A 54,552-nucleotide genomic window follows, 5' to 3' on the forward strand; every position below is an offset into this window, starting at 1 on the left:
GGCAACTGCCATTCCAGCGTGGTGGCACCCTCGCCCCACGGATTGGCACCGGCAACGCGCTTCTTCCGGAACGCCTCGAAGACGCCATAGAGGAAAATCAGAACGCTGATGCCGGAGATATAGGAACCGACCGAGGAAACATAGTTCCAGCCGGCGAAGGCATCCGGATAATCGATATAGCGGCGCGGCATGCCCGACAGACCCAGGAAGTGCTGCGGGAAAAACACCAGGTTCACGCCGATGAACATGATCCAGAAATGGGCGCGCGCGATGAACGGCGAATACATGTAACCGGTCATCTTCGGGAACCAGTAGTACCAGCCGGCAAAGATCGCAAAGACCGCGCCGAGCGACAGCACGTAGTGGAAGTGCGCGACGACGTAATAGGTATCCTGCAACGAACGATCGAGGCCGGCATTGGCGAGCTGGACGCCGGTGACACCACCGACCGTGAACAGGAAGATGAAGCCTACTGCCCAAAGCATCGGGGTGCGGAAGGAGATCGAGCCGCCCCACATGGTGGCGATCCACGAGAAGATCTTGATGCCGGTCGGCACCGCGATGACCATCGTGGCGAATACGAAGTAGCGCTGTGCGTTGAGCGAAATACCGGTGGTGTACATGTGGTGCGCCCACACGACGAAGCCGACGGCGCCAATCGCGACCATGGCATATGCCATTCCGAGGTAGCCGAACACCGGCTTGCGCGAGAAGGTCGCGATGATGTGGCTGACGATGCCGAAACCCGGCAGGATCAGGATGTACACTTCAGGGTGACCGAAGAACCAGAACAGATGCTGGAACAGGATCGGATCGCCGCCATTTTCCGGCACGAAGAAGGAGGTGCCGAAGTTGCGGTCGGTCAGCAGCATGGTGATGGCGCCAGCCAGAACCGGCAGCGAAAGCAGCAGCAGGAAGGCGGTGACCAGAACCGACCAGGCAAAGAGCGGCATCTTGTGCAGCGTCATGCCCGGTGCGCGCATGTTGAAGATGGTGGTGATGAAGTTGATGGCGCCGAGGATCGAGGACGCACCGGCGATGTGGATCGACAAGATCGCCAGATCCATCGCTGGCCCAGGCTGACCGGAGGTCGACATCGGCGGGTAGATCGTCCAGCCGCCACCGACACCATAGGCGCCGGGCGCACTTGGCACGAACATCGAGGTGAGCAGCAGGATGAAGGCCGGCGGCAGCAGCCAGAAGGAGATGTTGTTCATGCGCGGGAACGCCATGTCCGGCGCACCGATCATGATCGGCACCATCCAATTGGCGAAACCGCCAATCAGCGCCGGCATGACCATGAAGAAGATCATGATCAGCGCATGCGCCGTGGTGAATGCATTGAACATCGACTTGCCGGCGTCGAGCGCAGCGTCACCGTTCACGCCATAGACCATGGACGCGAGACCAGGGAAAATCTGGATTCCCGGCTCAGCCAACTCCCAGCGCATCATGATCGACAGGAAGCCACCGATGATGCCGGCCATGATCGCGAAGATCAGGTAAAGCGTACCGATGTCCTTGTGGTTGGTCGAGTTGACCCAGCGGACCCAGCCCCTAGGCTTATGGTCGTGATCGTCGTGAGCCGCTGCGTGCGCCATGTTCCGCTCCGTTCCCTATCCTTGTTTCGACCGCGGCATCAGTTGCCGGCGGACGCAACCTTGTTGGTACCATCGACCTCAGCCATCAGCGCCTTGTTGGCGCCCGGCAGGTCGGCCTTGGCCGCAGCCAGCCAAGTTTCATATTGCTTTTCCGATACGACGCGCACCGCAATCGGCATGAAGGCATGGTCCTTGCCGCAAAGCTCCGAGCACTGGCCGTAGTAGAGACCTTCCTTCTCGGCCTTGAACCAGGTCTCGTTGATACGACCCGGGACGGCATCGACCTTGATACCGAAAGCCGGCACCGCATAAGCGTGAATCACGTCGGCGCCGGTGACCAGGACACGCACGACGACACCGACGGGCACGACCATCTCATTGTCGACCGCCAGGAGACGCGGATATTTGGCCTTGTCTTCCTTGCCGAGACCCGCACGGTCACCATCGGCAAGGATAGCCGAGTTAAAGGAGAGCGGCTGCTCGACCTGATATTCGTAGTCCCAGTTCCATTGGTTGCCTGTCGCCTTGACCGTGAGCTTGGGCTCTTCCGGAGGGCTGTACTGGGCGGTGAGAAGCTGGAAGGACGGCACCGCAATGGCAAGCAGGATCAGGACCGGCCCGAGCGTCCAGGCGACTTCGATCAGCGTGTTGTGGCTGGTCTTGGACGGCGTCGGATTGACGCTCGCGCGATACTTCAGAATGCACCACGCCAGAAGGAAGAGAACGAACAGCGTGATCGGCACGATGAACCACAGCGTATAACGCTCGAACCAGGTGATTTGGCTCATGATGGCAGTCGCGGCCGGTTGGAACGTCATTTCCCATGGCTGCGGTTGCGCGGCCTGGGCGACAGACCCGGCGAAAACCATCGATGCGGCACCAGCGCCAGCAAGAAACTTCTTCATCGCCCTCTTCATCTCCCAGTCCCCGTCCTGCGTGGCAGGAATACGATATAACGCCGGGACAGGGAATCCCGGACGGTCCAGATTGGTTCAAACCATACTCTCTTTCCCGCCGCAAGAAAGGAGCGGTCAAAACCATGCGGCATTTTTGCGCGCGCCTTGATTGATCGCAGCCGCATGCACAGGCAGCACCACAATCAAGTTGCTGTTGCGTAGCCGTGACAGAGACAATCGTAGCAAATTGCGCTATTTGCGCTGGAAAATCGTATTGTTGCCGCACTTGAAAGGGATTGCGCGTGGCCCTCACGCTTTTCCTCAGCAGTGGCGGGGCTTAAAGTGGCGTGATTCGGGAATGGAGCCGACATGAACTCTTGGGTTTCGAGAACCTTGGCGAAGGTCATCTTTCTCGCCGCCCTTGCGGGTGCCGGGCAGGCGGTGGCGGCTGCACAGCAACCGAGCGGGAATGTGAAATCCACCCATGGCGCATGGTCGGTCATCTGCGACACGCCGGCCGGCGCCACGTCCGAACAATGCGTGATGATGCAGAATGTCGTTGCCGAGGATCGTCCCGAGATGGGTCTTTCGGTCGTCGTGCTGCGAACCGCCGACAACAAGGCCGAGATCCTGCGTGTTTTGGCTCCGCTCGGCGTCCTGCTTCCCAATGGCCTTGGCCTCAATGTCGACGGCAAGGATATCGGCCGCGCCTATTTCGTTCGCTGCTTCCAGGACGGCTGTTATGCCGAGGTGATCCTGGAAAAGCCGCTGCTTGAGACGTTGAAGAACGGCAAGGCCGCCACCTTCATTGTCTTCCAGACCCCGGAAGAAGGCATTGGCATTCCGGTCGACCTCAAGGGCTTCGCGGACGGCTTCAACGCCCTGCCTTGATCCCTTAGCGTCACGGTCGCGCATTGCCGAATGGCGTCACGGCGCCTACATCGGGATCAACAGTTCATTCAAGGATGCGCGCCATGAGCAGCCTCATCAGCCGTTTCGACATTTCCGAAGAGCGGATCAAGAAGATCGTCGCCGATACCATCAAGGGTGCCGACGACGGTGAGCTCTTCCTCGAATACAGCGAAAGCGAAGCGCTGATGTTCGACAATGGCCGGCTGAAGACGGCCAATTTCAACACGGACCAGGGTTTTGGACTGCGTGTCGTCGCCGGCGAGGCAAGCGGCTATGCGCATGCCGGCGACCTGTCGGAGGCGGCGTTGCAACGCGCCGCCGGTGCCGTCGCCACGGTAAAGGCCGGTTATTCGGGCACGCTGGCCGATGCGCCGCCGCGCACAAACCGCCGTCTTTACGGTGACGAGAACCCGATCCCCTCACCCGGCTTCGAGGCCAAGGCCAAACTTCTGCAGGAGATCGATGCCTGGACGCGTGCGGAGGATCCACGCGTGCGGCAGGTAACCGCGTCGCTTGCCGCGTCCTGGCAGCAGGTCGAGATCCTGCGTGCCGACGGCCAATTGGTACGGGACATCCGGCCACTGGTCCGGCTCAACATCTCGGTCATGGTCGGCGAGGGTGAGCGGCAGGAGACCGGCTCCTACGGCATGGGGGGGCGCACCGGCTTCGGCGAATTCCTGGTCGAGCACAGCTGGAAATACGCCGCCAAGGAGGCACTGCGCCAGGCACTGGTCAACCTGGAAGCCATACCCGCACCGGCCGGCACCTTCGACATCGTGTTGTCCAGCGGCTGGCCGGGCGTCATGCTGCACGAAGCAGTCGGCCACGGACTGGAAGGCGATTTCAATCGTAAGAAGACATCGGCCTTCGCAGGCCTTCTTGGCCAGCAGGTCGCGGCCAAGGGCGTGACTGTCGTCGACGACGGCACCATCGCTGAACGTCGCGGCTCGCTGACCGTCGATGACGAAGGCACCCCAACCAACCGCACCGTGCTCATCGAGGACGGCAAACTGGTCGGCTACATGCAGGATCGTCAAAACGCTCGGCTGATGGGCATGGCCGCCACCGGCAACGGCCGCCGCGAATCCTATGCACACCAGCCGATGCCGCGTATGACCAACACATACATGACCGCCGGCGACCACACGCCGGAGGAGATCATCGCATCGGTGAAAAAGGGCATCTACGCCGTTTCCTTCGGCGGTGGTCAGGTCGATATCACTTCAGGCAAATTCGTGTTCGGTTGCACCGAGGCCTATCTGATCGAAGATGGCAAAGTCACGCAGCCGATCAAGGGCGCCATGCTGATCGGCAACGGGCCGGATGCGATGCACCGCGTCACCATGGTCGGCAACGATATGAAGCTAGACACCGGCATCGGCATGTGCGGCAAGGCCGGCCAGGGTGTGCCCGTCGGCGTTGGCCAGCCGCATCTGCGCATGAACCAGATGACGGTCGGCGGCACGCAGGTCTAGCCGCCTGCAAACAGCCATTCGACCATGTCGGCATACAAATCCATCGTCCTGCTTACCGGTGCCGGCGTTTCGGCAGAATCCGGCGTGGACACGTTCCGCGACAAGGACGGCATCTGGTCGAAGGTCGACTATCGCGATGTGGCAACGCCGGAAGGCTTCATCCGCGATGCCGCAAGGGTGCATGAATTCTACAACCAGCGTCGGCGTGACATGGCCAAGGTGAAACCAAATGCCGCTCATGCCGCGCTGGCACGGCTGGAGCGCGAGTTTTCCGGCTCCGTAACATTGGTCACGCAGAACATAGACGACCTGCACGAACGAGCCGGTTCAACCAACCTCATCCACATGCATGGGGAACTCGGCAAGACGCTGTGCCAGGCCTGCGAGCGACGTTCGCCCTGGTCAAAGGACATGTCCGCGCTTTCGCAGTGTCCTGCCTGTGGCGCGGTCGGCTATCTGCGTCCCGACGTCGTCTGGTTTGGCGAGATGCCCTACCGGATGGACCATATCTATGCCGCGCTGGCGGAATGCGACCTGTTCGTCTCGATCGGCACCAGCGGCAATGTCTATCCGGCGGCCGGTTTTGTCGAAGAAGCACGCCTCAATGGCGCACATACGGTCGAACTCAACCTCGAACCCTCCGACGGCCACAGCAGCTTCGACGAGGCCGTGCTTGGCAGGGCCACCGAAATCGTTCCCGCCTTCGTCGAAAAAGCTCTGGCTGGGCGCTGACAGACAGTTTCAGCGCCGTTTGCGCGGCTTTTCCAGCAACGACACCGTCTCGACATGGGGCGACCAAAGGAACTGGTCGATCGGCGTCACGCTCTTCAGCTGATATCCACCGTCGATCAGGATTCGCAGGTCGCGCGCCAGCGTTACGGGATTGCACGAAACGGCGGCGATGTAAGGCACGTCCGAGCGTGCGATCTGTTTGGACTGATCCTCGGCGCCGGCGCGCGGGGGGTCGAACACCACGGCGTCGAATGCGGCCAGTTCCTTGAAGGTCAGCGGCCTGCGATCGAGGTCGCGGCGTTCGATCGTCACGCGCTTCAGGCCATTGGCAAAACGAAAGCCACGATCGAGTGCTGCGAGCGCCGGCCCATCATTCTCCACCGCATGAACCTCCGCATTGGCTGCGAGCCTCAACGCAAAGGTTCCGCACCCCGAATAGAGGTCAGCGACCCTTTTCGCCTTGCGCACATGCTCCGTCACAAGAGCCGCCATTGCGTTCTCCGCCTCGGCCACGGCCTGCACGAAGGCTCCCGGCGGGGGCGTGACGGTTGCCGTGCCGAAAACGAGTGTCGGCTTGACCGCCTCGACGATGATCTCGCCATCGATGGAAAGCCTGGCGATCCCGGACTTGATGACAAAGTCCGTGGCGGCACGACGGATCGCTTCGGTGGGCTTGCCGCAATCGGCAGCGGCGACGTCCAGGCCCGACGCCGTCGCTGTGACCAGGAACCGGAACGGCTTCGACGTGTTGGCGACGATGCTGGCAAGGTGCCGCAAAACACCGGCCGATCCAATAATGGTCGGCAGCAGCACCGGGCACTCCTCGATATCGACGAGGATGTTGGAGAACGCCTGATTGTAGCCGAGATGCAATCCCGTGTCGGTGTTGCGCGCCGTAAAGGCGGCTCTGCGGCGGCTGTGCGGAGGACAGGTAACGAGATCGGCCACCTGGGCGTCGATGCCCCTCGCTTTCAGCGCATGAACCACAAGGCTGCGCTTCCAGGCACGATAGGCTTGGTCTTCGAGATGTTGAATGGCGCAACCGCCGCACTCGGTGAAATGCCTGCAGGCAGGCTTGACGCGTTCCGGCGAAGGCTCAAGCACGGCAAGCAATTGTGCCCTGTCCTTTTCACGCGCGGCAGTCACAACTTCGCCTGGCAGCGCAAAGGGGATGAAGAGATGACCGCCATCGACATCGGCGACACCGTCACCCTGCGCACCGAGCCGGGCGATCTGAAAACGCGTGCTCATCGATCTTTCACTCCGGCCAGCAGGAATTCGCGGTTGCCGTCGCCACCCTCGATCGGTGACGGATGGAAGCCTAGCGCGCGCCAACCTGGAAGTTCGTCCAGCCAACGATGCAGATCAGCGGCGACGGCTTCAGCCCCAGCGGGATTCTTGAGCAGCCCACCCTTGCCGATTGCTTCTCGACCGGCCTCGAATTGCGGCTTGACCAGCAGCAGGGCATGCGCGCCAGCCTTCGCCAGAGCCAGAGCCGGCGGCAGCGCCAGCTTCAGCGAGATGAAGGAAACATCGGAGACGATGAAATCCGGCAGGCGGCCATTAAGCCTCGCGGCCGAAAGGTCGCGCGCATTCAGCCCCTCAATGGAGGTCACGCGCTGATCGCCTTCAACCGAGGCATGCATCTGGCCATGGCCAACGTCGATGGCGGTCACATGGGCCGCGCCACGTTCGAGCAGCACCTGCGTGAAGCCTCCTGTAGAAGCGCCGATGTCGAGCGCCTCCGCTCCTGATGGATCGAGCCCGAAATGGTCGAGCCCGGCCGTCAACTTCAACGCAGCGCGTGAGACATAATTGCGTGCCGGATCGTCCACCACCAGTTCGACACCAGAAGGGACGTTCTGGCCGGGCTTCGTCACCACTGTTCCGTCGACCGAGACGGTGCCGCGCTCGACCGCATCGCGGGCGCGCGAGCGGCTGGCAAACAGGCCCCGCGCAACGAGCAGGTCGTCGAGCCGCTGGCGCTGAGTGGCTGGCTGGTGAGAACGCATTCGCCTTCATTGGCGAAAGCCACGCGCGAAGGCAAGCCGGGAAGACGGAGCCTCGAAAGCCGGATCCTAGAAAAGCTGGCTGGCCGATGGCCGCTCGATAGCCGGCACCAGGCCATCGGCAGGCGCCCGGCGTGGCGCAGGCGCTTCCTGCACCACAATCATTTGCGGCACCTGGTTGAAGGCGAAGCCGCCGCGCAATGTTCCAATATTGGCTGCCACGATGTCGATGGCCGCCTGTTCGAGAACGCGGTCATATTGCGGTTCAGCCGCCGCCGGCTCAATCAGCAAAAGCGTGCCGACCGCGCCTAATAGAAGCGCTCTCATTCTTGTTCTCCCTGCCTCGGTTTTTCCTAGCAGGGCGCCGTTGAAAAAGGGGCAAGAGAGAGGGTAAGCGAAGCGCCAAAAAGCAATCTGAACAACAAGTTAATCTGGATTGCCGAGAAAGAGATTCCACGCGATGAGACGGTGATTCAAGGCGCTCACAAACAGAATCAAGTTCCGGACATTCAGGCGCGCTGCGCGCTCGCGACATGGCCGAGAGCCGCAAACACCGTCCGGACGATGCCCGTCGCATCGAGCCCGGCATCGGCGTACATCTTTTCCGGCTTGGCATGGTCTGTGAACGCATCCGGCAGCACCAGCGGGCGAACCTTGAGACCGCTTTCCAGCAGACCCTCATGAGCAAGGAAATGCAGAACCTGCGCGGCGAAGCCGCCAATGGCGCCCTCCTCCACCGTCACCAGGATCTGATGCGAACGGGCCAGGCGCCGGATGAGATCTTCATCGAGCGGCTTGGCAAAACGCGCATCCGCGACGGTCGTCGAAAGGCCGGCAGCACTGAGTTCATCCGCAGCTGCAAGGCAATCCTGCAGACGCGTGCCGAAGGACAGCAATCCTACCTTGGTGCCCTCGCGCACGATACGACCCTTGCCGATCTCGAGCGGCGAACCACGCTCGGGCATATCGATGCCGACGCCGTTGCCACGCGGATAACGGAAGGAGATCGGACCCTCGTCATATTCGGCGGCGGTACGCACCATATGACGCAGTTCCACCTCATCGCTTGCCGCCATGACAACAAAGTCGGGCAGTGAGGCGAGGAAGGTGGTGTCGAATGCGCCGCAATGCGTCGCGCCATCTGCGCCGACATAGCCGGCGCGGTCGATCGGAAACCGCACGGGCAGCTTCTGGATAGCGACGTCGTGCACGACCTGATCGTAGGCGCGCTGCAGGAAGGTGGAGTAGATCGCAGCGAACGGCTTGTAACCTTCGGTGGCGAGGCCCGCTGCAAAGGTGACCGCATGCTGTTCGGCAATGCCGACATCGAAAGTGCGGTTCGGGAAAACTTCTCCGAACAGGTCGAGCCCGGTGCCGGTCGGCATGGCTGCGGTGACGGCTACGATCTTGTCGTCTTCACACGCTTCGCGGATCAGGCTTTCGGCAAAGACATTGGTGTAGGTGGGCGCATTGGCCGGAGCTTTCGCCTGCGCGCCAGTGATGACGTCGAAGCGATTAACGCCATGATATTTGTCGGCAGCTGCCTCGGCGGGCGCGTAACCCTTGCCCTTCTGCGTCACGACATGAATGAGAACAGGCCCCTTGCCGTTGTCGCGGACATTCTTCAGCACGGGGATGAGATGCTCGAGATTGTGTCCGTCGATCGGGCCGATATGGAAGAAGCCAAGTTCCTCGAACAGCGTACCGCCGGTGACGTAGCCGCGCGCATGCTCGACAGCGCGAGTGATGGCACGGTCCGCACGCTTGCCGAGATAGGACGTCAGCTTTTTGCCGAAATCGCGGAGGCCAAGATAGGCCTTGCCCGAGCCGAGCCGAGCCAGATAGGCGCTCATCGCGCCGGTCGGCGGCGCTATCGACATGTCGTTGTCGTTCAGGATGACAATGAGGCGCGCATCGAGTGCACCGGCATTGTTCAACGCCTCGAACGCCATGCCGGCCGACATGGCGCCGTCGCCGATGACAGCGATGACATTGTTCTTGCCGCCGGAAAGGTCGCGCGCCACGGCCATGCCAAGGCCGGCCGATATGGACGTCGAGGAATGGGCAGCACCAAACGGGTCGTATTCACTCTCTGTGCGCTTGGTGAAACCGGAAAGCCCATTCTCCTGCCGCAAGGTACGGATGCGATCGCGCCGGCCGGTGAGGATCTTGTGCGGATAGGCCTGGTGGCCGACATCCCAGATGATCCTGTCGTCCGGCGTGTCGAAAACGTAGTGCAGCGCAACCGTGAGTTCGACAACGCCAAGGCCTGCACCAAGATGCCCGCCGGTCTGCGAGACGGCATCGACCAGTTCGCTGCGCAGCTCTTGCGCCAACTGCGGCAGATCGTTTTCTGAAAGCTTCTTCAGATCCGCGGGAATGCGAACCTTATCGAGAAGCGGCGTTTGCGGTCTGGCGATCAATGGCTGGCCCGTTCGAGCTCGCGTTCAAGACTATTCAAGAAGTCGAATAGGCTTCCGACCAACGAAAGTAAATGTGCCGCAATGACACGTTTCATTTGTCGGGCAAAGGAATGAACTCCTTTTCATCGCCCGGTACGATGTCGAAACGACCTGTCTTCCACTCCTGCTTGGCCTGTTCGATGCGCTCTTTCGACGAGGAAACGAAATTCCACCAGATGTAGCGTGGAGACCCCAGCGAAGCCCCGCCGAACAGCATGAAATGCGCACCCGATTCCGACGAAACGACTATTTCGTCGCCAGGACGAAACACCAGAAGGCGATTTTCGGGGAAACTGTCGCCGGCAATGGAGACGAACCCGTCGAGCACATAGATCGCGCGTTCCTCGGCATCTGCCGCAATACGATACCTTGCACCAGGTGCCAGGCGAATGTCTGCGTACAGCGTATCATGATAGGTGGTCACCGGAGCGCGGCGGCCTTCCAACTCACCGATGATAAGGCGACCCGACACACCGTCGGCACCGAACTCCGGCAGTTCTGCGCTTGCGGTGTTTTCGAAAACGGGCGCCATCTCTTCGTGCCTGTCGGGCAGCGCGATCCATGTCTGCAGGCCGGACATCGACATCGGCGCGCCGCGCATCTCCTCCGGCGTACGCTCGGAATGAACAATGCCACGCCCGGCAGTCATCAAGTTCACGTCGCCCGGTGAAATGACCATCTCGGTACCCAACGAATCGCGATGCCTGATCTTTCCGTCGAACAGATAGGTCACGGTAGAGAGCCCGATATGCGGATGCGGGCGCACGTCCAGCGCCTTGCCGGCCCTCAGAATGGCAGGCCCCATACGGTCAAAGAAGATGAACGGTCCGACCAGCCGGCGCCTGGCAGTGGGCAAGGCTCGACGAACCTCGAAACCGCCGATGTCCTTGGCGTTCGGCACCACCATCAGCTCGATGGCATCGCAAGAAAAGGCATCACCGGGCTCGGGGTCGTTTCCGGGGAAGAAGCTCATCGCACCTGCTCCATCTGCTGATGACTTAGGCGACTGAACTTATACCCGCGCCCTCCCCTGGCAAACCGGCGATACGACGACGATGCGTTCACCGATCAATCGGGTTGACGTTTGGAAACGCGTTCATGTGGACAGGAGCGTGATCGCGCCGACGAGCAACGCGCTATAGGTGCCGACCATTCCGGGCGCACTCAAAGGTGTTCTGGCCGTCATGATGCCAGCAAAGTGTAGAGACCGGCCGGCCACGAGCAGTCCGCCGATCGTCCAAAACAGAACCGTCGGCGCTTGCCGGTACTCGACGACGGCAAGCACGATCAAAGCCAATGGCACATATTCAGTAAAATTGCCCTGTGCCCGAATACGACGCATCAGCGTCGGGTCCTCTCCAAAACCGAGACGCACACCGACCTTTTTGCGGCGCAGGCTGACCGCAATGCTCAAGGCAACCAACGAAAGAGCCGCCAATGCGGCAACGATGGACGTGACCGGAAGCATGTTCCCCCTCCTCCAACGAACATCTTTGCGGAGATAACCATTTTTTACTTGCAAAATGCAAGTTAGAAAATCATGCTGCGTCCATGGTCAAATTCCGCACCGGTTGCCCCATCGCCTCGGCGCTCGACATCGTCGGCGACAAGTGGTCAATCGTGATCATCCGTTCGATGGTGGTAGGCGCAACCAGCTATTCCGATCTTCTGGCGATGCCCGAGAAAATCGCGACGAACATCCTGGCTGAACGGTTGCGGCGTCTGGAGGAGGCGGGCCTCATCAGACAAACGCAGGCAAGACAAGGAGCGACGCGCGGCGTCTATGGCTTGACCGCCAAGGGCGCGGCACTCATTCCCGCTCTCCAGGCGCTCGCACGATGGGGAGAGGACGAGTTGCCGGATCGCTGGACGCCGCCGGAGCGGTTCTACTCTGCCCGGCCAGCAGATTTCGATAACGGCTCGATGGTCACCTCGGCGTCCTGACCGGCAGCGGCCGGGCGATCTGCGCGATCGCGAGCCTGCTAGGCAGTCAGCGGCTTGGGCCCAAACCGCATGGCCGACTTGGCGCGAGCTTTTGCCGCCACCTCCTCGCGATTGCGCGGTGGTTGAGTGGTTTCAAGGGCAACAAGCAGATCATGCGCGGCATGGGCGATAACGTGCACCGCGTGGTCGAACGCTTCCTTGTTTCGCATGGAGGGTTTGTTCGAGCCACTGATCTTGCGCACGAACTGCAGCGCCGCTTCCTGGATTTCAGTATCCGTTGCCGGCGGTTCGAAGTTGAATAACGGCTTGATGTTGCGACACATGGATGTCTCTCCCGTTAATACCTCTTGCGTTGTCCCTTGTTTCCCGTCAGCTGCCTCGCAGCCTCATTCCCCGTCCAGCGGTTCGATGCCGACCGGCTTGCCGTCGCGCGCCAACCTGATCTTCTCGACCTTGTCCTCGGCGGCCTTGAGCAGACGATCGCAATGGGCTTTCAAGGCCTCGCCGCGCTCGTAGATGCGGATCGATTGATCGAGCGGCACGTCGCCGCGCTCGAGATCGTCGACGATCCTCTCCAGCGCATCAAGCGCCTGCTCGAAACTCATCGCCTTGACGTCCTGGTTCGTTTCCTCAGCCATGGCTCATCCTTTCATCAGGCGGCCGACATGCGCTGCGACCGAAAATGCCAATCCGTGCAGGTCGTAGCCGCCTTCCAGCACGCTGACCAGCCTGTTTGAACTATGACGGCGCGCGCGATCCATCAACTGCCCGGTCGCCCAGTCGAAATCGTCCTCGACAAGATTGATCTCAGCCAACGGATCGCGATGGTGCGCATCAAAGCCGGCAGAGATGATGATGAGGTCCGGCGCAAAGGAATCAATCGCCGGCAGAACGCGCGTGTTGAAGGCTTCGCGGAAGATATCGCTGCCTGTCGCCGGTGCCAGTGGCGCGTTGACAATGTTGCCGGCGCCAGTTTCGTTCTTCGCGCCCGTACCCGGGTAGAGCGGCATCTGGTGTGTCGAGCAATAGAGCACCGACGGATCATCCCAGAAGATGTCCTGCGTGCCATTGCCGTGGTGCACGTCCCAGTCAACGATCGCGACACGCTCGGCACCGTGTTTCTCCTGCGCATAGCGGGCGGCGATCGCTGCGGTGTTGAACAGGCAGAAACCCATTGCCGTGGTTTTCTCGGCATGGTGACCCGGCGGGCGCGCGGCCACGAAAACGTTGTCGGCATGGCCGGCGAAGACGTCATCCACAGCAGCATTGGCGGCACCGATGGCGGTCAGCGCCGCCTGCCAGCTTTTCGGGCTCGCCACCGTATCGGAATCGATGACGGCAATGCCGTCTCGCGGGATCGCCCTGCGCACGCGCTCGACGAAATCCCTCGGATGACAGTAGAGAACGGTCTCTTCGTCGCCTATCGGCGCCTCGTGTCGATCGAGGGCGGCAAAGGCCTCGTCATCCAAAACGCGCTCGATCGCCCGCAGCCTGTCCGGCCGCTCCGGATGGGCGGCGGGCGTGATGTGTTCCAGGAAAATCGGATGCGTGTAGAGACGGGTCGTCATGGCGACACCTTATCAGCAATCGGGATGTTGGCCACGCGACAGGAGCAGCCTTTTGGGGAAAAGGCGTCATTCGACGTCGAGATCAGGGCTGCGTCTACTCCCGAACTGGGCTATGTTTACCGCACTGTCAGGTGCCTGTCGCGAGGCGGGAGAATCGGGAACACGGTGAAAATCCGTGGCGTGCCCAACGCTGTAAGGGGGACCGCTCGGCAAGAGCCACTATCCAAACGGATGGGAAGGCGCCGGCAAGCGGGACGAACCCAAGCCAGAAGACCGGCCGGGCAGGAATGGTCATCCGCATGGACGGGCGGATGACGCTATCGATCGCAAGGGAAACGCGATGGACGCCGTCCGCAACCATATCTGCCATGCCTTCGGGGATCTCGAACGCGAAGCCGTCTATGACGCCATCTTCTCGCGCCGCGACGTGCGCAGCCATTTCCGTTCCGACCCGATAGACGACGTCGTGCTTGCCCGCCTGCTCGCGGCCGCGCATCACGCGCCATCCGTGGGTTTCATGCAACCCTGGGACTTCATCGTCATCCGTGACCAGAAACGGCGCGAGGCGGTTCGCGACCTTTTCCTGGCCGCGCGAGCACAGGAACTGCCGCATATCGCAGAGGAACGACAGGCGCTCTACCGCAAGCTCAAGCTGGAGGGCATCTGCGAAAGTGCGCTCAACTTGTGCATCACCTGCGACCGCCAGCGCAGCGAGAACTCGCCACTCGGCCGGTGGCACAACCCGCAGATGGATCTCTTCAGCACAGTGTGCGCGGTGCAGAATTTCTGGCTGGCCGCGCGGGCCGAAGGGATCGGAGTCGGCTGGGTCAGTATCCTCGACGCAGGCTCACTCAAGGATTTGCTCGGCATTCCGGATCACGTCGTGCCGGTCGCCTATCTCTGCGTCGGCCATGTCCGTGAATTCGCCGTCCAGCCTGATCTGGAGCGCAATGGATGGGCTTCACGCCTGCCACTTCGCGACCTTGTCATGAGCGAGAGATATGCCGGTACCGGCGAAGACGCCCTGAAAGCGGCGGCCAGCGCTATCACGGGCAAAAAATGAGGTCAGGCGTCTGCCTTCCCGTCGACCAGCAGGCCTTCCATGAGCGCTCGAAATGCTTTGACCGCCTTTATCGACGTTGCAGCGGGATCGTCGGAATTGGCGACCCACTGCGCCGCATAGAGCGAAGCACCGCTGATCAGCCGCGCCATTGCGTCTGGGTCCATGTCGCGGACAACCCCCTCCTCCTTCAGGGCGGCAAGGTTCCTCGTTAGGGACGAGATACAGTTATTGGCATTGGGCCATAGCGCAGGATCACCGAGTACGGCCGGACCGTCGCGCAGGACGATGCGCTGAATTTCCGGGTCCAAAGCCATTTCGACATAGCCGATGTTTTCGTCGAGGAAACCCTGCCAGCGCGTCTTGGCCCTGGAGGAGATTTTGTTGAGGCGCTCACACATTTCGGTGTCGATCTGGGCGACCACAGCTTCGAACAGCCCCTTCTTGTCACCGAAATGATGATAGAGTGCGCCGCGCGTCAGCCCCGCCTCGGCTGTGAAATCATCCATCGACGCATTCGCATAACCGACCGTCGCGAAAGCGCGGCGCGCAGCTGCAATCAGCTTTGCCCGCGTCTCGGCGATCATTTCGCTGCGAGGTTTGTGCGCTGTCCTCATTGGTTCTTTCCCTTGCCGCTTCGCTTTCACATACGCCGCGTATATTTTTTACATACGCAGCGTATATTAATTGACATACGATCCGTATGCAATTATCTCATTCGCATACGCCACGTATGTAAGTGGCGCACCCTCAAGTTTCCAGGAGTGCTCCCATGCGCAATCCTTACGGTGAAATCTTCAGAGTCCCAGGGGCCAAGGGTTTTGCTGCCGCGGCCTTCTTTGCCCGGCTGCCCATCGCTATGGCCCCCATTGGTATTGTCGCGATGCTCTCGCAGGCCCGCGGCGAATATTGGCTGGCCGGCGCAGTATCGGCCACCTTCGCCTTGACCAACGCTTTTGCTGCCCCCCAGATCTCACGGTGGATCGACCGGTTCGGCCAGACGGCCGTAGCAACCCCCACCACAATCATGTCCGTCATCGCCTTCCTCACCCTGCTCGCAGCCACCCACTATGACTGGCCGAGCTGGTCACTGTTCGTCTCTGCTTTCCTGGCGGCCGCGATGCCCTCCGTACCGGCCATGGTTCGGGCGCGCTGGACAGAAAAATTCCGCGATCGCCCAGAGCTCAACACCGCATTCGCCTTTGAATCGGTTGCCGACGAACTGGTCTATATCGCCGGGGCTTCGCTTTCGGTGGGTCTCAGCGTGGCCCTCTTCCCGGAAGCCGGCATGCTGGCCAGCACAATTCTGCTCGCTTTCGGCATGGCTGCTTTCATCCTGCAGCGATCCAGCGAACCCAAGGTCCGGCAGCCGGAACATGGCAGCAGCGGTTCTGCGATCATGCTGCGCCCCGTCCAGATCATCACTCTGGCGCTCATCTTCGTGGGCTCGATCTTCGCCACTGCCGAGGTAAGCTCGGTTGCCATAACCAAGGAGCTCGGCCAGCCTACCGCAGCCAGCCTGGTCATCGGCGTCTATGCCGCGGGTTCCTTCATCGTCGGCCTCATTGTCGGCGCGCTGAACCTGCAGGCTCCGAAACAGCGCCTGCTCGCTCTTTCAATCGCCGTGGTTGCATTGACAACCTTGCCGCTGCTCGTCGCCAACACCGTGCCTCTGCTGGCGCTCGCAGTCTTCGTCAGCGGCGTGGCGATCTCGCCCACCTTCATCATGGCCTTCGGTCTGATCGAACGCAGGGTGCCCGAAGCCATGCTGACCGAAGGAATCACCTGGGTGATGACCGGCATCGGCATCGGCATGGCCCTGGGCGCCTTCGTCGCAGGCTGGGTGGTCGACAATTACGGTGCACAGAACGGTTTCTGGGTCTCCGTAGCGGCCGGAACGATCGCCTTCGTGATCGTGCTTTTCGGCCAAAAGACGCTCGCCGGAGAAACGGAAAGCGAAATATCGCAAGCTGCTCCACAAGCGGCCGAGTAAAGTCCGCCGAACTTAGGAACAGGCCCCATACAGGACCAACGAGCCGCCTTTCCAGGCGGCTCGACCGTCTTTGAAATCTCAACTATCTCCGACCCTCGGGGACTTTGATGCGCAATCCGTACAGTGAAATTTTCCAGGCGCCCGGCGCCAAGGCATTTTCTGCGGCCGGCTTCGTTGCCCGCTTGCCGCTTTCCATGATCACGCTCGGCATCGTGACGATGCTGTCCGAGACGCATGGCGAATACTGGCTAGCCGGCGCGGTCTCGGCCACCTTCGCCCTGGCAAGCGGCCTGATTGCCCCGCAGGTGTCACGCCTCGTCGACCGGCATGGTCAACGCCGCGTGCTCGTTCCAGCAACGCTGATCTCCGTGTCGGCCCTCATCAGCCTGATGGTGGCTACGCATTTGAAAGCACCTGACTGGACGCTGTTCCTCTTTGCAGTCCTCAGCGGCGCCATGCCAAGCTTCAGTTCCTTCGTGCGGGCGCGCTGGACTGAGCTCTATCGCGGCAGTTCGAAGCTGCATACCGCGTTCGCCTTCGAATCCGTGGTCGACGAAGCCGTCTTCATGGTTGGCCCGATCCTCGCGGTGGGGCTTAGCGTCACCGTCTTCCCGGAAGCCGGACCGCTGACCGCCACGATCTTCCTCACCATCGGCAGCCTGCTGTTTGCGGCGCAGAGATCAACCGAGCCGCCGATCCATGCACAAGAGCGCAGCGGAGGCCGCTCCGTCATTCGTCTTGGCTCGCTGCAGATCATTGTCCTGACCCTGGCATCCATCGGCGCGATCTTCGGCACCGCGGAAGTTGCTGCCGTCGCTTTTGCGGAAGCTCAGGGCAACAAGGCTGCCGCCAGCTTCGCCCTGTCGGCCTATGCGTCGGGCTCGCTCATCGCCGGGCTTGCCTTCGGTGTGCTGAAATTAAACATGCCCCTCGCCCGGCAGTTGCTCATCATGATCGCGCTGGCGGCACTGACCACGTTGCCGCTGCTGATCGTAAGCAATATCCCGATGCTTTGCCTTGTGCTGTTCGTGGCCGGGGTTGCCGTCTCGCCAACCATCATCACCGCGATGGCCCTCGTCGAAAAGCTGGTTCCCTCCTCCAAGCTCACCGAAGGCATGACCTGGGCGATCACCAGCATCGGCATAGGGCTGGCTGCGGGCTCGTCAGCCGCAGGCTGGGTGATCGACACTTATGGGCCGACCAGCGGTTTCCTGGTTTCGATCACCGCCGGTGTGGTCGCCTTCATCGTCGCGCTTGGCGGCCAAGGCAGTCTGCAACGGTCGGTGCTCGGTGCAACTGCATCGGCTACGGCTTAAACAACTTAGCACGAACTAATAAGGCGCCGTGCGGCGCCTTGTTTGTTTCCAGTCATAGAATTTCCGTCTTGGCGATGCGGATGCCGAAGCCTTCCAGGCCGACATAGTGCCGTTCGCGCGAAGCGATCAGGTTGATCGATGAAATGCCGAGATCCTTGAGAATCTGTGCGCCGAGACCGATCTCGCGCCACTCGTTTTCGCGCCGGCGCGCCTCCTCGTGATCCTCGCGGTCGCCACCGGCCTGCCGGTTGCGGCCACCGTGGCTACCGACGCCGGTGGACCCTTCGCGCAGATAGACGATGACGCCGCGCTTGCGCTCGCCGAGCGTCTTCATGATGTCATCGAGAACGGTATGCGTGCCGAAAACATCAGTTGTGACGTCCTCCAGATGCAGGCGCACCGGCACTTCCTCACCGTCGCGGATATCGCCGTAGACGATTGCAAGGTGGTGCATTGCTTCCCAGGGCAGCGAATAGGCAATCGCTGTCGCCTTGCCACCGGGCGTGTCGATGTCGGAGCAGGCTACACGCTCGACCAACGTTTCCTTGCGTTGGCGATAAGCGATGAGATCGGCCACGGAGACCTGCTTCAGCCCATGCTCCTCGGCAAAAGCTGCTACTTCGGGCCCGCGCTTGACGGTGCCATCGTCGTTGACCAATTCGGAAATGACCCCGACCGGCGGCAGTCCGGCCAGCTTGCAGAGATCGACCGCGGCCTCGGTATGGCCGGACCGCATCAACACACCGCCCTCACGCGCAATCAGCGGGAAGATGTGGCCGGGACGCACGAAATCGCTGCCCGCAACATTGCCGTTTGCAAGGTTGCGAACGGTCAAGGTACGGTCCTCGGCGGAAATACCGGTCGTGGTTCCGTGCTTGAAGTCGACGCTGACGGTGAAGGCCGTGGTGTGAGCTGAATCGTTGTCGGCCACCATCGGCGCCAGGTTCAACCGCTTCGCCTCTTCGCGTGGCATCGGCGTGCAGACGATGCCGGACGTGTGGCGGACGATGAAAGCCATTTTCTCCGGCGTGCAATGCACGGCCGCGACGATCAGGTCGCCCTCATTCTCGCGCCCGTCATCATCCATGACGACCACGATCTCCCCGCGCTCGAAGGCGCGCAAGGCTTCGACAATTTTCTTCTGATCGTAAGGCATAGGGCTCTTTCGGTAGCGAATAGTAAATGGCGAGTAGTGAGTAGTGTTTTTTCGCTCTATTCGCTACTCACTACTCGCTATTCACTCACCTTCCAGTCTGTCCTCGATGGCGCAGGTAATGGTCGGCAATGGCGCAGGCGACCATGGCTTCGCCGATCGGCACGGCGCGGATACCGACACAGGGGTCGTGGCGCCCCTTGGTGACGACATCGACGTCCTTGCCGTCCTGGTCGATAGACTTGCGCGGATTGAGGATCGATGAGGTCGGCTTGACGGCGAAACGCGCGACGATCGGCTGACCGGTCGAAATGCCGCCCAGAATGCCGCCAGCATTGTTGGAAAGGAACACCGGCTTGCCGTCATTGCCCATGCGCATCTCGTCGGCGTTCTGCTCGCCTGTGATCCTGGCGGCTTCGAAGCCGTTGCCGATCTCGACGCCCTTGACGGCGTTGATCGACATGAGGTTCGAAGCAATGTCCTGATCGAGCTTGGCGTAGATCGGCGCGCCGAGCCCTGCCGGCACACCATCGGCAACAATCTCGATCACGGCGCCTACGGACGAACCCGCCTTGCGGATGCCGTCGAGATAGGTCGCGAACACGGATACCGATTGCGGGTCTGGCGTGAAGAACGGGTTCTCGGCGTCACCGATGAAATTCCAGTTCCAATTGGCGCGATCGATTTCCTTCTCACCCATGGCGATCAACGCGCCACGCACTACGAGACCCGGAACGACCTTGCGGGCAAGTGCACCAGCGGCGACGCGTGCCGCTGTCTCACGCGCCGAAGAACGGCCGCCACCACGATGGTCGCGGATGCCGTATTTGACTTCATAGGCATAGTCGGCGTGACCCGGCCGATACTGGCGGGCAATCTCGCCATAATCTTTCGAGCGCTGGTCGACATTCTCGATCAGCATCGACACCGGCGTACCGGTGGTGATCAGGGTTACACCATCCTCGTCCATGACAAAGCCGGAGAGTATCTTGACCTCATCCGGTTCACGGCGCTGCGTGACGAAGCGCGACTGGCCTGGCCTGCGACGGTCGAGCTCCGCCTGGATGTCCTCGCGGGTGAAGCGGATACCAGGCGGGCAGCCATCAACGACACAGCCCAAGGCGGCACCGTGGCTTTCGCCCCAGGTGGTTACCCGGAAAAGATGGCCGAAGGTGTTATGCGACATCGGTAGCTGCCCTCGCGCGGGCCAAACCCGGCATGGCCAGCCTTCTATTAGCGTTTTTCTCGGTGGTCAAACGGCTGGCGCAGGCTCGATCTGTACAACTTTTCAGAAATGTGCCGCCGACTGGACACAAATACATAACTAGTTATATAATGAGTTATGTAAAAGAACTGGAACCATGCGATGGTTGACGATGTCGTTCGAGAACTGGGCTATCTCACGCTCGGCAGCCGCTTCAGGCGGATCGGCGAGCGTCTCCAGTCGGAAGTGCAACAGGTACTGGACGAGTTGGGACTGCCGGTGCAGAGCAGCCAGTTGCCTGCCCTGGCTGCCGTCGATCGACTTGGTCCTCTGACGGTCGGCGAACTGGCAGAGGCCGTGGGCATCACCCAGCCCGGTGCCACACGCCTCATGACGCAGTTGAGCGAAAGCGGACTGGTCGATGTCCGGCAGTCCTCAGAAGACCAGCGACGCCGGCTCATCAGCCTGACGGACAAGGGACGCCAGCTTGTTGAAACCTCGAAACGCGATGTCTGGCCCCGCATCGATACCGCCGTGGCGGAAATCTGCGCCGATCTGACCGGCCCGCTGCTCGAGCAATTGACTGCCATCGAGCACCATCTCGAGGCAACCCCACTTCACCGCCGTATCGCGAGGCAACCCCATGACCAGCCATCCGCTTGATCGCCCTATCTGGAACGCCCTCGCTACGCGCCATGCCCACCTGTCCGAGGGCGGCACGCGGGCAAAATGCTATCAACCATCCGTCGCTGCCTTTGCCGCATCACACGATGACTCCCCTGCCGCTCTGCAGGCACTTGCTGATCTGTCTTTTGACGGACGAAATCTGCTTTTTCTTCAAGCCGATGCCGTCGTCGTGCCACCCGGCATGGTAGCCGTGTCCCACGCGGCCGCGGTGCAGATGACTACGAACCGACCGCTGGAGATCGAACAGGACGAGCGGATCGAACTTCTCGGCCAGTCCGATATCCCTGCGATGCGGGCATTGGCGGAGCTGACCAAACCCGGCCCCTTCACGGCACGGGCGCTCGAACTGGGGGCATTCTGGGGAGTGAAGGAGAATGGCCGGTTGCTCGCCATGGCAGGCGAACGCCTGAAACCGCAAGGTTTCAGCGAGATCAGCGGCGTGTGTTCACATCCCGATGCCCGCGGCCGAGGTCTTGCCAAACGACTGTCGATAGCGGTGGCGGGCCGCATCATCGAGCGTGGCGAACAGCCATTCCTGCACGCCTATGCAACGAACACAGCCGCGATCGCGCTTTACGAATCCATCGGTTTCTCAGTGCGTTCGGTCATGCATGTCGCTGTCTTGCAGCGCGCGCCAACCAATCAAGGAACCGTCTTCGCAGAAGGGTCATAGCTTGTTGTCCACGGCCGGTGACTTAGGTTTGACACATTCGGCTGGTTTCTGTGTGTTTCCGTCGCCGCACACGGCCGCCGCATGGGAACGGCGTACAACAACAAACAATGAGGACCATCAATGCGTACCCTGCTCGGCGCAATTGCCGCCACCATGCTTGTCGTTACCGCCGCTTTCGCGGGCCAGGCCGAAGGCAAGATCAAGAAGGTCGACAAGGAAACGCTGACGCTGACGCTGGACAACGGCAAATCTTACAAGCTGAATGCCGAGATGGACCTGGAAGCCCTTACACCGGGCACAGATATCGTCATTGCCTATGATGTGAGCAATGGCGAAAACGTCATCACGGACATGGAGCTGCCGCAGTAAGGCAAGCGCGACCGCTCTAGATCCATTCCAGACGACGGCCCTGAACCCTCAGAACGCGATCTTGCGGAATTTCCAGCGAAGCCGCTTCATCCTTTGAAGCACCGCTAATCATTCGAAACAGACAGCGTATGACGCCGCCATGCGTGACACAGACCGTGTCGCGCTCCATGGCTTGGAAAACGGGTTGGATGCGCGACAGCAGCTTCTGGTAACTTTCCGCACCGGCGCCGGGTGGCGTGAAATCCCATTTGTCCTCGCCTCGAGCGCGGCTTGCACCCGGGTAGCGAACTTCCAGCTCGGGATAGGTGAAACCTTGCCAGTCGCCGAAGTTGAGTTCGACCAAACGGTCGTCGGTGCGATAGCCTGCCGGGTCAAGCCCCATAGCCGAGCGCATCAACTCCATAGTCTTGCATGTGCGCACCATCGGGCTCGAAACGTAATCGAAGGTACTCTTCGCATCGCCGATCAACCCGGCGAGCTTGCTCCCATTCTCCGACGCTTGCCGCCGGCCGATATCGTTGAGATCGGTATCGGCCTGTCCCTGCAGACGGTGCTCCGCGTTCCAGTCGGTCTGACCGTGGCGCACGACATAAATTAGCGCAGACATGGCGCGCGAAGAACCTCCGCTGGAAGCTGGAAATGCCGGAGAGGAAATCTCAGTCCTTGAGAACCGAGATATCCGGCGCATCGACGGCCTTCATGCCGACGACGTGGTAGCCTGAATCGACATGGTGAACCTCGCCGGTGACACCGCGCGACAGGTCCGACAGGAGATAAAGCCCCGAATCCCCGACCTCTTCCGGCGAGACCGTACGCTTCAGCGGCGCGTTGTATTCGTTCCACTTCAAAATGTAACGGAAATCGCCGATGCCGGAAGCAGCCAGGGTTTTGATCGGACCAGCCGAGATCGCGTTGACGCGGATGCCCTTGGCGCCGAGGTCGACAGCCAGATAGCGCACCGAAGCCTCAAGCGCCGCCTTGGCCACACCCATGACATTGTAGTGCGGCATAACCTTCTCGGCGCCATAATAGGTCAATGTCAGCATCGAACCGCCATTGGTCATCAGCGGCTCGGCGCGCTTGGCGATGGTGGTGAAGGAGAACACCGAGATGTCCATCGTGCGCAGGAAGTTCTCGCGGGTGGTCTCGACATAGCGGCCCGTCAGTTCCTCCTTGTCGGAAAAAGCAATGGCGTGCACCACGAAGTCGATCCGGTCCCACAGCTTGCCGACATTTTCGAACACAGTGTCCAGGCTTTCCGGATCGGTGACGTCACAATGGCCTACGACGTGAGCGCCGAGCTCTTCCGCCAAAGGCTCGACGCGCTTCTTGAAGGCTTCGCCCTGATAGGTCAGCGCAACCTCCGCGCCATGATCTACACAGGCCTTGGCGATGCCGTAGGCGATCGAACGGTTGTTGGCGACGCCCAGGATAAGGCCGCGCTTGCCGGCCATCAGGCCCTGTCCACCCACCATATGAGCGTTCTCCGCATGCTGATCCGCTTTGAATTGCCCTATCGCACAGGCGGTTGATGCCTTCAAGCGATGATGACAGGGCGCAACGCTTTACCGGCTGCGTTTAGCCGGTATCAGAATAGCCGGCGATAGACGACAAAACCCGAGCGTTCGGCGATTTGATCGTAGAGCCGCATCGCCGTCTGATTGGTTTCGTGCGTCTGCCAGTACACCCGGCCCGAACCGAGTTCGCGGGTGCGGTCATAGACTTCCTCGATCAGCGCCTTGCCGATTCCCCTGCCGCGAGCCTCCGGCACCGTGAACAGATCCTGTAGATAGCAGACGGGTTCGATCGCAGTGGTGGAGCGATGGAAAAGATAATGGGTCAGGCCGAGCAAGCGGTCGCCGCTCTCGGCCACCAGTGCATGCACCGGTTCATAGGCGTCAAAGAAACGCGACCATGTCATCTGAGTTATGGCGTTAGGAAGCGCTGTCGGTCCCGAGCGCCCATAAAAGGCGTTGTAGCCTTCCCAGAGCGGCAGCCACCGAACGAAATCCTGTTGAGCAACCGGGCGAATGACAATTTTTGAAGACATTTAAGAATGCCGCTGCTGTGACAACAGCGGCATTGCTACCGGCAAACAGGGTCGGGGCAATGGATCGGCTGCGCCAATTTCTTGGACCAGACTAACCCGGCTCGACGGATCAGCCCTGCTTCTTGACCAGGGCCTCCAGATCGGGATCACCGCCTTCCGGCAGCATGATGCGGACATGGACGTAGAGATCGCCGTGGCCACCTGCCTTTTCCGGCAGGCCGCGACCTTTGATCCGCAAAACCTTGTCGGAACTCGACCAGGCCGGCACAGCGAGCGCAATGCGTCCGGTCGGCGTCTCGACCGCCACCTTGGCGCCGAGAACAGCATCATGCAGCGATACAGGGAGATCGGCATGCAGGTCCCGGCCCTCCACGCGATAGCGCGGGTGGCGGCGGAACCTCACCTTGATCAGCGCATCGCCCGGCTGGCCATAGCCCTGCTCGCCCTGACCCTTGAGGCGGATGGTTTGTCCGTCTTCGACATAGTTCGGCAACTTCACCGCGATCTTGCGGCCATCTGGGAAGATAGCCGTCACCTTTTCGGCGGCCGCTGCTTCTTCGATGGTAATATCGAGTGCCACGTTGAGATCCCCTCCCGTGGGGGCCTGCCTGCGGCGCTCGCCGCCTGCACCACCCATGCCGCCGGGACGTTGCTGGTTGAAGGCGTCACCGAAAATCTGGCTGAAGATGTCGCCTGCACCATCGCCGAACGGACTGCCACCGGAAGAGCGGAATTCGAAATGTGACGCGCCCGGGCCCTGCTGGCGCCGGAAACCGGCAAAGGGGTCGCCGCCCGCGCCCTCGAAGCCCTGAAAGCGTGGTTTGCCATCGGCGTCGATCTCGCCACGGTCAAAGGCCGCGCGCGTCTTCTCATCGCCGAGAATCTCGTACGCCTGATTTGCCGCGGCGAAGCGGTCCTTGGCCTTGGGATCGTTCGGGTTCTGGTCCGGGTGGTGCTTTTTGGCGAGTTTCCGGAACGCCGACTTTATGTCCTTGGACGAAGCGTTCCTGGCAACTCCCAGCACCTCATAGGGGTCGCGCATCAATCCTGCTCGTTAAATGGGTGAATTCAGAGTTGGTTCCTATATGCGCCCTGATAGGAAGAAATTCCAGTGGTCGCGTGCGGATTGGAGAAATTCACAGCGCCTTGAAATCCTGCATCTGCCAAGCGCCGGTGCCGGTCATGCAGATCGAGGCCCTATACATCGCCACGCCGTCATAGCTTTCGCGCGAAACCTCGAACCGCCGGCAGCGTCCGTTAGAGGCATCACCTGTCTCGGCCAGAGCGGTGATGGTGCCGCGCGAACCCGTCTGAGCATTGGCCCAGGGAACACTCTGCCCGGCAAGCCCCTGCAGATCGGCGGAAGATGCGGCGTTGCTGATCGTGGTCTGATCGGAAGCCATGCCGGGATCCGCCGCGTCGGCAGTCGGGGTGGTGGCAACGGATCCAGTTATGATGGAGCGGTCGACCTCGGCTTTTTCCAGGTTGAAGCCGCCAGCGCCGCATCCGGCGAGCAAAAGCAGCAAGCAAGGTGCCGCCGTCCTGAGACAGGACGAAAGGAAAGTGCCCACTGGCCGGCTGTCAAAATGGTGCGCGATGCGCGACAATCGGCAAATTCCTCGGCCAGTTCACATCGGAAAAACTATGAACGAGACAGTCTTAACAACAGGTGACTTTACCGAGAGCGGAGAGCCCTTCCGGCTTTTCGCCGCCTGGCTGGACGACGCCTCGAAATCGGAGCCAAACGACCCCAATGGCGTGGCGCTCGCAACCGTTGATGCCGACGGCATGCCGGATGTCCGCATGGTTCTGCTCAAGGGTTTCGACGAGCATGGATTTGTCTTCTATACGAATTTCGAAAGCGCCAAGGGCCGCGAGATTCTGGCCAACATGAAGGCAGCGATGTGCTTCCACTGGAAGTCGCTGCGCCGCCAGGTGCGCGTGCGCGGACCGGTGGAAATCGTGTCCGACGCAGAAGCCGATGCCTATTACGCATCACGCCCGCGTGGCAGCCGGATCGGCGCCTGGGCTTCGAAGCAATCGCGCCCGCTGGAGAGCCGGTTCGCGCTGGAAAAAGCGGTCGCCGAATATACGGCCCGCTATGCCATCGGCGAAATCCCGCGCCCCAAGCACTGGTCGGGGTTCCGCATCGTGCCGCAGACGATCGAATTCTGGCACGACCGCCCGTTCAGGCTGCACGATCGCATCGTATTCAGCCGCAATGCCGATGGCGGTTGGGAAAAGAGCCGCCTCTATCCATGATAGTCACCCGCATCGACCGAGCATCATTGTGGCGCCCGCAGTCATCGGCAACCTTTATTCTGGGGCTCCGGTTTGTCCTGACATTACAAATATTTAATGCAAACGTTCAGCTTCGGTTCACACCTCGGCTGCGAAGCTCCCCGCATCCGAAGTTTCTAACCAAACGAGGAATGCGATGAAAAAGCTTCTTTCCACACTTTGCGCGGTCGCGACCGTGTTCACCAGCGTCGCCACGTCGGTGACCCCTGGCCAAGCCGCTCCCATGCAGAGGCCGACTGTCGAAACGAATACCGACATCGTACAGGTTCAGAGCCGGCGCGGCTTCTATCGCGACGGCGACCGTTATTACTACAACGGCCACCGCGGTTACCGTTACGCGCGGCCGGGCTGGAAGCGGCACAACGGCGTATGGTTCCCGCCGGCGGCTTTCATTGCCGGCGCCATCATCGGCGGTGCGATCGCCAACCAGGGACGCCCCGTCTATCGCCCAGCCTATCCGGCACGGCTCAGCAACGCGCATGTGCGCTGGTGCTACGACCGCTACCGCTCCTACCGCGTGTCGGACAACACCTTCCAGCCCAACTATGGGCCACGCCAGCAGTGCATCTCGCCGTACCGGTAAGCAGATAACAGGATCTGCCATCAGAACCATCGGCCCGGAATCGGAATCGATTCCGGGCCGATGCTTGATTCAGAGTGTTAGAGGGTCTCTGCGCTCAGCCTGCCTTCTTGCGGTCCATGAAAGCCACGAAAGCGGCGCGAGCCTCGTCTGACTTGAGGCGCTCGCCGAAATGCCGGCCCTCCTCCTCGATCCGTGCAATGATCTCCTCGCGTGAGCCCAGCATCAGATCGCGGGCGATCTTCAAAGCCTGCGGTGGCTTGGCCGCGATCTCGTCGGCCTTGGCAAGCACCGCTGCCTCCAGCGTATCCTCGCCGACGATCGCGTAGATCAGGCCCGATGCTTTGGCACGCTCCGCCGAGAAGCCTTCCCCTAGCCCAAGCAGTGCAAATGCATCCTGGCGGCCGACGATGCGCGGCACGAGCAGGCTGGACGCCGCCTCCGGTACAAGGCCAAGGTCGACAAAGGGAGTGCGGAAGACGGTACGCGGCGTCGCGAAAGTAAGATCGCAATGAAGGTTGAGCGTGGTGCCGATGCCGACGGCAATGCCGTCGACACCCGACAGCAAGGGCTTCTGCGCCCGCGCCAGGGCGAGGAGGAAGTCCCACACTTCCCGGCCACCCTCGCCGCCGGTGGCAACAGCCAGGAAATCGGCAAGATCATTGCCGGCAGAAAATGCGCCGGGGACACCGAAGAATACGGTGGCACGCACCAATGGATCAGCGTCCGCCTCGGCCAAAGCCGCCGCCATCGCTGCATACATGGCGCGGGTCAGCGCGTTCTTCTTGTCGGCTCGGTTCATGCGGATGACCTGAACCGCGCCCAGGCGCTCGACTACGATGTGATCCGTCACGATTGTCTTCCTTCTTGCGAAATGATCAGGCCGAAATCAGCGCCCTGCCGGCTTCCGCCAAGCTTTCAGCACCGCCAAGCACGCGCTCCTTGAGCGTGACGCTCTCGCCCAGCATGTTCTCTGTATAGAAACGGCAGAGCGGTTGGCGCTGCTCGGAAGCGAGCGCGCCGCGGGCGAGATAGGCTCCGCCCGCTGCGAGCGAAATGAGCCTGAGATAGGGTGTGGCACCGGCAAGAGCGGCTGCCTGACCGCCATCGGCCAGGCGCGCCTGCAGGAAATTTGTCGCTTCCGTAAGATCGGCCAGTGCACGATCCAGCAGGTTTGCCGTGCGACCGAAACCGGGACGGTTCGATGCTCGCACGTCGGCGGCCACGGCCTTCAGCTCATCGATATAGCCGTGCACATGCTGGCCGTTGCCCAGCGGCAGCTTGCGCGTGACGAGATCGATCGCCTGGATGCCATTTGTGCCTTCATAGATCGGCGCGATGCGCGCATCGCGATAGTAGGCGGCTGCGCCTGTCTCTTCGATGAACCCCATGCCGCCATGAATCTGCACACCGAGCGACGCCACATCGACGCCGGCATCTGTCGAAAAGGCTTTGGCGAGCGGGGTCAACAGATTGGCACGGTCGCGCCAGTGGCCAGCAGCTTCACCCTCTGAAACATGCGCCATGTCGAGTGCGTGCGCGCAGGAATAGCTGATCGAACGCGCGATCTCGGTCAGCACCTTCATGGTGAGCAGATTGCGCTGCACATCGGGGTGATGAACGATGGGAGCCATGCCGTTGCCGGTATAGCTGGCTGCCTTGCCCTGCCGGCGCTCATTGGCATAGGCAAGCGCCTTCTGATACGCGGCCTCGGCTACCGCCACGCCCTGCATGCCGACTGCGAGGCGGGCATTGTTCATCATGGTGAACATGCAGGCGAGGCCCTTGTTCTCCTCACCGATCAACCAGCCTATGGCGCCGGGCGCAGCACCACCAAAACCATCGCCATAGATCATGGTGCAGGTCGGCGAGGCATGGATGCCGAGCTTGTGTTCGATGCCGGAACAGAACACATCGTTGCGGGGTCCCAGCGAACCGTCGTCATTGACCAGGAACTTCGGCACCAGAAACAGCGAAATGCCGCGGGTACCGGCTGGCGCGTCGGGCAGGCGCGCAAGCACCAGATGCACGATGTTGTCGGTGAAGTCGTGCTCGCCATAGGTGATGAATATCTTCTGGCCGAAAATACGATAGGTGCCGTCTCCTGCGGGCTCGGCGCGCGAGCGCAGGGCAGCCAGATCGGAACCGGCCTGCGGCTCCGTCAGGTTCATCGTGCCCATCCACTCGCCGGAAACCAGCTTGGCGAGGTATTTAGCCTTCAATTCGTCCGACGCATGCTTGTGCAGCGCCTCGACCGCACCCATGGTCAGGGTCGGTCCGATGCCGAAGGCCATGGCCGCCGAATTCCACATTTCGAGTGCCGCGACGCCAAGCATGGTCGGCAGTGCCTGCCCGCCGAACTCCTCAGGCGCGGATAGACCGTTCCAGCCGCCTTCGATCCAACGTCTGTAAAGATCTTTCCAGCCCGCCGGCATGGTCACGGCAGCGTCCTTCAGCACCGCCCCGGTCTCGTCGCCGATCTTATAGAGCGGGGCCACCTCATCGGTGGCGAAACGACCCGCCTCCTCCAGCACGGCATCGACCAGATCCTCGCCGAGTTCGCCGAACGATCCCGCATCGAGAGCTGATTTCAGCCCCGCGACATGCTTCAGCGTAAAGGCGATATCCGCGACCGGTGCCCGATACATGCCGTCTCCTCCTCTGATATCGCGTGATCCTGCCGCGAACCCGTGCTGCACTGCAACAGCGCTGTCACAGCATTCGATCTACTTTTACGTAAACGTCAAACATTGTCACGCGGATTTTGGGAGGTGCGCGGAATGGACGGATAAGCTGCGCGAAGTTGGAGCCCGGGGCTTCGGCTCTTTCGTTGGCCACTATTCGTGCACGAGGGCGACTTTGCCAAAATGTGAGCCGCCTTCCAGGTAGTGAATCGCGGCGGCCACTTCGGTCCACAAGAACGTCCGGTCGATTACCGGCTTCACATCGAGGGTCTCAATCGCACGAACCATCGCCTCGAAGGATTCGCGGGACCCAACGGGAATGCCGCGGACCTGCACCTGCTTCCTGAAGATCTCAAGCGGATTGATCGCTCCATCCTTGCCGCCAAGATAGCCGATGACATTGATCTGCCCGCAGCGCGCAGAGGCTTTCAGAGACTGCTCGAAGCTCTGTGGCCCTCCGACTTCGATGACATGATCGACGCCGCGGCCGTCGGTCAGATCGAGAACCGCCTCGGCCCACTCCGGATTTTGCCGGTAGTTGACGCCGGCGAAAGCGCCCAATGCCACAGCACGGTGCAGTTTCTGATCGCTGCTGGAGGTGACTATGACACGTGCGCCGCTGGCCTTGGCGAAGAGCAAAGCAAAGAGCGCTACGCCGCCTGTCCCCTGGACCAGGACAGTATCACCAGCCTTGACCGCCCCTTCGGTGACAAGCGCGTGCCACGCGGTCACTGCGGCACATGGAAGGGTTGCTGCTTCGACGTCACTGAGGTTTCGCGGAGCCAGCACTGCGGCTTGTTCGTCGAGCAGCGCATAATCGCCAAGCAACCCATCGATCGGACCGCCACGCTGATAGGCCGGTTCCGCCATGCTGAACGCACCGCCAACCCAGCGTTGCCAGAAGGTCGAACAGACGCGGTCCCCAATCTTGAAACGCGTAACCCCCTCTCCTATCGCGACCACCTCGCCAACGCCATCCGACAACGGCACGAGCGGCAAGGAAAAGGCGGTGTGATAGCTGCCTTTGACGATCTCGACGTCGCGATAGTTGAGCGCCGTAGCGCGGACCCGGATCAGGATTTCCTGGCGACGCGGCACCGGTTCGGGCCGATCGATGACATGAAGGTTTCCGATGCCCGGCTTGTCCTGAAGGACAATCACTTTCATGAGCGGTATCTCCGTTGTTGAGACCGCCAAAATGGCCTTGCGGCCAAGAGCCTTCAAATTCATAATAAGCAAAATAATTATGTTAATATTGCATGATTGAGGAACTACGCACTTTCGTTCTGTTTGCCGAGGAAGGCTCCATCCAGAAGGTGGCACGGCGGCTGCCTCTGACGCAGCCTGCCGTCAGCCGTCAGATCCAGAGGCTGGAACTGGCGTTGGGTGCACAGCTTCTCGATCGAAGGCAGAAACCGCCGGCGTTGACACCGACAGGCCTGGAGGTACTGGCGCGAAGCCGCGAGATCCTGGACGGTTTCGCGAGACTGAGAACGATAGCCACCACACAGGAACCCGAAGGCGTATTCCGGCTCGGTGTCGTCAATGGCCTCGCCCATCACAGCCTAGCAAAGCGCATCGCAGCCGTAACTGTCCACTTTCCAAAGGTATCGCTCCGACTGAAATCGGGCTGGAGTGCCGATCTTGCTGAACAGCATCGTCTCGGCCTGCTCGATGCGGCGGTCCTGCTGTCGGACGGGTCACGGTTCTACAATGCGGAGCCTATCGGCGAGGAGGAACTGGTGGCGATCGCCTCGCCGAAACTGATCGCGAAGGAAGTCCAAGGAGAAAGCGGCTGGGTGTTGAGCCCCGAGCCATGCGACGCGCGTCGCCGTCTTGCAGGGAGACTGGCCGAACAAGGCCAACCCTTGATCGTTGCAGCCGAGATCGAGGATGCCGGCCTGCAACTGGGAATGGTGCAGCAAGGATTGGGCTTCGGCTTGTTTCCCAAGCGTCTTCTCGACCGGACAAGACCGGAAGATATCAAACAAGTCGATATAAAAGGCGGCCCCCTGAAGCTCGATATCCTGATGCTGCGCTCACCGCATCTCGGCGCGATGGCCAGGATGGCGGATGACGTCGCCAGCGAAATCCGCGCGTTTGTAGCCGACTGAGATGCCGGGCCATGGCCAACAAGGTGTGACAACCGTTCATTAACCATAGCGGTTCAGGATCGACCGTTAATGAGCGGGGTATGCCCTTGAACGGCCGCACGCGAAAGTTTCATCGCACGACAGCGCTGGCAGCGGCCCTGGCGGCAGCGATCGGCGCGGCCCAGGCGTCGGACTTTTCCGAGCCATGGAAAAGAGACGACCGGGCACTCGTCATCGACGCCTACGAATACAATCCCATCGATTGGAATGCGCTTGCGTCCGACAAACGCATCGTCGGCTTCATCAACAAGGCTTCGGATGGAATGCCTCCGCCTTATTCCTGCAGCGGCAGCGAAACCGAACAGCGGTTGTGCAAGGCGCTCTGGAAGCGCCACGCCGTGGCGCGCGAGCTGTTCCAGACACGCAAGGTGGTGGCAAAGGCACTGGGGCTGGAATGGGGTGCCTATCATCTCGCCCGCCCGGGTAATCCTGTTGAACAGGCCGATAATTTCATCGATTTCGCCGAGCCGGGCCCCGACGACCTGCTTGCTCTCGACATCGAAGACAACGACCCCGAGAAATGGATGTCGCTGGAAGATGCGGAAGAATTCGTACGACAGGTTCATCGTCGCGTCGGCCGCTTTCCGATCCTCTACACCAATGAGGTGACGGCCAGCCACATCGCGACCAACCGCTACCGCTACCGCCTGCTATCCCGGCTGCCGCTCTGGTACGCGCGTTACAAGCCGGAAGTGAGCGCCAGTTTCCCGAAAGGCCATTGGAGCGGTTACGCGCTCTGGCAATTCGCAGCCCAGGCCAATTGCGGGCGCCTCTCTTGCCCCTATCGCGCCGCTGGAACACCCAATGACATCGACGTCAATGTCGCGCCGATGGATGCCGCCGAATTGCGCAGCCAATGGCCGTTCGGCGCCCTCATCGATGTGCCGGTCGATTATCTGGCGAGCGTGCCGTTGCCGCTGTCGCGGGAGGCCGGCATGCGCGGAGAACGCGTCACCTACGCGGCGGTCGCGGCGCCACCCACGTTCGATGAATTGGGGGCTGCCCTGAAAGCGCGTTGGATTGCGTTGCGCAACGCCTTCCGCCGTCCGCCTCTCCTGGTCGCCCAACAGATGCACGGCATTGCCGACTATGTCGCTGTTGTCAGGCGGAGAACGCAGGCCGTGCTCGTTTCGCAGGGCACGCCTCCGGGCGGCATCGACCCAATCGCAACAGGATCGATCAAGCCTGCCGAAGCCGCCGCCACACAGACGGGGCCCTGATGCTGAAAAGCGTCGGGCAAGCTAGCGGCGGAAGGAGGCGCGCACCACCTCGCCATCTTCCTTGACGAAATCGCCGATGTCCGGATTGGCGAGCACTTCCAAAACCCGCTCCGAGGGCCGGGCAAGAACGGCACCCTTTTCAGTCACCACGATCGGCCGGTTGATGAGGATAGGATACTCCATCATAAAGTTGAGTATCTCCTCGTCGCTGAAGCGCGGATCGTAGAGCCGCAACTCCGCATAGGGCGTATCCTTCTGACGCAGCAGTTGCTTTGGCGTCATGCCCATCAAGCGCAGCAACTCGATCAGTCTGCCCCGCGACGGCGGTGTCTTCAGATATTCAATGATCTCGGGCTCCTCACCGGAAGCGCGGATCATGGCCAGCGCGTTTCGCGAGGTGCCACAGGCGGGGTTGTGGTAGATGGTGACGCTCATCGTCTCTCTTCGCGTTCGACCGCGCGCCATCCGATATCACGGCGGCAGAAGCCCTGTGGCCAGTCGATGCGGTCGACAGCAGCATAGGCGCGCTTCTGTGCCTCACCCACGGTCCGGCCGGTGGCCGAGACATTGAGGACGCGGCCCCCGTTGGCGACCAAAGCGCCGGCATTGACTGCGGTGCCGGCATGGAAGACCTCGGCACCCTCAGATCGCGCCGCATCGATGCCTCGGATGACCGACCCTTTCTCGGGCGTGCCGGGATAACCTGAGGCGGCGATAACCACGGCAAGCGCGGCCTCGTCCGTCCAGCGCACCGACATATGGCTCAGCTGGCCGTCGGCGGCCGCGTTCAACAGGACGAGCAGATCGTCCTTCAACCGCATCATCAGCACCTGGCATTCGGGATCACCGAAGCGAGTGTTGTATTCGATCAGCCTGGGCCCCCGATCGGTGATCATCAATCCGGCAAAAAGGACACCGGCGAAGGGCGAACCCAATTCGGCCATGCCGCGCATGGTCGGTTCGATGATCTCGCGCATGGTGCGCTCGATGATGTCGGGTGTCATCACCGGCGCTGGCGAATAGGCACCCATGCCACCAGTATTGGGACCGACATCGCCATCGCCGACACGCTTGTGGTCCTGCGCCGTGCCGAAAGGCAGCGCGGTCGTGCCGTCGCAGAGGCAGAAGAAACTCGCTTCTTCGCCAGTCATGAATTCCTCGACTACGACTTCGGCGCCGGCGCTGCCGAACGAGCCGTCGAAACAGGCACTCAGCGCATCCAGCGCCTCCGGCAAGGTCATGGCGACGGTGACGCCCTTGCCGGCTGCAAGCCCGTCGGCCTTGATGACGATCGGCGCACCGACTTTTTCGACATGGGCGCGCGCATCGGCCAGGTTATCGAACCGGCCATAAGCGGCGGTCGGGATGCTGAAGCGGGCGCACAGATCCTTGGTGAAACCCTTCGATCCCTCCAGCCGCGCCGCAGCCTTGGACGGTCCAAATACGCGGATACCGGCGGCACGCAGATCGTCACCGATGCCGGCGACCAGCGGCGCTTCCGGGCCGACAACGACGAGATCGATCTTCATGTCGCGGCAGAAGGCAGCCACGGCGGCGTGGTTGGAGATGTCGAGCGTCACGAGTTCCGCCTGTTCGGCGATGCCGGGGTTACCGGGCGCGGCATAGAGTTTGGTGAGCATTGGCGAGGCCGCAAGCTTCCAGGCCAGCGCGTGTTCGCGTCCGCCTGAACCGAGGAGAAGAACGTTCATTTTCGCAAACCTCGCCCATCCGTGTAGCCAGCTCTGGCTATTGGCGATGGCGCGGCAGGTCAAGGCACGATCACCCCTATCAACTGCTGCGGCATTGCCGACGGACGAAGGGCTGCCTATCTGCGGTATGCTCCCGCAGGACTTTTCATGCCCGTCACCATCGAACGCGCCGATCCCCTCCTTTTTGAAGCCGCAGGCAAAGCCGACTTCAGCTTCGAGGTCGATGCCTATCTGGAACCCGTTTTTGATGCACCGGTCCGCGAATGGCGGCGCATTCCAACCGAACCTTATGTGAAGAGTTACAACAAGGCTGACGAAGACGACGGGGAATGGGACGACGACAGCGCGCTGTTCGTTGCCGTGCTGGATGGCGCGCCGATCGGGCGGCTTTCCGTCACCCGCAACTGGAATGGCTACGGTCTGCTCGACCATTTCGGCGTCGACCGCCCTTATCGCGCCAGCGGTATCGGCCATCGCCTGTTCGATTGCGCCAAGAGCTGGGCGCGTGAGCAGGGTTTGACGGGACTTTCCCTCGAAACACAGAACAACAATCTTACCGCCTGCCGTTTCTACGAGCGGCAAGGCTTCCAACTCGGCGGCATCGACCGGTTCTTCTACCGCGGACTTTTTCCGGATACGCGCGAGATCGCGTTGTTCTGGTATCTGCCCTTCAGCCGGACACCTTCGATACAAGCCCGGCAGGACACCATGTCTGCTTGACGCCTGCGCCACAGCCTGCCACTCCACGGCGATGGAAACCATACAGTCGAAATCGGCCCAGGGACGTGTCGCAGACGCGCCGAGCGGGCACTGGGTCTATCGCGTGCTGCCGCGCTGGCTCTGGCCCTACGCACAGCTTGCACGCTGGGATCGGCCCATTGGCTGGCAATTGCTTCTTTGGCCCTGCTTGTGGTCTGCCGCGCTTGCGGCCAGCGCCTATGCGCGGCCGGAAGACAGCCTGCTTTCGCTGCTGCCTCTGCCCTCGACCCTGATCCTGTTCCTGATCGGTGCGATAGCCATGCGCGGCGCCGGTTGCACTTATAACGACATCGTCGACGAAGACATCGACAATCAGGTGGAACGCACGCGCTCGCGCCCACTGCCCTCCGGCAAGGTCAGCCGAAAGCAAGCTTGGGCATTCCTCCTGCTGCAAGCACTGGTCGGGCTTGCAGTGCTCGTCCAGTTCAATGGCTTTGCCATTCTGCTCGGCGTCTGCTCTCTGGCGGTCGTTGCGATTTACCCCTTCATGAAGCGCTTCACGAACTGGCCGCAATTCGGGCTGGGGCTTGCCTTCTCATGGGGCGCGCTGATGGGCTGGGCGAGCGAATTCGCCGATCTCGATGGGCCGGCCTTCCTGCTCTATATCGGCTCGATCATGTGGGTGATCGGCTATGACACCATCTATGCCCATCAGGACAAAGAAGACGACGCCATCGTCGGCGTGCGTTCCACGGCCCGCTTGTTCGGCGAACACACGAAATCCTGGCTGGTTGGTCTCTACGCGGGAGCGCTGATGTGCTTCGCCGTTGCCTTTGCTTCGGCACAGGTCCCCGTCGTTGCGCTGGCGGGATTGATTGCCGCCGGTGCGCATATGACCAGACAGATCGTGACGTTGGACATCGACAATCCCGATCAGTGCCTGAAGCTGTTCAGGTCGAACAACCAGGTCGGCTGGTTGATCTTCCTGGGCCTGATCGGGGGCGCAATCTGGGTCGCAGTAAAGCCGATGCTTTAAGCGACCTCTTATCGTTAGCGGCGGGCGATGATTTCTTCGCCCCCAATCACCAACCGAAGACCGAGGTCACCGGTGCGGCGCCTGGCCAGGAAACGCGGACGACGGGTCGTGGAAATACGACCTTTGCGGCGCGCGCGCGGTGGCTGCGTCTTGATGGCCGCACCGAGCGACTCCTCCAGGGTGCGGGCGACACCATCGGCCTCGATCAACAGCATCGGCAGACCAAAAGCATCCGCCCAGGCGCGCCAGTCGGCAGCAATGTCGTCAAGATCGTCGGCCACCAACAGCGGCACCGACAACATCTGGTCCGCGTGCAGCAACTCCAAAGTGACCGTGACGTTGCCGTCTTCGTCTTCCATGGCCCGTGCGGCCACACCGCGAAAAGCCTTGGTCGGCAACGCGATGGTCACGGGCATGCCGCTCATGTGCAGCGTGCGGCGCATGATGGCGCCACGGCGGTCAACGGTCAGCGTGATATCGCCGGAATCGTCGCGGGCGGCATAGCTCACCACCTGCGGCAGGCGAAACGGGTCGAGGCGCATGTTGCGTCCCGCCCAGACTGGCTTCAGTCCGGTGTTCATAGAATGCCTTCCTGTCTCTCCTGAGAGCCGGGTGTCCCGGTCTTCTCCGTGCGGGTTTTCCCGCCTCGTTATGGGCAGAGACTAGCGTCGGCTCCTTACCGGCCAGCTTAAAAAAGTCGGTTAAATTTTGCTGATCTGCCAGATGGTTATCGGATTCCCACCAATAAGAACTTTCGAAACCATCAGATAACCTTACCGGGATTCATGATGCCAGCGGGATCGAAGGCAGCCTTGACCCGGCGCATCAGTTCGATCGCCATCGGCGGCGCGGTGGCGATCAATTCATCGCGCTTCAATTGGCCGATGCCGTGCTCGGCCGAAATCGAGCCGTTAAGAGACCGTACGACATCGTGCACGGCCTTGTTCATCGGGCGGTAAAGGTCGAGGAAAGCCTGGTCGTCGCCGTCGAGAGGCCGTGAGATATTGTAGTGCAGATTGCCGTCGCCCATATGGCCGAAACAGACGACCCGGGCGCCGGTGCTGACGGACCGAACCGCCTCGGCAGCTCGTTCGATGAAAGTCGGGACAGAGGCGATCGGCACGGAAATATCGTGTTTAATCGAGGCACCTTCCGCTTTTTGCGTTTCCGGCAAGGTCTCTCGGAAATTCCAGAAGGCGTCAGCCTGGGCAAGGCTCGCGGCAATCACGGCATCATCCACCAGACCCTTTTCCAGCCCTTCCGACAGGATGTCCTCGATCAGTGCCCTGGCGTCCTCTGCGGAGCGCCCGGATGAAACTTGCATCAGCACATACCAGGGCCAGTCGTCGGCCAGGGGACGGATCACACCCGCGCCATGGCGCAGGGTGAAATCGTAAGGGGTTCTGGCAATGAGTTCGAAGGCCGTGAGTGCCGGCCCAGCACGATCTTCCGCCAGATTGAAAAGGCCAAGAGCAGCTTCCGGCGACGACAGGCCGATGAAAGCGACTTCGCGCCCCTTTGGCTTGGGAAACAGCTTCATGACTGCGGCCGTGATGACGCCCAGCGTGCCTTCGGCGCCGACGAACAGGTTCTTCAGGTCGTAACCGGTGTTGTCCTTCTTGAGCTTGCGCAGGTCGTCGAAAACCTCGCCGGTCGGCAACACGACCTCTACGCCGAGGCAAAGCTCACGCGCATTGCCGTAAGCAAGCACGCCGGTGCCGCCGGCGTTCGAAGAAAGGTTACCGCCGATCTGGCACGAGCCCTGGGCCGCCAGCGACAGCGGGAACAACCGGCCGGCGTTGTCTGCCGCCTCCTGCAGCGTCTGCAGGATGACACCAGCCTCGACAGTCGCCGTGTTCGATTGCACATCGATCTCGCGGATGCGGTTCAGCCGCGACAGCGAAAGCACGATCTGATGTCCGGAAGCATCCGGCACCTGCGCGCCGACCAGTCCGGTATTGCCGCTTTGCGGAACGACCGGTGTGCGCGTCTCAGTGGCAAGCCGCATGATGCGGCTCACCTCCTCGACGCTGCCAGGCCGCAGCACCAATGGCGTGCGGCCATGCCAAAGCCCTCGCCGCTCGGTAAGGTAAGGTGCGATGTCGGTCTGATCGCGCAACGCATATCTGTCGCCGACGATGGCGGCAAAACGCTGGAGCAGGTCGGTCGGAAGGTCGGTATCGGTCATACCCAACAACTAGGATTATGCGAGGGGTTTGTCACGCGGTGCCGCGGCGCGGACAAGCCTGTCGTTGATCGCCTCGCCGAGGCCATCCCAAGGTACCGGTTCGACGGCGATGACCGCAGCGCCCGAACGATCGAGATCCTGCATGAAGGAGAACAAATTCGTGGCAGCCTCAGCAAGATCGCCACGCTCTGAGAGATTTTTCACAGCAACGGCATTCTGCCAGCCCGTCGCACGCCTCGAGCCGAAGGCAAGCAGCGCCTCGCCTTTCGCCACTTTATCGACATCCAGCCGCATCGCAGCCCCCGGCGCGTAGTGGGAGGCCAGCATGCCAGGGGCCTGGATGCCCGTAGCGCCGCGCAACAGCCGGGTATTTGCAACAGTCTCGATCTCGACGGCGGCAATGCCGCCGGGACGCAAAAGCCTCAGGCCGCCTTCTTCAATCTTGACGATAGTCGATTCCAATCCGACGGGTGTCGGGCCACCATCGACGACAAGCTTGATGCGGCTGCCGAGGTCGTTCGCAACAGCTTGAGCGGTGGTGGCGCTGATCTTGCCGGATGAATTGGCTGAAGGCGCAGCCAGCGGGCGCCCCAGCTGGCCGATCAGTTCGCCGCCAAACCCTTGCGGCATACGTAGTGCAATCGTATCCAGACCGGCACTCACGAGCGGATGAATGCCGGCGTCAAGCCGGAGCGGCAGGACCAGCGTCAACGGCCCAGGCCAGAGAGCTTCGGCCAGCTTGCGAGACAACGGATCGAAGACAGCGATGCGCTCGGCCATCGCCATATCCGCCACATGAGCGATCAACGGGTTAAAACGGGGCCGGCCCTTGGCCTCGAAGATGCGTGCGACCGCCCGGCCATTGGTAGCGTCACCGGCGAGACCGTAGACGGTCTCGGTGGGGATGGCGACAACCTCGCCGGCCTCCAATTGGGCCAACGCCAGTTCCAGGGCTTCTGCTGCGGGTAGGATGTCGACCACTTTCACAACCTTGTTTGAGCGGTTGCGTAATACGGCACGCCGCACCGGGCAAGCCTCCGCGCCCAGTGCCAATCGCTAAAATGCGTGGCGACGCCGTAAGCGGGGATCAAGACGATTGCCCTAGAGTGCCGAATAGGGGACGGGCTAAGGGGACATCTTCATGCGTGGCGTGGCGATCGCATTTTTCAGCTTCTGCATGACGTGCGCCACACAGGCATCGTCGCTGGTCTACTTCACCAACACTGCTCCGGCGTCGACACCGTCAGTGGTGGCCACCGGCGAGACCAGACACGATGTGCAAAGCCTGCGATCGGCGGCCTATCCGATCGACAGTACTTCTGTAGTTCGGGTGGATGAAGGCGAGACGCCGGCAATGCAGGACAAGGTCTCCGCCATTCCCGATCGAGCCGAACGTGCAACGAAGGTGATCCGCGACGGCGTGATCGGCAGCGCGCTGCCGCGTCACAAGGCCAAACCAGGAACGGTAAACGGCAAGCCAGAAAGCGAGGTTTCCGCAACGGCGGGAGAAGATGGCCTGAAGGAAGAGCGCAAACCCTAAAGCGTTTCCGTTTTTCGGGAACGCGGAAACGCTCTAAGCTTTTGTTTTCGCTGCATTTTGTAACGTCAAGTGATTCCACTTGGCTACAAAATGCTCCCGGCGGCGCGCTGAAACCGCACAATCCGAGCGGGCAAGGCGACAAGGCGCCCTGCCCGCTCGGCAAACTAGCTCAGGCAGCGGCCTTGGCTTCGTCTTCCTCGACGTCGCCCTCGGCGGTCTCTTCACCGTCTTCCGACTCGTCCTCGGCCGCCTCTTCGCCGTCCTCGGACTCATCTTCATCGTCGAATTCGTCTTCGGCTTCCTCGCCGTCGTCGTCCTGCTCGTCTTCATCGTCCGAAAGCACGACCTCTTCGTCGTCGCTAGCTTCGAGTTCGTATTCAGGAGTAGCTTCGAGCAGTGCCTCGTCAGAGGCCAGGATGTCGTCAATCATTTCGGGTTCGGCAACGAATGTCATGAAAGCCTCCGTGGGTTCGAGTGTACACTCGATTTGTCCCACGCCGACATCATCGTCATATGACTGTAAGCCGGCTCGGCCGGCTATTTTACAAGTGCCTGAAATGGTTCGTCGGAGCGCATCGGGGCACTCCGATTTCAGGCGATCAGCCGGCAATCTTCGAGAAGTCGGCGACACGATCGGTGGCGGTGCGGATGCGCGAAAGCAATGCCAGGCGGTTCGCACGCACGGCGTCGTCGTCGTCATTGACCAGAACCTTGTCGAAGAACGCATCGATCGGCTCGCGCAAGGAACTCAGCGCCACCATGGCGCCGGAAAAATCTTCCTTGCCAATGGCTTCGCCAGCCTGGGCTTCCGCTTGACCGATGGCGCCGAACAACAGTTTTTCCGCATCCTCGCGAAACAGCGCCGGGTCGACAGCCATGGCCACAGCCGTGCCCTTCTTCTCTTCGGCGGCGAGGATGTTGGCGGCGCGTTTGGTGCCGGCGAGCAGGTTCTTGCCATCCTCGGTATCGAGCAGTTTGCCAAGGGCCTCGACGCGACGCACGATCGTCAACAGATCATCGGCATCCGAAGTAATCACGGCATCGATCAGATCATGCCGTGCACCTTGGTCGCGCAGATAGACCTTCAGGCGGTCATGAAAGAAGGAAAGGAGGTCGGAGGCCCAATTGTCGTTGTCGGCCAAATTTGAGATCGTCCCGATCGTTATGGTTTTTTCGGCCTGGACGAAGGCTTTGCGAAGGCCCAACCGCACGCCGTTCTCGATCAAGATCCTGATGACGCCCAACGCGGCACGACGCAGCGCATAAGGATCCTTGGAACCGGTCGGCTTCTCGTCGATAACCCAGAACCCGACCAGCGTGTCGAGTTTATCGGCCAACGCCACCGCAACCGAGACTGGGTCCGTCGGAACGCGGTCGGACGGGCCCTGCGGCTTGTAGTGCTCTTCGATCGCTACCGCAACAGACGCATTTTCGTCTTGCAGCAGAGCATATTTGCGGCCCATAGCACCCTGCAGTTCCGGGAATTCGCCGACCACTTCGGTCTGCAGATCGGCCTTGGCGAGAACCGCCGCACGTTCGGCCAGCGCTGGATCGGTGCCTGCTGTCGGCGCTATTTCGCGCGCGAGCTTGCGTATGCGCTCGACGCGCTCGCCCTGCGTGCCCAGCTTGGCGTGAAAGGTGACATTCAGATGGTCGAGCCGTGCCATGCGCTGGTCGAGCGGCTTGGTTAGATCAAGACCAAATTTCGCCGCCGAACTCTCCAAGGCGCCGAGGTCGGGCAAGTCGCCCTGATCGGTGTTCCAGAAATAGAGAGCATCCGACAGGCGCGCGCGCACGACCTTGCCGTTGCCATGCGCGATCTCGGCGCCGCCATCCTTCGCCTCGACATTGGCGGTAAGGATGAAGCGATTGGAAAGGTTTTCGGCCTCGCCCTGCGGGCGGGTGACAAAGCACTTCTGGTTGGCGCGGATGGTGAGACGGATCACTTCCGGCGGAATTGCCAGGAAAGCCCGCTCGAACTCGCCCATGAGAACGACCGGCCATTCGACCAGGCCGGAGACCTCTTCGAGCAGCCCTTCGTCCTCGACCAGGTCGAGCCCATTGGCGAAGGTCAGGTTGCGGGCATCAGCCAGAATGATCTCCTTGCGCCGTTCGGCGTCGATGACGACCTTGGCTGCCTCAAGTTTCGCCGCATAATCGTCGAAGCGCTTCACCGTGATTGCGTCGGGCGCATGGAAACGATGGCCGTAGGTGACATTGCCGGCGCGGATGCCGTCGATTTCGAAATCCACCACAACCGGCTCCTCGGTTTCCGGGCCGAAGGTGCAGACGATGGATTGCAGCGGGCGTACCCAGCGCAGTGACCCTGGCTTTGCCGAGGCCGGTCCCCAACGCATCGACTTCGGCCAGGGGAAGCTGCGAATGATGGCTGGCACCAGCTCGGCAATCACCTCTTCCGCGGCGCGGCCGGGTTTGGAGATGTGGGCCACATAGAAATCGCCCTTCTTCGGATCTGCATGGACATGCGCATCGGCAACCGAAGCGAGGCCCGCCTTACGCAGGAAACCCTGGATCGCCTGCTCCGGCGCCTTCGTGGACGGACCCTTGATCTCCTCGTGCACATCCTTGGAACGCGGCGTGAGCCCGCGAATATCGAGCGTCAGGCGACGTGGCGTCCAATAATCACGCGCCGCCTCATAGGTAAGACCTGCCTCGACCAGACCGTCGGTCAGCATCTTCTTCAGGTCACCCGCAGCTTTGCGCTGCATGCGAGCAGGGATTTCCTCGGAGCGAAGTTCAAGAAGCAGATCGGGCATGGTCGGTCTCAAACGGGAAAGCTGCGGCGGCAATAGCAAGTCGCCCGCGCCCTGTCACCCTTCGCGCGAAACAACCGGCCGATGAAAATTTCTATCGCTGTGTCGGGAAGCGGCCGGCCCGCTCGTCCTAAGGGCACAACGACATCACCGAAACAAAGCGCTGAAGCGGTCGACGCTCAGACGGGAAACCATTGGCCGAGAACCATGAAAACGGCATCGACATTGCTTCAGGTCATCGCGCTCAGCGCCTGCTTCGTCAATCAGGTCGAAGCACGAGCCGAATTCCGGATGCCCGGGGTTCGGCAAGCCTTGAGAACCATTTCAGGACCGGATCGCCAGTCGCTGTTAACAGCAGTCGTCGACGCCGAGCTGGTCGACGAGATGTAAAATCAGGCCGCCAGGCCACCGGCCTCGGTCAGCAGGAACGCCTCGCCACAAGCCTTTGCCAGATTGCGCACGCGCAGGATGTAGCTCTGGCGCTCGGTGACCGAGATCACCCCCCGCGCGTCGAGCAGATTGAAGACATGGCTGGCCTTGATGCACTGATCATAGGCCGGGAACACCATCTTGTGCATGGCGACATTGGCATTCGCATCGGGCGCGCCGGCCTCCAGCAGGGCCTTGCACTCGGCCTCCGCATCTTCAAAATGACGCAGGAGCATCGCGGTATTGGCGTGCTCGAAATTGTGCCGCGAATATTCCTGCTCGGCTTGCAGGAAGACCTCGCCGTAAGAAACGCGCTCCGGTCCTTCCATGCCGTTGAAGTTCAGGTCGTAGACGTTGTCCACACCTTGGACATACATGGCGAGACGTTCCAGCCCATAGGTCAGCTCGCCGGCGACCGGTGCACATTCGATGCCGCAGACCTGCTGGAAATAGGTGAACTGCGATACTTCCATGCCGTCACACCAGCATTCCCAGCCGAGCCCCCATGCGCCGAGCGTCGGGCTTTCCCAGTCGTCCTCTACGAAACGGATATCGTGCAGCAGCGGATCGATGCCGATCGCCTTCAGCGAGCCGAGATAAAGCTCCTGCAGGTTTGACGGATTCGGCTTCAGGATGACCTGGTATTGGTAGTAGTGCTGAAGCCGGTTCGGATTTTCACCGTAGCGGCCGTCCTTCGGGCGGCGGGATGGCTGCACATACGCAGCATTCCAGCGGCGCGGCCCGAGCGCACGCAGCGTCGTGGCCGGATGGAAGGTACCGGCACCGACTTCCATGTCGTAGGGCTGCAGGATGACGCAGCCATGGGCGGCCCAATAGTTGTGCAGCGTCAGGATCAGGCCCTGGAACGAGCGCTTGGGGTCCAGATTGGCGGGAAGTTCGGCAGTCACGGCGGCCTCGACAGGGAGCGGCATGTTGGTGCCATTCCCTAGTGCCGAGGGGGAAAGGCGTCAAGGCGATGGCACGGCTTGGCGGAGCACGCTAGAGCGTTTCCGTTTTTTACGAAAACGCGGAAACGCTCTAAGGGTTTGTTTTCGCCGCATTTTTGTAACGCCAAGTGATTCTATTTGGCTACAAAATGCTCTAGCGCGCGTCGATCCGCCAATTCCTCTTCGGGTGCTCTTACCCCTTCGGGGCTGTCGGCTTGGGCTTCGGCGCCTCCTGGGCGGTCTTGTTCTCGAGCGGCGGCAGGCCCTTGAGCAATTTCTGCTCGACGGAGGCCAGCACATCGGGCTCGGGCTTCAGATCGCGCGCGTGGCGCCACTGGAACGTTGCTTCCAGCTTGCGGCCGACCCGCCAGTAGACATCGCCGAGATGGTCGTTCAGAACCGGGTCTTCCGGCTTCAACTGCACGGCACGCTCCATCTCGCGCACGGCGTCGTCGTAGCGGCCGAGCTTGTAATAAGCCCATCCCAAGGAATCGATGATGTAACCGTCGCTCGGCCGCAATTCCGCGGCCTTCTTGATCATATCCAGCGCTTCCTTGAGGTTGGTGCCCATATCCACCCAGGAATAACCCAGATAGTTGAGCACCTGCGGCTGGTTTGGAAAGAGTTCCAGCGCCTTGCGGAAGTTCGGCTCGGCCTTCGGCCATTCCTTGATGCGCTCATAGGCAATGCCGCGCTGGTAGAAGATGTTCCAGTCGGCCTTGGTCGGCGTCTTCAACACCGCGACCGCCTTGTCGAAGAGTTCGGCGGCAGAGCGGAAATCCTGCTTGGAGGCATACACGCCGCCGAGCGCCAGATAACCGCGCATGTCTTCCGGATTGGCCTCGACCAGCACCTTGAGTTGCTTGATCGCCTCGTCATTACGCCCGAGATCGGCCAGGTTCAGACCAGTCTGCAGCTCCGAGACTTCCTTGAGCGGCGAGTTGGCGGGAATGCGGCGATAGAAGTCGATGGCGCGTTCTCCATCCTTCAGTTGCTCGGCAACTGCGGCAAGCTGCACCAGAACCACGTCGCTGTCCGGCTTCAGAGCCAGCGCATATTCCAGATAGAGGCGTACAAAGGGTTCGCCCCCTCCCCGATTGAGCGCGGTAGCGAGGTTGAGCAGGATCTCGGAAGCACCTTCAGAGGGATTTACAACCAGGGGCTCCGGTTTCTCCCCTTTTGCGATCTTGTCGCGCAGGGCCACGATTTCGATCTTGCCCGGACCGAACTCTTCCGCCTGCTTCAACACCGAGAGCGCCTTGTCCTTGTCGCCTTTGCGGGCCAGGAACGTCGCATAGGCCTGCGCCGCACGCATCCAGGTCTCCGGAGCGGCGCCACCGGCTGCCGTGTTGGCGATGGCCTCGGAATAGGCGGCGTCCGCCTTGTCGGCTTGGCCGGCTGCGTCGGCGATCAGGCCGCGATGATAAGACTTGAACAGGTCGAACCATTCCGGCCCTTCCAGTTTGCCGACATACTCCATGGCATCGCCGCCCTGGCCGGCACCCTGCATGGCCCAACCTGTCATGACACCGCAGATCAACTTGTCGAGATCGGCGCCCAGCGACAGTTTCAGCCAGTACTGCGCCTTGGCGAAGTCCTTCTTCTTGAAGCTGTCGACAGCCAAGGCCAGACGCGAAAAGCGCTCGATATCCGGCACTTCCTTCAGCTTGTCGGCGTAGGGCAGCGATTCCTCGAAGCGTCCCTGGGCGATCAGCGACAGCATCAGGCTTTGCTGAAGTTGCGTATCTTCAGGCGCGAAGGCCAATGCCTGCTTGTAATAATTGATGGCGTTGTCGAGATCGTTGTCGTTTTCGGCAACCCTGGCAGACAGATAAGCGCCGGAAAAAGAATTGATTTCGACGGGCGCTGATGTCTGCGCCGCAAAACCCGACTGGGTCTGGGCCGCGAGACCAGCGAGAATGGCCAGGCTCGAAAGCCAGCGAGCACGTCTTTGCCGCATCGTATTCCTTTCTGGCGGGCAAATCCCCTGCTTCAGCGGAGATCGCCAAGAATCCTTCTTTCCGGGCAAAGCATGGCCTTTTTGGGGTCGCGCATCAATCCGGAACGCGGTCACAATGCGGACATCGTCTTAACAAAGCATGGCATCCGGCTAAGGCGACCGCGCTGGAGAATGCCAGGCGGCGGCCCGCGCCCACCATGAAACAAATCACAAAGAAGTTCTACACGCTTTGCGCCGACAGCGGCGGCTCAATTTACCCGGCTGATGCAAAAGTCGATTACATCGATGAGCGCCGCCTTTTGCGGCGTCTCCTCCAGCGGTGCCAGCGCGTCACGGGCGATCTCGCCGAAATGGCGGGCCCGGCCGATCGTGTCGGAGATGGCGCTGTGGCGCGTCATCAAGCCGATCGCCCTTTCAAGACCGGCGTCGTCGGCGACGTTCTCCTCGATCGCGCGCTTCCAGAATGTGCGTTCGGCCGCTGTGCCACGTCGATAAGCGAGGATCACCGGCAACGTCACCTTGCCTTCACGAAAGTCGTCGCCGACATTCTTGCCGAGGTCCTTCGAAGTGCCGCCATAATCCAGCGCATCGTCGATGAGTTGGAAGGCCAGACCGAGATTCATGCCATAGGAACGCAGTGCGGCACGATCGGTGCGCGAAGCCTTTGCGATGACCGGGCCAACTTCGGCGGCCGCTGAAAACAGCGCCGCGGTCTTGGCCTTGATGACCGCAAAATGCTCATCCTCGGTCGTATCGAGGTTCTTGGCGGCAGCAAGCTGCATGACCTCGCCCTCGGCGATGATCGAAGCCGCCGACGACAGGATATCGAGCGCATCCAACGAGCCGACATCGACCATCATCCGAAAAGCCTGGCCAAGCAGGAAATCACCGACCAGCACGCTTGCCTGGTTGCCCCAGATCATACGCGCCGTCTTCTTGCCGCGGCGCATGCCGCTCTCATCGACCACGTCATCGTGCAGAAGAGTGGCTGTGTGCATGAACTCGACGCTGGTCGCAAGCTTGACGTGACCGTCGCCGGCGTAGCCGAACATCTGCGCGGCAGCGAGCGTCAGCATCGGCCTCAGCCGCTTTCCACCCGACGAGATCAGGTGATTGGCTACCTCGGGGATCATCTGCACGTCCGAACCAGCCTTGGACAGGATCAATTCGTTGACGCGGCCCATATCCGCCGCAGTCAGATCGATCAGGCCCTTGATCGACGCTGCTTCCCGCTTGCCATCTTCAAGGTTGAGAACGACACCCACACTGAAACTCCCGTCCGCCGCGCCACGCTGCTTAATTGGACTCTAGCGGCCGGAGCGCATACGGCAAGTGGCGAATTGGCGCGGTTTGCGCAAGAGGGGGCGCGAGCTAACCGTTTACATCACTGTTCCAAACTGCGATTTTGCCGTCCATGATCGAGCTCATCCGCACCAACGACGCCGTCGTCATCTCATTCGTCGAATCGCTGATGCGCGATGCCGGCATAGGCTTCCTCACCGCCGACCAAAATATGAGTGTTCTGGATGGCTCGATCGGCATCCTGCCGCGCCGCATCCTGGTCGAAGACGACCGTATCGACGAAGCGCGGCGTATTCTGACCGACGCTGGCATCGCCCACGAAATCCGCCGGACATGACCCCAGCCGCCGCCGGCGACGCGCCCGATCACACGATCGATGCCTTTCATCGCGGTCGCTTCTGGCTGGTGCAGCCCGCCAATGGCGGCCACCGCGCCGGCATGGACGCCATGATGCTGGCAGCTGCCGTTCCATCAAACTTCGTCGGGCGACTGGCCGATTTCGGTGCCGGTGCCGGCGCGGCGGGGCTCGCCGTCATTTCCCGCTGCGAACAGGCCCGGGTAACGTTGGTGGAGCGATCCCTGGAAATGGCGGTGTTCGCCGAAGCATCTTTGGCCCACCCGGCCAATCAACATCTCAGCGACAGGGCGGAGGTTCTCCGGGCGGACGTGACGCTGACCGGCAGAGCGAGGAACGCAGCCGGGCTCGGCGACCACCAATTCGACTTCGTCATCATGAATCCGCCCTTCAATGCTGGCAAGGACCGGGCCACGCCCAATACGCTTCGACGCGAGGCCCATGTCATGGCAGAGGGCTTGTTCGAAGCCTGGCTGCGCAGCGCTGCCGCCGTGACCAAGCCGCGTGGCGGCCTGGCGATCATTGCTCGGCCCGAGTCCTTGGCAGCGATTCTCGATGCCTTGGCTGGCCGTTTCGGCGCAGCGGAGATCGTGCCGGTACATCCGCTTGTCGACGAGGCGGCGATCCGTATCGTGGTGCGGGCCTTCCTGGGTGCACGCGGCAAGCTTTCGCTGCTGCCGCCGCTTGTCCTGCACGAGAAAGGTGGCAAGGGGCTTCTGCCGAGCGCGGATGCCATCAGCAACGGAACGGCCACGCTTTTCGGAGATTGAAACGCCTTCGCCATTGCCGTGACGTGGTGAATGCCTACATGCCAAGGGCCAAAACTGGAGAACCGCATCCCGTGCGCCGCCTTTTCAACCGTATCCTGCCGAAATCCTGGCGCTCCGCCGATATCGTTGTTCCCGTCATCCGGCTGCATGGCACCATCATGGCCGGCGGCAGCCAGTTTAGGCCAAGTCTCTCCCTGGCTGCGACGGCTGGCCTGATCGAGAAGGCTTTTTCCTTTCCCGGCCCGGCCGTTGCGATCTCGATCAACTCACCGGGTGGTTCGCCCGTCCAATCGCGGCTTATCTACAAGCGCATTCGCGACCTGGCCGCGGAGAAGAACAAAAAGGTCTTCGTTTTTGTCGAAGATGTCGCCGCATCTGGCGGCTACATGATCGCGGTCGCGGCGGACGAGATCATTGCCGATCCGTCCTCCATCGTCGGCTCGATCGGCGTGATTTCCGGCACATTCGGCTTCACCGATCTCATCAAGAAGATCGGCGTGGAGCGCCGGGTGCACACCGCCGGCAAGAACAAGTCCTCCATGGATCCGTTCCAACCGGAGAAGAAAGAGGATGTGGAACGCCTTAAGACGCTGATGCTGGAATTGCACGAGAGCTTCATCGATCTCGTCAAGGAGCGTCGCGGCACCAAGTTGAAGGACGACCCCGACCTGTTCACTGGCCTGTTCTGGTCCGGCAAGAGAGGGTTGGAACTCGGTCTGGTCGATGGCCTCGGCGACATGCGAAGCACCCTCAAGGAACGTTATGGTTCGAAAACGCAGCTCAAGCTCATCACCCAGCCGCGCGGGCTGTTCGGCCGTTTCGGCCTGTTCGGTTCGTCGAGCCGCCTCTCGGCGCCGGCCTTGGCCGCGGCCGGAGTAGACGCACTTTTCGATGCGGCGGAAGAACGCGCATTATGGAGCCGTTTCGGTCTTTGAAAAGCCACAGGAACGGGCTACGATAATCACTTGCCCGACCCGAACGTCCGCCATGACGGACCCTTGAGGAAGGAGTTTTGGTATGCCGCAGATCATCTTCTTCATTCTCGTCGGCATCGTTGCCTATGTTGGCTACCGCTCCTTCATCAAGGAAGCCGAACGCGTGACCGCCAAGGTGCGGCGTGCCGAACAGCAGCGGTCCAATGGCGCTACGGGGACCCTCGTCAAGGATCCCAAGACCGGCGAATACCGGCTGGCCAAGGATTGAGCACCGCAGTACTCGACCGTGTATCCGCAGATTATGCCGCGGGCGCTCGCTTGGCGCCCGCGAAGGTTAATCTTGCGCTTCATGTCACCGGCCGGCGAGCCGATGGCTATCACACAATAGAAAGCCTCGCCGTATTCACCCGCTTCGGGGACCGTATCGAAGCACGAAAAGCCGACGAGGACCGTTTCAGCATCTCGGGCCGTTTCGCCGGGCTGGTGCCGACCGACGAAACCAACCTGATACTCAGGGCACGCGATGCCTTGCGCAGCCATGTAGGCCCGCAGAATGCACCTGCGGTGGCCATTTCACTCGAAAAGAACCTACCGGTGGCATCCGGCATCGGCGGCGGATCGAGCGATGCAGCAGCGGCGTTGCGCGAACTGGTCTCGACCTGGGAGCTTGACATCGACGAGGCGCAGTTGGCGCGGATCGGTTTCTCACTCGGCGCCGATTTGCCAATGTGCCTCAAGGCCCAGCCCCTGCTGGCCTACGGCGCCGGCGAGGCAATTTCGCCCGTGGCACAATTTCCTGCACTCGGGCTGGTCATGGTCAATCCGGGCGTGGCGGTCACCACCGCCGATGTCTTCAGATCGCTTGCCCTCCGCGACAACGAAGCCTTGCCTCCGTTGCCGAAGATCATCGACTTCCACAGCCTGCGTGGTTGGCTCGAGGCGACGCGCAATGACCTCGAGCCTGCCGCCGAGACGATCGCGCCCTTGATCGGAAAGGCCAAAGCGTCATTACTCGAGGCAGATGCCGCCTTCGCGCGCATGTCGGGTTCGGGCGCCACCTGTTTCGGCCTCTTCGAAACAGGCAATGTCGCCAAGCGGGCAGCGGCCAGCATCCGGGCACGGCACCCGGATTGGTTCGTCGCCGCAACACGCTCCATGCCATCGGAGGCTCTGGAATATCCGCATGCCTGATACGGCCCGGCCCTTCATACCTGTCCGCATCGCGGTGCTGACCGTCTCCGACACACGCAGCCTCGCCGACGACAAGTCCGGCCAGACACTGGCGGATCGTATCGAGGCGGCGGGGCACATCCTGGCGGCTCGCGACATCGTCACCGACGACCGTGACAAGATCCGCGACAAGGTGCTGTTCTGGTCGAAGGACGAAGGCATCGACGTCATCATCACCACCGGTGGCACCGGTTTCACCGGGCGCGACGTGACACCGGAAGCGTTGGAACCGATCTTCGAGAAGCGGATGGACGGCTTTTCAGAGGTTTTTCACCGCATCTCCTACGACAAGATCGGTACTTCAACCATCCAAAGCCGGGCAACAGGCGGCGTGGTCAATGCAACCTTCGTCTTCGTGCTGCCGGGATCGCCAGGCGCATGCAAGGATGCCTGGGACGGCATCCTGAAGGCTCAGTTCGACTATCGGCACATGCCCTGCAATTTCGTGGAAATCATGCCGAGGCTGGACGAGCATCTGCGCCGCAGCGGCAAATAAACGGCCTCGCGCCGGGCCTTCGCCTTCGTTTTATAGCCATTTGTGACGTCTGGCCTTCGGATCGACATTCCGAAACAGAATACAGATGCTATCCTGCACATCCGTTGGACAGGAGGCGGCGATGACCGTGCACGAAGGTGGCTGCCATTGCGGCAACGTCCGGCTGAGCTATGAAACGAATATCCCGCCGGCTGAAACCGAGCTTCGCGCTTGTCAGTGTTCCTTCTGCCGCAAGCACAATTCACTTGCGGCGGCCGATCCGAGCGGAAGGCTGAGCATTCGCGTCAAAAACGAAGACCTGCTTTCGCGCTATGGATTCGGGCTGAGGACAGCCGAATATCTGGTCTGCCGGGATTGTGGAGTTTACGTCGCAGCCGTCACCTCCAATACCGAAGAGAAACGAGCAATCATCGTCGTCAACGCGCTCGATGAGCGCGCGCAATTCACGCGGGAACCCCTGCTCACAGTCTACGATGCGGAAACCCGCGATGAGCGTATCGCCCGCCGCCATGCCCGCTGGATGCCCGTCAAATGGTCCATCGAGCACTGACATCTCGAGCCAGGGCATTTGTAGCCAAGTGGAACCACTTGGCGTTACAAAAATTCAAATAAAACAAAACTTAGTGCATCTCCGCGTTTCCGTAAAAAACGGAAACGCTCTAGGGCCGGCGAAAAGCAGTTGGACCGCCGTAGAGATAGCCGATGCGGGCAATGGCTTCTTTAAGGCCTTCCCGTGCGACCGTCATGGTATGACCATTGGCATGAATCATCGTTTCAGCATCGGTCATGATCGCGACATGGCCCTTCCAGAACACCAGGTCCCCGCGCTGTAGACCGGAATGGTCTGTATCGACATCGAGAAGTTCACCCAGCGAAGAGACCTGCATGTCGGTATCGCGCAACACATTGCGGCCGGCCATGCGCATTGAAAGTTGCACGAGACCGGAACAATCGATGCCGAAACCGGAAGCACCGCCCCACAGATAGGGTGTGCCGAGGAAGGTTTCAGCGACCGAGACATAGTCCGCCGCGTGCTCGCCGACCGGCAGCAGATGGCCGGCGATGATCGTCTCGCCGGAAGGCAGCACGGCATAGTGTGTACCGCGTGTTTCGGCGACGCCTGTCACGGTCACGGTCGAACCCATCGACAATTGCCCGCTACGCGGCAGGCGCAAGTCGGGCCCAGGATAGAGAAAAGTACGGGCGGCCGAAACGATATGGGTGGGAGTTGCTTGGCGTGCGCCCAGTTCCGCGACCGAAACATAGCCGACATAGCCATCGCGCTCACCCTGCACCCACGCCCAGCCATCGGCTTCGTCAAACACCACAACATCATCGCCAAACAAAAATTGCGTATCGATGCCGGAATCGGCGCGCGGCGCGCGGCGCAGATCGACCACTGAAGTCGCAATGCGGGCTGGCCGGCCGGCAACGAAGCGCTCGGCCGCCACCTCGCCTTTCAGGCGGATATCTGCGAGATCGGCGCGGAAAGCATGCAGGCGGGCGTCATGGGCGGTCAAGGCATCAACTCGGCTGTTTGGAGATCAGATCGGCAAAGCAAGAGCCTTGGCGATGATATCATCACCAAGCCGCTCGACATAGAGTGCGCCGTCGACCGTGCGCTTGACCAGCACGTTGCGCTTGTCAAATTCGTCGCGGTGGCGCGAGACCAGCTTGAGTGCCCCCATCGTGTCCAAGGCGCGTGTGATGACGGGCTTGGTGACGTCCAGCCGAGTCGCTAGCCCGCGAACCGTGTGTGGCGGTGGATCAAGATAGACCGTGAGCAGGATCGCAAGCTGTCGTGCTGTAAGATCCGGTGCATCGCCCCGCACCTGCGACAGCATGACGTGCTGCCACAGTCGCAAGGCTTGGCTGGGACGCAGAGCGATCGACATCCGCCCAGCATGACGGAAAATCGTTTCGCATCCGTTTCAGTTGCGTGTCAGCCGAAGCGGCCGGAAATGACCCGTTCCAGCGCGCGAATAGCTTGAGCCTCACCCCCGGCAGGACCATAGGGGCGCTCGGCCGGATTCCAGGCGAAGATGTCGAAATGCGCCCAGCTCGCGCTCTTCTGGACGAAGCGCTTGAGAAAAAGCGCTGCGGTGATCGAACCGGCGAAACTGTCTGCCGTGACGTTGTTCATATCGGCGATCTTGGATGACAGCTTGGCATCATAGGGTTTCCAAAGCGGCATGCGCCACAGCGGATCCTCCACGGCCGCCGCTGCGGTCGCAAGCTCGGCAGCGAGAGCATCGTCATCCGTGTAGAAGGGCGGCAGGTCCGGCCCCAGCGCGACGCGCGCGGCACCTGTCAGCGTCGCCATGTCGATCAACAGTTGCGGCTGCTCGTCATCGGCCAACGCCAGCGCATCGGCCAGCACCAGCCGGCCCTCGGCATCGGTGTTGCCGATCTCGACCGTGATACCTTTGCGACTGGTGAGCACGTCACCCGGGCGAAATGCATTGGCCGAAATGGAATTTTCGACTGCCGGGATCAGCACGCGTAGCCTGACCTTCAAGCCGGCTGCCATGATCATGGAGGCCAAGCCCAACACATTGGCTGCGCCGCCCATATCCTTCTTCATCAGAAGCATCGAAGCCGACGGCTTGATGTCGAGCCCGCCGGTATCGAAGCACACGCCCTTGCCGACCAGTGTCACCTTCGGTGCGTGCTTCGGCCCCCAGGTCAGATCGACAAGGCGCGGCGCCTCGGCCGAGGCTCGACCGACGGCATGGATCATCGGGAAATTGTTGTTGATGAGATCGTCACCCTTGGTGACGGAGACATTCGCTTTATATTGCTTCGCGAGCACCCGAACAGCTTTTTCCAGTGCTTCGGGGCCCATGTCGCTGGTCGGTGTGTTGACGAGATCGCGAACCAGGAAGACGCCTTCGGCGAGACGCTTTACGCGACCCGCATCAACACCGGACGGCAGCGCGAAACGCAATGCCTTGCCGGGCTTCTTGCCGTAGCGGGTAAAGACATAGCCGCCGAGCACCAGGGCCAAAGCGGAAAGTTCCGGGTCGGCAGGCGCTTCCGCGAAGTGCCAGTCTCCAGTTGGCAGCGCCCTGGCAAGCGAGCCGGCCTGAAGCGCACCGTCGCCTGCCCCGAACAACGCACCGCCGATCTGGCCACCCTCA

General features: G+C 61.2%; 60 protein-coding genes and 1 riboswitch (2 of these 61 running past the window's edge). Of the genes, 25 read left to right on the forward strand and 35 right to left on the reverse strand.

The annotated features are described in order from the left end of the window. Both ctaD and coxB read right to left on the reverse strand, forming a co-directional pair. Positions 1–1,601, reverse strand: partial view of a cytochrome c oxidase subunit I gene (ctaD, locus tag L4923_RS14910; RefSeq protein ID WP_239366369.1) — the 5' portion only. Its footprint begins 49 nt before the window's first position; 1,601 of the gene's 1,650 nt are visible here — the first part of the coding sequence; its start codon is at positions 1,599–1,601; its stop codon lies beyond the left edge, outside the window. A gap of 38 nt (positions 1,602–1,639) precedes the next feature. Then, complete coding sequence (coxB, locus tag L4923_RS14915; RefSeq protein WP_239366370.1) at positions 1,640–2,506, reverse strand: cytochrome c oxidase subunit II; 867 nt, start codon at positions 2,504–2,506, stop codon at positions 1,640–1,642. Positions 2,507–2,866: 360 nt separating this feature from the next. Here coxB and L4923_RS14920 point away from each other — a divergent pair, with 360 nt between their 5' ends. From L4923_RS14920 to L4923_RS14930, 3 genes are all read left to right on the forward strand, one after another. Continuing rightward, entirely contained in the window at positions 2,867–3,388 is a 522-nt protein-coding gene (locus L4923_RS14920; RefSeq protein ID WP_239366371.1) for an invasion associated locus B family protein, read from the forward strand. 83 nt (positions 3,389–3,471) lie between these two features. After that, positions 3,472–4,884 (forward strand): metalloprotease TldD, encoded by a 1,413-nt coding sequence (gene tldD / locus L4923_RS14925; RefSeq protein ID WP_239366373.1) that lies wholly within the window; start codon positions 3,472–3,474, stop codon positions 4,882–4,884. A gap of 24 nt (positions 4,885–4,908) precedes the next feature. Then, on the forward strand, positions 4,909–5,616 hold the full coding sequence (locus L4923_RS14930; RefSeq protein ID WP_239366375.1) for an NAD-dependent deacylase: 708 nt from the start codon (positions 4,909–4,911) through the stop codon (positions 5,614–5,616). A 9-nt stretch (positions 5,617–5,625) separates the two neighbouring features. Here L4923_RS14930 and L4923_RS14935 read toward each other — a convergent pair whose 3' ends face one another. The 6 genes from L4923_RS14935 to L4923_RS14960 form a co-directional block, all read right to left on the reverse strand. Then, positions 5,626–6,867 (reverse strand): class I SAM-dependent RNA methyltransferase, encoded by a 1,242-nt coding sequence (locus L4923_RS14935; RefSeq protein WP_239366377.1) that lies wholly within the window; start codon positions 6,865–6,867, stop codon positions 5,626–5,628. Beyond that, positions 6,864–7,628 carry a TlyA family RNA methyltransferase gene (locus tag L4923_RS14940; RefSeq protein WP_239366379.1) on the reverse strand — a complete coding sequence of 255 codons (765 nt, stop codon included), beginning with the start codon at positions 7,626–7,628 and terminating at the stop codon, positions 6,864–6,866. The genes L4923_RS14935 and L4923_RS14940 overlap by 4 nt, the downstream gene beginning before the upstream one ends. Before the next feature lie 66 nt (positions 7,629–7,694). Continuing rightward, positions 7,695–7,952: a hypothetical protein gene (locus L4923_RS14945; protein WP_239366381.1), complete on the reverse strand. Its 258-nt coding sequence runs from the start codon at positions 7,950–7,952 to the stop codon at positions 7,695–7,697. Between the two features lie 182 nt (positions 7,953–8,134). Beyond that, entirely contained in the window at positions 8,135–10,048 is a 1,914-nt protein-coding gene (gene dxs / locus L4923_RS14950) for a 1-deoxy-D-xylulose-5-phosphate synthase (protein WP_239366383.1), read from the reverse strand. A gap of 91 nt (positions 10,049–10,139) precedes the next feature. Next, positions 10,140–11,060: a pirin family protein gene (locus L4923_RS14955; RefSeq protein ID WP_239366385.1), complete on the reverse strand. Its 921-nt coding sequence runs from the start codon at positions 11,058–11,060 to the stop codon at positions 10,140–10,142. Between the two features lie 123 nt (positions 11,061–11,183). Further along, on the reverse strand, positions 11,184–11,555 hold the full coding sequence (locus L4923_RS14960; RefSeq protein WP_239366387.1) for an MAPEG family protein: 372 nt from the start codon (positions 11,553–11,555) through the stop codon (positions 11,184–11,186). 83 nt (positions 11,556–11,638) lie between these two features. Between L4923_RS14960 and L4923_RS14965 the strand changes: the two genes are divergently transcribed. Continuing rightward, positions 11,639–12,031: a winged helix-turn-helix transcriptional regulator gene (locus tag L4923_RS14965; protein WP_239366389.1), complete on the forward strand. Its 393-nt coding sequence runs from the start codon at positions 11,639–11,641 to the stop codon at positions 12,029–12,031. A 38-nt stretch (positions 12,032–12,069) separates the two neighbouring features. On the opposite strand, the gene L4923_RS14970 is transcribed toward L4923_RS14965, so the two are convergent. The 3 genes from L4923_RS14970 to L4923_RS14980 all read right to left on the reverse strand — a co-directional run bounded on the left by L4923_RS14970 (position 12,070) and on the right by L4923_RS14980 (position 13,599). Further along, on the reverse strand, positions 12,070–12,354 hold the full coding sequence (locus L4923_RS14970; protein WP_239366391.1) for a DUF2277 domain-containing protein: 285 nt from the start codon (positions 12,352–12,354) through the stop codon (positions 12,070–12,072). A 63-nt stretch (positions 12,355–12,417) separates the two neighbouring features. After that, on the reverse strand, positions 12,418–12,669 hold the full coding sequence (locus L4923_RS14975) for an exodeoxyribonuclease VII small subunit (RefSeq protein ID WP_239366392.1): 252 nt from the start codon (positions 12,667–12,669) through the stop codon (positions 12,418–12,420). 3 nt (positions 12,670–12,672) lie between these two features. Then, on the reverse strand, positions 12,673–13,599 hold the full coding sequence (locus L4923_RS14980) for a histone deacetylase family protein (RefSeq protein WP_239366394.1): 927 nt from the start codon (positions 13,597–13,599) through the stop codon (positions 12,673–12,675). A 112-nt stretch (positions 13,600–13,711) separates the two neighbouring features. Continuing rightward, positions 13,712–13,895, forward strand: a riboswitch (cobalamin riboswitch). Between the two features lie 44 nt (positions 13,896–13,939). Between L4923_RS14980 and bluB the strand changes: the two genes are divergently transcribed. Continuing rightward, complete coding sequence (gene bluB / locus L4923_RS14985; RefSeq protein ID WP_239366395.1) at positions 13,940–14,662, forward strand: 5,6-dimethylbenzimidazole synthase; 723 nt, start codon at positions 13,940–13,942, stop codon at positions 14,660–14,662. 2 nt (positions 14,663–14,664) lie between these two features. Here bluB and L4923_RS14990 read toward each other — a convergent pair whose 3' ends face one another. Continuing rightward, positions 14,665–15,276: a TetR/AcrR family transcriptional regulator gene (locus tag L4923_RS14990; RefSeq protein ID WP_239366396.1), complete on the reverse strand. Its 612-nt coding sequence runs from the start codon at positions 15,274–15,276 to the stop codon at positions 14,665–14,667. A 155-nt stretch (positions 15,277–15,431) separates the two neighbouring features. Here L4923_RS14990 and L4923_RS14995 point away from each other — a divergent pair, with 155 nt between their 5' ends. Then, positions 15,432–16,652, forward strand: a complete 1,221-nt coding sequence (locus L4923_RS14995; protein ID WP_239366397.1) for an MFS transporter — start codon at positions 15,432–15,434, stop codon at positions 16,650–16,652. Between the two features lie 107 nt (positions 16,653–16,759). Beyond that, entirely contained in the window at positions 16,760–17,968 is a 1,209-nt protein-coding gene (locus L4923_RS15000) for an MFS transporter (protein WP_239366398.1), read from the forward strand. A 52-nt stretch (positions 17,969–18,020) separates the two neighbouring features. Here the strand turns inward: L4923_RS15000 and ribB are convergent, their stop codons facing one another. Both ribB and aroC read right to left on the reverse strand, forming a co-directional pair. After that, positions 18,021–19,124, reverse strand: a complete 1,104-nt coding sequence (gene ribB / locus L4923_RS15005; RefSeq protein ID WP_239366399.1) for a 3,4-dihydroxy-2-butanone-4-phosphate synthase — start codon at positions 19,122–19,124, stop codon at positions 18,021–18,023. An 85-nt stretch (positions 19,125–19,209) separates the two neighbouring features. Continuing rightward, positions 19,210–20,307, reverse strand: coding sequence for a chorismate synthase (gene aroC / locus L4923_RS15010; protein ID WP_239366402.1), 1,098 nt, complete (start codon positions 20,305–20,307; stop codon positions 19,210–19,212). Positions 20,308–20,487: 180 nt separating this feature from the next. Between aroC and L4923_RS15015 the strand changes: the two genes are divergently transcribed. The 3 genes from L4923_RS15015 (at position 20,488) to L4923_RS15025 (ending at position 22,054) form a co-directional block, all read left to right on the forward strand. After that, positions 20,488–20,988: a MarR family winged helix-turn-helix transcriptional regulator gene (locus L4923_RS15015; protein ID WP_239366405.1), complete on the forward strand. Its 501-nt coding sequence runs from the start codon at positions 20,488–20,490 to the stop codon at positions 20,986–20,988. After that, positions 20,969–21,685, forward strand: a complete 717-nt coding sequence (locus L4923_RS15020) for a GNAT family N-acetyltransferase (RefSeq protein ID WP_239366408.1) — start codon at positions 20,969–20,971, stop codon at positions 21,683–21,685. The genes L4923_RS15015 and L4923_RS15020 overlap by 20 nt, the downstream gene beginning before the upstream one ends. Before the next feature lie 120 nt (positions 21,686–21,805). Further along, positions 21,806–22,054 carry a DUF1344 domain-containing protein gene (locus L4923_RS15025; protein WP_239366411.1) on the forward strand — a complete coding sequence of 83 codons (249 nt, stop codon included), beginning with the start codon at positions 21,806–21,808 and terminating at the stop codon, positions 22,052–22,054. A 16-nt stretch (positions 22,055–22,070) separates the two neighbouring features. Here the strand turns inward: L4923_RS15025 and L4923_RS15030 are convergent, their stop codons facing one another. The 5 genes from L4923_RS15030 to L4923_RS15050 all read right to left on the reverse strand — a co-directional run bounded on the left by L4923_RS15030 (position 22,071) and on the right by L4923_RS15050 (position 25,630). Then, on the reverse strand, positions 22,071–22,661 hold the full coding sequence (locus L4923_RS15030; RefSeq protein ID WP_239366415.1) for a histidine phosphatase family protein: 591 nt from the start codon (positions 22,659–22,661) through the stop codon (positions 22,071–22,073). A 49-nt stretch (positions 22,662–22,710) separates the two neighbouring features. Next, entirely contained in the window at positions 22,711–23,529 is an 819-nt protein-coding gene (fabI, locus tag L4923_RS15035) for an enoyl-ACP reductase FabI (RefSeq protein ID WP_239366418.1), read from the reverse strand. A 113-nt stretch (positions 23,530–23,642) separates the two neighbouring features. Beyond that, positions 23,643–24,104, reverse strand: a complete 462-nt coding sequence (locus L4923_RS15040; RefSeq protein WP_239366421.1) for a GNAT family N-acetyltransferase — start codon at positions 24,102–24,104, stop codon at positions 23,643–23,645. 109 nt (positions 24,105–24,213) lie between these two features. Further along, complete coding sequence (locus L4923_RS15045; protein ID WP_239366424.1) at positions 24,214–25,146, reverse strand: DnaJ C-terminal domain-containing protein; 933 nt, start codon at positions 25,144–25,146, stop codon at positions 24,214–24,216. Between the two features lie 94 nt (positions 25,147–25,240). Further along, the gene (locus L4923_RS15050) at positions 25,241–25,630 is read right to left on the reverse strand and encodes an RT0821/Lpp0805 family surface protein (protein ID WP_239366427.1); all 390 of its coding nucleotides are present in this window, start codon (positions 25,628–25,630) and stop codon (positions 25,241–25,243) included. Positions 25,631–25,748: 118 nt separating this feature from the next. Here L4923_RS15050 and pdxH point away from each other — a divergent pair, with 118 nt between their 5' ends. Both pdxH and L4923_RS15060 read left to right on the forward strand, forming a co-directional pair. Further along, on the forward strand, positions 25,749–26,366 hold the full coding sequence (gene pdxH, locus L4923_RS15055; protein WP_239366432.1) for a pyridoxamine 5'-phosphate oxidase: 618 nt from the start codon (positions 25,749–25,751) through the stop codon (positions 26,364–26,366). Positions 26,367–26,541: 175 nt separating this feature from the next. Further along, positions 26,542–26,988 carry a BA14K family protein gene (locus L4923_RS15060; RefSeq protein ID WP_239366434.1) on the forward strand — a complete coding sequence of 149 codons (447 nt, stop codon included), beginning with the start codon at positions 26,542–26,544 and terminating at the stop codon, positions 26,986–26,988. A 94-nt stretch (positions 26,989–27,082) separates the two neighbouring features. Here L4923_RS15060 and L4923_RS15065 read toward each other — a convergent pair whose 3' ends face one another. The 3 genes from L4923_RS15065 to L4923_RS15075 all read right to left on the reverse strand — a co-directional run bounded on the left by L4923_RS15065 (position 27,083) and on the right by L4923_RS15075 (position 30,836). After that, complete coding sequence (locus tag L4923_RS15065) at positions 27,083–27,838, reverse strand: crotonase/enoyl-CoA hydratase family protein (protein ID WP_239366436.1); 756 nt, start codon at positions 27,836–27,838, stop codon at positions 27,083–27,085. A gap of 25 nt (positions 27,839–27,863) precedes the next feature. Beyond that, positions 27,864–29,633, reverse strand: a complete 1,770-nt coding sequence (locus tag L4923_RS15070) for an acyl-CoA dehydrogenase family protein (protein WP_239366438.1) — start codon at positions 29,631–29,633, stop codon at positions 27,864–27,866. Positions 29,634–29,822: 189 nt separating this feature from the next. Next, the gene (locus tag L4923_RS15075) at positions 29,823–30,836 is read right to left on the reverse strand and encodes a zinc-dependent alcohol dehydrogenase family protein (RefSeq protein ID WP_239366440.1); all 1,014 of its coding nucleotides are present in this window, start codon (positions 30,834–30,836) and stop codon (positions 29,823–29,825) included. Positions 30,837–30,928: 92 nt separating this feature from the next. Between L4923_RS15075 and L4923_RS15080 the strand changes: the two genes are divergently transcribed. Together L4923_RS15080 and L4923_RS15085 are read left to right on the forward strand one after the other, a co-directional pair. After that, complete coding sequence (locus L4923_RS15080) at positions 30,929–31,783, forward strand: LysR family transcriptional regulator (RefSeq protein ID WP_239366442.1); 855 nt, start codon at positions 30,929–30,931, stop codon at positions 31,781–31,783. An 80-nt stretch (positions 31,784–31,863) separates the two neighbouring features. Next, positions 31,864–33,042: a glycoside hydrolase family 25 protein gene (locus L4923_RS15085; protein ID WP_239366444.1), complete on the forward strand. Its 1,179-nt coding sequence runs from the start codon at positions 31,864–31,866 to the stop codon at positions 33,040–33,042. Between the two features lie 21 nt (positions 33,043–33,063). Here the strand turns inward: L4923_RS15085 and arsC are convergent, their stop codons facing one another. Together arsC and purD are read right to left on the reverse strand one after the other, a co-directional pair. Beyond that, complete coding sequence (arsC, locus tag L4923_RS15090) at positions 33,064–33,477, reverse strand: arsenate reductase (glutaredoxin) (protein WP_239366446.1); 414 nt, start codon at positions 33,475–33,477, stop codon at positions 33,064–33,066. Continuing rightward, positions 33,474–34,751 (reverse strand): phosphoribosylamine--glycine ligase, encoded by a 1,278-nt coding sequence (gene purD, locus L4923_RS15095; protein ID WP_239366447.1) that lies wholly within the window; start codon positions 34,749–34,751, stop codon positions 33,474–33,476. The genes arsC and purD overlap by 4 nt, the downstream gene beginning before the upstream one ends. Positions 34,752–34,898: 147 nt before the next feature. Here purD and L4923_RS15100 point away from each other — a divergent pair, with 147 nt between their 5' ends. Both L4923_RS15100 and ubiA read left to right on the forward strand, forming a co-directional pair. Beyond that, entirely contained in the window at positions 34,899–35,471 is a 573-nt protein-coding gene (locus L4923_RS15100) for a GNAT family N-acetyltransferase (RefSeq protein WP_239366449.1), read from the forward strand. Between the two features lie 31 nt (positions 35,472–35,502). Then, positions 35,503–36,486 carry a 4-hydroxybenzoate octaprenyltransferase gene (gene ubiA, locus L4923_RS15105; RefSeq protein WP_239366451.1) on the forward strand — a complete coding sequence of 328 codons (984 nt, stop codon included), beginning with the start codon at positions 35,503–35,505 and terminating at the stop codon, positions 36,484–36,486. 14 nt (positions 36,487–36,500) lie between these two features. Here the strand turns inward: ubiA and L4923_RS15110 are convergent, their stop codons facing one another. The 3 genes from L4923_RS15110 to L4923_RS15120 form a co-directional block, all read right to left on the reverse strand. Further along, a complete protein-coding gene (locus L4923_RS15110; RefSeq protein WP_239366453.1) occupies positions 36,501–37,067 on the reverse strand; it encodes a DUF6101 family protein in 567 nt (188 codons plus the stop codon). 182 nt (positions 37,068–37,249) lie between these two features. After that, positions 37,250–38,674, reverse strand: coding sequence for an FAD-binding oxidoreductase (locus tag L4923_RS15115; protein ID WP_239366456.1), 1,425 nt, complete (start codon positions 38,672–38,674; stop codon positions 37,250–37,252). Positions 38,675–38,689: 15 nt separating this feature from the next. Next, the gene (locus L4923_RS15120; protein WP_425530951.1) at positions 38,690–39,700 is read right to left on the reverse strand and encodes an L-threonylcarbamoyladenylate synthase; all 1,011 of its coding nucleotides are present in this window, start codon (positions 39,698–39,700) and stop codon (positions 38,690–38,692) included. Positions 39,701–39,815: 115 nt separating this feature from the next. On the opposite strand from L4923_RS15120, the gene L4923_RS15125 reads away from it, so the two are divergent. Beyond that, positions 39,816–40,214 carry a hypothetical protein gene (locus tag L4923_RS15125; protein ID WP_239366458.1) on the forward strand — a complete coding sequence of 133 codons (399 nt, stop codon included), beginning with the start codon at positions 39,816–39,818 and terminating at the stop codon, positions 40,212–40,214. Positions 40,215–40,383: 169 nt separating this feature from the next. Here L4923_RS15125 and L4923_RS15130 read toward each other — a convergent pair whose 3' ends face one another. Both L4923_RS15130 and glyS read right to left on the reverse strand, forming a co-directional pair. Then, positions 40,384–40,668: a hypothetical protein gene (locus tag L4923_RS15130; protein WP_239366460.1), complete on the reverse strand. Its 285-nt coding sequence runs from the start codon at positions 40,666–40,668 to the stop codon at positions 40,384–40,386. A gap of 145 nt (positions 40,669–40,813) precedes the next feature. Further along, a complete protein-coding gene (gene glyS, locus L4923_RS15135) occupies positions 40,814–42,991 on the reverse strand; it encodes a glycine--tRNA ligase subunit beta (RefSeq protein WP_239366462.1) in 2,178 nt (725 codons plus the stop codon). Positions 42,992–43,195: 204 nt separating this feature from the next. On the opposite strand from glyS, the gene L4923_RS15140 reads away from it, so the two are divergent. Continuing rightward, complete coding sequence (locus L4923_RS15140) at positions 43,196–43,378, forward strand: hypothetical protein (protein WP_239366463.1); 183 nt, start codon at positions 43,196–43,198, stop codon at positions 43,376–43,378. Between the two features lie 2 nt (positions 43,379–43,380). Here L4923_RS15140 and L4923_RS15145 read toward each other — a convergent pair whose 3' ends face one another. The 3 genes from L4923_RS15145 to L4923_RS15155 form a co-directional block, all read right to left on the reverse strand. Continuing rightward, positions 43,381–44,349, reverse strand: coding sequence for a glycine--tRNA ligase subunit alpha (locus L4923_RS15145; RefSeq protein WP_239366464.1), 969 nt, complete (start codon positions 44,347–44,349; stop codon positions 43,381–43,383). Positions 44,350–44,557: 208 nt separating this feature from the next. Continuing rightward, on the reverse strand, positions 44,558–46,324 hold the full coding sequence (locus L4923_RS15150; RefSeq protein WP_239366465.1) for a tetratricopeptide repeat protein: 1,767 nt from the start codon (positions 46,322–46,324) through the stop codon (positions 44,558–44,560). A gap of 248 nt (positions 46,325–46,572) precedes the next feature. Further along, complete coding sequence (locus L4923_RS15155) at positions 46,573–47,589, reverse strand: polyprenyl synthetase family protein (protein WP_239366466.1); 1,017 nt, start codon at positions 47,587–47,589, stop codon at positions 46,573–46,575. A 149-nt stretch (positions 47,590–47,738) separates the two neighbouring features. Here L4923_RS15155 and L4923_RS15160 point away from each other — a divergent pair, with 149 nt between their 5' ends. The 7 genes from L4923_RS15160 to L4923_RS15190 all read left to right on the forward strand — a co-directional run bounded on the left by L4923_RS15160 (position 47,739) and on the right by L4923_RS15190 (position 51,962). Beyond that, a complete protein-coding gene (locus L4923_RS15160; protein WP_239366467.1) occupies positions 47,739–47,963 on the forward strand; it encodes a putative signal transducing protein in 225 nt (74 codons plus the stop codon). After that, complete coding sequence (locus L4923_RS15165) at positions 47,960–48,751, forward strand: tRNA1(Val) (adenine(37)-N6)-methyltransferase (protein WP_239366469.1); 792 nt, start codon at positions 47,960–47,962, stop codon at positions 48,749–48,751. Before L4923_RS15160 ends, L4923_RS15165 begins: the two co-directional genes overlap by 4 nt. A gap of 71 nt (positions 48,752–48,822) precedes the next feature. Further along, complete coding sequence (locus L4923_RS15170; RefSeq protein ID WP_239366471.1) at positions 48,823–49,686, forward strand: S49 family peptidase; 864 nt, start codon at positions 48,823–48,825, stop codon at positions 49,684–49,686. Between the two features lie 82 nt (positions 49,687–49,768). After that, on the forward strand, positions 49,769–49,954 hold the full coding sequence (locus L4923_RS15175) for a hypothetical protein (RefSeq protein WP_239366473.1): 186 nt from the start codon (positions 49,769–49,771) through the stop codon (positions 49,952–49,954). After that, complete coding sequence (locus L4923_RS15180) at positions 49,951–50,877, forward strand: 4-(cytidine 5'-diphospho)-2-C-methyl-D-erythritol kinase (protein WP_239366476.1); 927 nt, start codon at positions 49,951–49,953, stop codon at positions 50,875–50,877. Before L4923_RS15175 ends, L4923_RS15180 begins: the two co-directional genes overlap by 4 nt. Beyond that, positions 50,870–51,412 (forward strand): molybdenum cofactor biosynthesis protein B, encoded by a 543-nt coding sequence (moaB, locus tag L4923_RS15185; RefSeq protein WP_239366479.1) that lies wholly within the window; start codon positions 50,870–50,872, stop codon positions 51,410–51,412. The genes L4923_RS15180 and moaB overlap by 8 nt, the downstream gene beginning before the upstream one ends. A gap of 121 nt (positions 51,413–51,533) precedes the next feature. Next, the gene (locus L4923_RS15190; RefSeq protein ID WP_239366480.1) at positions 51,534–51,962 is read left to right on the forward strand and encodes a GFA family protein; all 429 of its coding nucleotides are present in this window, start codon (positions 51,534–51,536) and stop codon (positions 51,960–51,962) included. 109 nt (positions 51,963–52,071) lie between these two features. On the opposite strand, the gene L4923_RS15195 is transcribed toward L4923_RS15190, so the two are convergent. The 3 genes in view from L4923_RS15195 to L4923_RS15205 are tightly spaced (at most 47 nt apart) and all read right to left on the reverse strand, a layout consistent with a single transcriptional unit that may run on beyond the window. Further along, positions 52,072–52,932 (reverse strand): C40 family peptidase, encoded by an 861-nt coding sequence (locus tag L4923_RS15195; protein WP_239366481.1) that lies wholly within the window; start codon positions 52,930–52,932, stop codon positions 52,072–52,074. A 24-nt stretch (positions 52,933–52,956) separates the two neighbouring features. After that, a complete protein-coding gene (locus L4923_RS15200; protein ID WP_239366482.1) occupies positions 52,957–53,307 on the reverse strand; it encodes a MarR family winged helix-turn-helix transcriptional regulator in 351 nt (116 codons plus the stop codon). A 47-nt stretch (positions 53,308–53,354) separates the two neighbouring features. Further along, on the reverse strand, positions 53,355–54,552 hold the 3' portion of the coding sequence (locus L4923_RS15205; protein ID WP_239366483.1) for a leucyl aminopeptidase family protein. 161 nt of this gene lie beyond the right edge of the window; only the last 1,198 of its 1,359 coding nucleotides appear in the window; its start codon lies off the right edge, out of view; its stop codon occupies positions 53,355–53,357.

This window comes from Terribium retamae (assembly GCF_022347545.1).
Classification (GTDB): Bacteria; Pseudomonadota; Alphaproteobacteria; order Rhizobiales; family Rhizobiaceae; genus Mesorhizobium; species Mesorhizobium retamae.

What these genes read in the sequence shown, in the direction of transcription:
- coxB (WP_239366370.1), bottom strand. Translation starts at nt 2,506, where the DNA reads ATGAAGAAGTTTCTTGCTGGCGCTGGTGCCGCATCGATGGTTTTCGCC.
- L4923_RS14920 (WP_239366371.1), top strand. Translation starts at nt 2,867, where the DNA reads ATGAACTCTTGGGTTTCGAGAACCTTGGCGAAGGTCATCTTTCTCGCC.
- tldD (WP_239366373.1), top strand. Translation starts at nt 3,472, where the DNA reads ATGAGCAGCCTCATCAGCCGTTTCGACATTTCCGAAGAGCGGATCAAG.
- L4923_RS14930 (WP_239366375.1), top strand. Translation starts at nt 4,909, where the DNA reads ATGTCGGCATACAAATCCATCGTCCTGCTTACCGGTGCCGGCGTTTCG.
- L4923_RS14935 (WP_239366377.1), bottom strand. Translation starts at nt 6,867, where the DNA reads ATGAGCACGCGTTTTCAGATCGCCCGGCTCGGTGCGCAGGGTGACGGT.
- L4923_RS14940 (WP_239366379.1), bottom strand. Translation starts at nt 7,628, where the DNA reads ATGCGTTCTCACCAGCCAGCCACTCAGCGCCAGCGGCTCGACGACCTG.
- L4923_RS14945 (WP_239366381.1), bottom strand. Translation starts at nt 7,952, where the DNA reads ATGAGAGCGCTTCTATTAGGCGCGGTCGGCACGCTTTTGCTGATTGAG.
- L4923_RS14955 (WP_239366385.1), bottom strand. Translation starts at nt 11,060, where the DNA reads ATGAGCTTCTTCCCCGGAAACGACCCCGAGCCCGGTGATGCCTTTTCT.
- L4923_RS14960 (WP_239366387.1), bottom strand. Translation starts at nt 11,555, where the DNA reads ATGCTTCCGGTCACGTCCATCGTTGCCGCATTGGCGGCTCTTTCGTTG.
- L4923_RS14965 (WP_239366389.1), top strand. Translation starts at nt 11,639, where the DNA reads ATGGTCAAATTCCGCACCGGTTGCCCCATCGCCTCGGCGCTCGACATC.
- L4923_RS14970 (WP_239366391.1), bottom strand. Translation starts at nt 12,354, where the DNA reads ATGTGTCGCAACATCAAGCCGTTATTCAACTTCGAACCGCCGGCAACG.
- L4923_RS14975 (WP_239366392.1), bottom strand. Translation starts at nt 12,669, where the DNA reads ATGGCTGAGGAAACGAACCAGGACGTCAAGGCGATGAGTTTCGAGCAG.
- L4923_RS14980 (WP_239366394.1), bottom strand. Translation starts at nt 13,599, where the DNA reads ATGACGACCCGTCTCTACACGCATCCGATTTTCCTGGAACACATCACG.
- bluB (WP_239366395.1), top strand. Translation starts at nt 13,940, where the DNA reads ATGGACGCCGTCCGCAACCATATCTGCCATGCCTTCGGGGATCTCGAA.
- L4923_RS14990 (WP_239366396.1), bottom strand. Translation starts at nt 15,276, where the DNA reads ATGAGGACAGCGCACAAACCTCGCAGCGAAATGATCGCCGAGACGCGG.
- L4923_RS14995 (WP_239366397.1), top strand. Translation starts at nt 15,432, where the DNA reads ATGCGCAATCCTTACGGTGAAATCTTCAGAGTCCCAGGGGCCAAGGGT.
- L4923_RS15000 (WP_239366398.1), top strand. Translation starts at nt 16,760, where the DNA reads ATGCGCAATCCGTACAGTGAAATTTTCCAGGCGCCCGGCGCCAAGGCA.
- ribB (WP_239366399.1), bottom strand. Translation starts at nt 19,124, where the DNA reads ATGCCTTACGATCAGAAGAAAATTGTCGAAGCCTTGCGCGCCTTCGAG.
- aroC (WP_239366402.1), bottom strand. Translation starts at nt 20,307, where the DNA reads ATGTCGCATAACACCTTCGGCCATCTTTTCCGGGTAACCACCTGGGGC.
- L4923_RS15015 (WP_239366405.1), top strand. Translation starts at nt 20,488, where the DNA reads ATGGTTGACGATGTCGTTCGAGAACTGGGCTATCTCACGCTCGGCAGC.
- L4923_RS15020 (WP_239366408.1), top strand. Translation starts at nt 20,969, where the DNA reads ATGACCAGCCATCCGCTTGATCGCCCTATCTGGAACGCCCTCGCTACG.
- L4923_RS15025 (WP_239366411.1), top strand. Translation starts at nt 21,806, where the DNA reads ATGCGTACCCTGCTCGGCGCAATTGCCGCCACCATGCTTGTCGTTACC.
- L4923_RS15030 (WP_239366415.1), bottom strand. Translation starts at nt 22,661, where the DNA reads ATGTCTGCGCTAATTTATGTCGTGCGCCACGGTCAGACCGACTGGAAC.
- fabI (WP_239366418.1), bottom strand. Translation starts at nt 23,529, where the DNA reads ATGGTGGGTGGACAGGGCCTGATGGCCGGCAAGCGCGGCCTTATCCTG.
- L4923_RS15040 (WP_239366421.1), bottom strand. Translation starts at nt 24,104, where the DNA reads ATGTCTTCAAAAATTGTCATTCGCCCGGTTGCTCAACAGGATTTCGTT.
- L4923_RS15045 (WP_239366424.1), bottom strand. Translation starts at nt 25,146, where the DNA reads ATGCGCGACCCCTATGAGGTGCTGGGAGTTGCCAGGAACGCTTCGTCC.
- pdxH (WP_239366432.1), top strand. Translation starts at nt 25,749, where the DNA reads ATGAACGAGACAGTCTTAACAACAGGTGACTTTACCGAGAGCGGAGAG.
- L4923_RS15060 (WP_239366434.1), top strand. Translation starts at nt 26,542, where the DNA reads ATGAAAAAGCTTCTTTCCACACTTTGCGCGGTCGCGACCGTGTTCACC.
- L4923_RS15070 (WP_239366438.1), bottom strand. Translation starts at nt 29,633, where the DNA reads ATGTATCGGGCACCGGTCGCGGATATCGCCTTTACGCTGAAGCATGTC.
- L4923_RS15075 (WP_239366440.1), bottom strand. Translation starts at nt 30,836, where the DNA reads ATGAAAGTGATTGTCCTTCAGGACAAGCCGGGCATCGGAAACCTTCAT.
- L4923_RS15080 (WP_239366442.1), top strand. Translation starts at nt 30,929, where the DNA reads ATGATTGAGGAACTACGCACTTTCGTTCTGTTTGCCGAGGAAGGCTCC.
- L4923_RS15085 (WP_239366444.1), top strand. Translation starts at nt 31,864, where the DNA reads ATGCCCTTGAACGGCCGCACGCGAAAGTTTCATCGCACGACAGCGCTG.
- arsC (WP_239366446.1), bottom strand. Translation starts at nt 33,477, where the DNA reads ATGAGCGTCACCATCTACCACAACCCCGCCTGTGGCACCTCGCGAAAC.
- purD (WP_239366447.1), bottom strand. Translation starts at nt 34,751, where the DNA reads ATGAACGTTCTTCTCCTCGGTTCAGGCGGACGCGAACACGCGCTGGCC.
- L4923_RS15100 (WP_239366449.1), top strand. Translation starts at nt 34,899, where the DNA reads ATGCCCGTCACCATCGAACGCGCCGATCCCCTCCTTTTTGAAGCCGCA.
- ubiA (WP_239366451.1), top strand. Translation starts at nt 35,503, where the DNA reads ATGGAAACCATACAGTCGAAATCGGCCCAGGGACGTGTCGCAGACGCG.
- L4923_RS15110 (WP_239366453.1), bottom strand. Translation starts at nt 37,067, where the DNA reads ATGAACACCGGACTGAAGCCAGTCTGGGCGGGACGCAACATGCGCCTC.
- L4923_RS15115 (WP_239366456.1), bottom strand. Translation starts at nt 38,674, where the DNA reads ATGACCGATACCGACCTTCCGACCGACCTGCTCCAGCGTTTTGCCGCC.
- L4923_RS15125 (WP_239366458.1), top strand. Translation starts at nt 39,816, where the DNA reads ATGCGTGGCGTGGCGATCGCATTTTTCAGCTTCTGCATGACGTGCGCC.
- L4923_RS15130 (WP_239366460.1), bottom strand. Translation starts at nt 40,668, where the DNA reads ATGACATTCGTTGCCGAACCCGAAATGATTGACGACATCCTGGCCTCT.
- glyS (WP_239366462.1), bottom strand. Translation starts at nt 42,991, where the DNA reads ATGCCCGATCTGCTTCTTGAACTTCGCTCCGAGGAAATCCCTGCTCGC.
- L4923_RS15140 (WP_239366463.1), top strand. Translation starts at nt 43,196, where the DNA reads ATGAAAACGGCATCGACATTGCTTCAGGTCATCGCGCTCAGCGCCTGC.
- L4923_RS15145 (WP_239366464.1), bottom strand. Translation starts at nt 44,349, where the DNA reads ATGCCGCTCCCTGTCGAGGCCGCCGTGACTGCCGAACTTCCCGCCAAT.
- L4923_RS15150 (WP_239366465.1), bottom strand. Translation starts at nt 46,324, where the DNA reads ATGCGGCAAAGACGTGCTCGCTGGCTTTCGAGCCTGGCCATTCTCGCT.
- L4923_RS15160 (WP_239366467.1), top strand. Translation starts at nt 47,739, where the DNA reads ATGATCGAGCTCATCCGCACCAACGACGCCGTCGTCATCTCATTCGTC.
- L4923_RS15165 (WP_239366469.1), top strand. Translation starts at nt 47,960, where the DNA reads ATGACCCCAGCCGCCGCCGGCGACGCGCCCGATCACACGATCGATGCC.
- L4923_RS15175 (WP_239366473.1), top strand. Translation starts at nt 49,769, where the DNA reads ATGCCGCAGATCATCTTCTTCATTCTCGTCGGCATCGTTGCCTATGTT.
- moaB (WP_239366479.1), top strand. Translation starts at nt 50,870, where the DNA reads ATGCCTGATACGGCCCGGCCCTTCATACCTGTCCGCATCGCGGTGCTG.
- L4923_RS15190 (WP_239366480.1), top strand. Translation starts at nt 51,534, where the DNA reads ATGACCGTGCACGAAGGTGGCTGCCATTGCGGCAACGTCCGGCTGAGC.
- L4923_RS15200 (WP_239366482.1), bottom strand. Translation starts at nt 53,307, where the DNA reads ATGTCGATCGCTCTGCGTCCCAGCCAAGCCTTGCGACTGTGGCAGCAC.